Below are 56,940 nucleotides of genomic sequence, written 5' to 3'. Positions count from 1 at the left end.
GCCGTGGTCGCCGCCCTGTCCGGCTCGGTCGCGCTCCTCGGTGACACCGTCCACAACGCCACCGACGCCCTGACCGCGCTCCCCCTCGCCGTCGCCTTCCTGTTGGGGCGACGCGCGGCGACCCGCCGCTACACCTACGGCTTCGGGCGGGCCGAGGATCTGGCGGGCGTGTTCGTGGTGCTCGTGATCGCCGCGTCCGCGGTGTTCGCCGGGTACGAGGCGGTACGGCGCCTGCTCGATCCGCAGGAGGTCAGCCACCTCCCGGCCGTGGCCGCGGCCGGCCTGATCGGCTTCGCGGGGAACGAGTGGGTGGCGCGGGCCCGTATCCGTACCGGCAAGAAGATCGGCTCCGCCGCTCTCGTCGCCGACGGGCTCCACGCCCGCACCGACGGCTTCACCTCCCTCGCCGTGCTGCTGGGCGCGGGCGGCTCGGCGCTCGGCTGGCGTTACGCCGACCCAGTGATCGGGCTGGTGATCACGGCCGCGATCGTGCTGGTGCTGCGCGGCGCGGTCCGGGAGGTCTGGCACCGGCTGATGGACGCGGTCGACCCGGCGCTGGTGGACGAGGCCGAGCACGCGCTGTCCCATGTCGAGGGCGTGCGGGCCGTGGGCGCCGTACGCATGCGATGGATCGGCCACAGTCTGCGCGCCGAGACGTCGGTGGTGGTCGACCCCGACCTGACGGTGGTCCAGGCGCACGCGGTCGCGGTGGCGGCGGAGCACGCGCTGCTGCACGCGGTGGGCCGACTGGCCGGCGCCACGGTCCACGTGGACCACGCCCCGCAGTCGGCCGCTCAAGACCCGCACGCGCCTCTGGCGCACCACTTCGCCTGACGCGCCCTTCCCGACCGTTGTCCAGGTGCCACGCCGGGCGGCGCGCGCTCCTTGGCGGCATGCACCCGAACGAGTTCAGGGACGCAACGCACAGTACTGGTAACTCAGCGTGAGTATGCGGATGTCTGCCGGATCTGCCTTGGGGGATGCCGTGATTGCCGGTCCGATCGAAGTGGGTCCCGACGACGCGCGCTATGACGCGCTGCACCGGGGGTTCAACCAGCGCTGGATCGCCACACCGGACTACGTCGTGGTGGCCACCACGGCGGACGAGGTGGTGGCGGCGCTAGCTCGCCGAGTTCGTCGGCAACCGGCCAACCGCGAGCGCCGGATCACCGTGCGCTCGGGCGGTCACTGCTACGAGGCAGCGAGCAGCGGGACGGCCGGCGCCGACCCCTTGGGCAGGCCGCTCAGTCGTGGTCGTAGACCGTGACCGCGATGCCCCGAGCCACCAGCCGCTCCCCTATCAGCGGCTCGATCCGCGACCACTTCCCGCCCGCGAGCCCGCAGCCGATGCGTGGCATGTGGACCGACGCTTCCAGCTCGGCCGCCTTGGCCGCCACGGCCTCCAGCGCCGTGTCGATCGCGTCGTAACGGACCGGCACGCCCTTGCTGCCGGTCCGCATGCCGCGCTGGCCCACCATGTTGGCCACCCATAGGTACGGCGGCCCGGCCGGTACGAACTGGACCGCGCCCAGGCCGAAGCCGTTGGCGGCCCGCTCTCGGTGCCAGCGCCGGTAGGCCGCCTCCGGCTCGGGCCAGCGGCGGGACAGCGCGAGCACGAAGCCCTTGCCCCAGCCGCCCAGGTCGTTGCAGACATGCGCGATGATCTTGACGCCCTTGCCCTGCGGCGCGGTGGCGTCCCCCCGTACGTATCTGATCCCGGACATGGCACCACCGTACGGTCCGCCACTGACAGTCGGGCTTCGGCGGCGTAGGGGCGGCGATCTCGTCCGCGCGCTTTCACAACACTGGTGAGACAGCAATACTGTTGCACTGCAGCGCAGCACGGAGGCTGGTTCAGCCGGTGCACAGCAGTGGGAAGCGAGGCGCAGTCATGACGACGGACACCGAGGAGCCGACGCTTACGGTGGACGAGCTGGCCGCACGAGCCGGGGTCACGGTGCGTACGGTCCGCTTCTACAGCACGCGCGGTCTGCTCCCGCCGCCGGTGATCGGCCCGCGCCGCGTGGGTCACTACGGGCCCGCCCACCTGTCCCGCCTGGCGCTCATCGAGGAGCTCCAGCACCACGGCATGACGCTCGCGGCGATCGAGCGCTACCTGGAGCAGTTGCCGGCCGACCTGAGCGCTCACGATCTCGCGATCCACCGTGCGCTGGTGGCCAGCTGGGCGCCGGACTCGGCGGAGGACGCGACCCGGGCGGAGCTCGAACGCCGGGCGGGGCGGCCGCTGTCCGAGGAGGACATCGACCGGCTGGCCGCGATGGAGGTCCTGGAGCGCGCGGACTCCCCCGACACCTATCGCGTCGACCCGGGGCTGCTGGCCCTCGGCGTACAGCTCCTCGGCGTTCCCATAGCCCACGAGACGATCCTCGCGGCCCGCGCGATCCTGCTGGAGCACACGCGGTCGGTGGCGCACGCGCTGGCGAACCTCTTCAAGGACGAGGTGTGGGGTCCGTACCGCGAGCGTGAGTCGGACCCTGAGCACGTGAAGGCGATGAAGTCGCTGTCGGCTCACATGCAGCCGATGGTGGTGCAGGCGCTGGTGACGGCTTTTCAGCGGTCACTGAAGGAGGAGCTGCGGGCGGCGTTCACGGCCGAGTGATCCGGGGCTCCGCCCGGACCCCGGGCCTCGAACGCCCGAGGGGCTGAGAGCTGCCGCCGAGCGGGAGGTTTCCCGCTCGGCGCCACATCCAGCCTGCCCGGCGTCCGAGGCCCCGGGGGCAGGGTTACGCGTCGCTGAACTTCTCGCCCCGCTCCGCCTTTTCCACCAGCAGCGCCGGCGGCGTGAAGCGCTCGCCGTACGTCGCCGCCAGTTCGCGCGCCCGGGCCACGAAGCCGGGCAGACCGCCCTCGTAGCCGTTGATGTACTGGATCGCGCCGCCCGTCCAGGCCGGGAAGCCGATGCCCATGATGGAGCCGATGTTGGCGTCGGCGACCGACGTCAGTACGCCCTCCTCGAAGCAGCGGACCGTGTCCAGCGCCTCGGAGAAGAGCATCCGCTCCTTCATCTCGGTGAAGGGAATCCCGGCACCCGGCTTCGTGAAGTGCTCGCGCAGTCCGGGCCACAGGCGCGTGCGCCTGCCGTCCTCGCCGTACTCGTAGAAGCCCGCCCCGCCGCTTCGGCCCGTACGCCCGAACTCGTCGACCATGCGGTCGATGACCGCGTCCGACGGGTGCCCCGGCCACGTGCCGCCGGCCTCCTCGACCGCGCGCTTCGTCTCGTTGCGGATCTTGCGCGGGAGGGTGAGGGTCAGCTCGTCCATGAGGGAGAGGACCTTCGCCGGGTAGCCGGCCTGCGCCGCCGCCTGCTCGACGGACGCGGGCTCGATGCCCTCGCCGACCATCGCGACGCCCTCGTTGATGAACTGGCCGATGACCCGCGAGGTGAAGAAGCCGCGCGAGTCGTTGACGACGATCGGCGTCTTCTTGATCTGGCGGACGAGGTCGAACGCGCGCGCCAGCGCCTCGTCGCCGGTCTGCTCGCCCTTGATGATCTCGACGAGCGGCATCTTGTCGACGGGCGAGAAGAAGTGCAGCCCGATGAAGTCGACGGGACGCGAGACACCCTCGGCGAGGCCGGTGATGGGGAGCGTGGAGGTGTTGGAGCACAACAGCGCGTCCGGCTCGACGATGTCCTGGATCTCCTGGAACACCTTGTGCTTGAGCGAGGTGTCCTCGAACACCGCCTCGATCACGGCGTCGCAGCCCGCCAGGTCCGCGGGATCGGCGGTCGGCGTGATCAGGGCGAGCAGCGCGTCCCGCTTCGCCTCGGTCGTACGACCGCGCGACAGGGCCTTCGCGAGCAGCTTCTCGGAGTATGCCTTGCCCTTGGCCGCGGCCTCGGCCGTCACGTCCTTGAGGACGACCTCGATACCGGCGCGGGCGCAGGAGTACGCGATGCCAGCGCCCATCATCCCGGCGCCGAGGACGGCGACCTTGCGGACGGGGCGGGGCTCGATGCCCTTGGGGCGGTTCGCGCCGGAGTTGACGGCCTGGAGGTCGAAGAAGAACGCCTGGATCATGTTCTTGGCGATCTGCCCGGTGACCAGCTCGGTGAAGTACCGCGCCTCGATGGTCAGCGCGGTCTCGAAGTCGACCTGCGAGCCCTCGACGGCCGCCGCGAGGATGTTGCGCGGGGCCGGGTAGGGGGCGCCGGCCGTCTGCTTCTTGAGGCTGGCCGGAAAGGCGGGGAGGTTGGCGGCGAAGCGGGGGCTGGACGGGGTGCCGCCGGGGATCTTGTAGCCCTTGACGTCCCAGGGCTGGTGGGACTCGGGGTTCGCGTCGATGAAGGCGCGGGCCTTGGCGAGCATCTCGTCGGGCGTGGCGGCGAGTTCGTGGACCAGGCCGTTCTCCAGAGCGCGCTGCGGGTTGTACTGGGTGCCCTGGAGCAGAACCTTGAGGAGCGCGTCCGCGATGCCCATCAGACGCACCGTACGGGTGACTCCGCCGCCCGCCGGGAGCAGGCCGAGCGTGACCTCGGGCAGGCCGATCTTCGAGCCGGGCGCGTCGAGGGCGACGCGGTGGTGGCAGGCGAGGGCGATCTCGTAACCGCCGCCGAGAGCCGCGCCGTTGATGGCGGCGACGACGGGCTTGCCGAGGGTCTCGATGCGGCGCAGGGATGCCTTGATCGCCGTACCGGTGTCGAAGGCCTGCTGGGCGTTCTCCGGACCGACCTTGATCATGTCCTTGAGGTCGCCGCCCGCGAAGAAGGTCTTCTTGGCGGAGGTGAAGATGATGCCGCGGATGGAGTCCTTCTCGGCCTCCGCGCGGTCGGCGATGGCGGCGATGGAGTCCTTGAACGCCTGGTTCATGGTGTTCGCGGACTGGTTGGGATCGTCGAGGACGAGGGTGACGACACCGGTCTCGTCCTGTTCCCAGCGGATGGTGGTGCTCTCGCTCATGAGTTTTCTTCTCCGTAAGGGGTGGGACGGGACGGTCAGAGACGCTCGATGACGGTGGCGATGCCCATGCCGCCGCCGACGCACAGGGTGGCCAGGCCGTACCGCTGGTCGCGGCGCTCCAGCTCGTCGATGAGCGTGCCGAGGATCATCGCGCCGGTGGCGCCCAGCGGGTGGCCCATGGCGATGGCGCCGCCGTTGACGTTGACCTTGTCGAGGGAGATGCCCATGTCCCTGACGAAGCGCAGGACGACACCGGCGAACGCCTCGTTGATCTCGACCAGGTCGATGTCGTCGATCGTCAGGCCGGCCTTGGCGAGTGCCTTGCGGGTGGCCGGCGCGGGGCCCGTCAGCATGATCGTCGGCTCGGAGCCGGACACGGCGGCCGAGACAATACGGGCGCGGGGCGTCAGGCCGTAGCGCTCGCCGACCTCGCGGGAGCCGATCGCGACGAGCGAGGCGCCGTCCACGATGCCGGAGGAGTTGCCCGCGTGGTGGACGTGGTCGATCTTCTCGACCCAGTGGTACTTCTGGAGCGCCACGGCGTCGAAGCCGCCGTGCTCGCCGATCATCTCGAAGGACGGCTTGAGCGCGGCCAGGGAATCGGCCGTGGTCCCCGGGCGCATGTGCTCGTCGTGGTCCAGGACGGTCAGGCCGTTGCGGTCCTTCACAGGCACGACGGAGCGGTTGAAGCGGCCGTCCTTCCACGCCTCGGCGGCCCGCTCCTGGGAGAGCGCGGCGTACTCGTCGACGTCGCGCCGCGAGTAGCCCTCAAGGGTGGCGATGAGGTCGGCGCCGATGCCCTGGGGGACGAAGCCGGTCTCGTAGTTCGTCATGGGGTCGGCGAACCAGGCGCCGCCGTCCGAGGCCATCGGGACGCGCGACATGGACTCCACGCCGCCTGCGAGGACCAGGTCCTCCCAGCCCGAGCGGACCTTCATCGCGGCCATGTTGACGGCTTCGAGGCCGGAGGCACAGAAGCGGTTCTCCTGTACGCCCGCGACCGTGTCCGGCAGTCCGGCGGCGATGGCGGCGATCCGGGCGATGTCCGATCCCTGGTCACCGACGGGGCCGACGACACCCAGCACGATGTCGTCGATGGCGGCCGGGTCCAGGTCGGGGAAACGGCGGCGGATCTCGTGGATGAGGCCGACGACGAGGTCGATCGGCTTGGTTCCGTGCAGGGCGCCATTGGCCTTGCCGCGTCCGCGCGGGGTGCGGATCGCGTCGTACACAAACGCTTCGGTACTCAAGACAGCAGCCTTTCGAGGGGTACGGAGAGAGAAGTCGGGGGCGAACTGAGGTCGGGCGAGGGTCAGGCGAGCAGCGAGCGGCCGATGATTTCCTTCATGATCTCGGTCGTGCCGCCGTAGATCGTCTGGATACGGCCGTCGGTGAAGGCCTTGGCGACGCGGTATTCGCTCATGTAGCCGTAGCCGCCGTGGAGCTGCAGGCAGCGGTCGGCGACGCGCTTCTGGAGTTCGGTGGCCCACCACTTGGCCATCGACGCGTGAACGGCGTCGAGTTCCCCGTTCGAGTGATCGACGATGCAGCGGTCGAGGAACGTACGGGTGACGGCGCACTCGGTGGCCATCTCCGCGATCTCGAAGCGGATGTGCTGGAGCTTGGACAGCGGACGCCCGAACGCCTCACGCTCCTTGACGTACGTCGTGGTGATCTCCAGGAGGTACTCAGCGGCGGCGATCCCGGCTACCGCGATGCCCATGCGCTCCTGGGCGAGGTTGGTCATCAGATGGATGAAGGCGCCGTTCGGCTCCCCGAGCAGGTTCTCCTTGGGGACGCGTACGTCGTTGAAGAACAGTTCGGCGGTGTCCTGGGACTTCTGGCCGATCTTGTCGAGATTGCGCCCGCGCTCGAAGCCCTCGGCGCCGCGCCCGACGACGAGCAGGGACAGGCCCTTGGCGCCGCCCTCGGGAGAGGTCTTGGCGACGACGATCACCAGGTCGGCGAGGATGCCGTTGGAGATGAAGGTCTTCGAGCCGTTGAGCAGCCAGTGGTCGCCGCGGTCCTCAGCGGTCGTACGGATGCCCTGGAGGTCGGAGCCGGCGCCCGGTTCCGTCATCGCGATGGCGGTGATCGTCTCGCCCGTGCAGAAGCCGGGCAGCCAGCGCCGCTTCTGGTCCTCGGTGGCGAGGCCGGTGAGGTACGGGCCGATGATGTCGTTGTGCAGGCCGAGCGCGAGCCCGGCCGCGCCGGCCCGGGTGAACTCCTCGGCGAGTACGGCGCTGTACCGGAAGTCGGCGTTGCCGCCGCCCCCGTACTCCTCCGGTACGGCGAGACCGAGCAGTCCCTGCCTCCCCGCCGCCAGCCATGCCTCGCGGCTGACGATGCCGTCCTTCTCCCACTGCTCGTAGTACGGCGTCACCTCCTTCGCAAGGAAGGTGCGCACGGTCTCCCGGAACGCCTCGTGCTCCGCGGTGAAGATCTGACGTTTCAACTCTGCCTCCTGCGGCCGGCCCTTGACGGTTCGATCGGTTCCATCAGCCGTCGCCGTCCTGGCCGGCGGCTTTGGCGATGCTCGGTACGTCCCAGTCGCGCGCCACGTCGGCGGTGTGCGCGCCGGGTCTGGCGGGCGGGCTGTGCACGGCCCCCGGCGTGGCCGAGAAGCGCGGGGCGGGCGCCGGCTGCCTGATGCCGCCGTGGGTGATGAAGGTGGAGCGGGCGGCCAGGTGCGGGTGGGCGGGAGCCTCGCGCAGGGAGAGAACGGGGGCGACACAGGCGTCGGAGCCCTCGAAGACGGCGGTCCACTCGTCGCGGGTCCTCGTCCTGAAGCGGGCGGCGATCACGTCGCGCAGCTCGCCCCAGCGGGCCATGTCGGCGCGGGCCCGCGCGTCGGCCTCCTCGATGCCGAGAAGCCGGGTGAACTCGGCGTAGAACTGCTGCTCCAGCGCGCCCACCGCCATGTACTGGCCGTCGGAGGTCTCGTAGTTGCCGTAGAAGGGGCAGCCGCCGTCGAGCAGGTTCGACCCGCGCCGGTCCTGCCAGCCGCCGGCCGCCAGCATGCCGTGGATCATCGTGGCGAGATGGGCCGCGCCGTCGACGATCGCGGCGTCGACGACCTGGCCCGCGCCATCCTCGGAGCGGGCGTGCTGGAGTGCGGCCAGGATGCCGATGACGAGGTAGAGCGAGCCGCCCGCGTAGTCGCCGACGAGGTTCGCGGGGACGGTGGGCGGCTCGTCCGGCTCGCCGAACATGCCCAGGGTGCCGGTGAGCGCGATGTACGCGATGTCGTGCCCGGCGCGCTGCGCGAGCGGGCCGTCCTGGCCCCATCCCGTCATGCGCCCGTACACGAGCCGCGGGTTCCTCGCCAGGCACGCGTCGGGGCCGACACCGAGACGCTCGGCGACCCCGGGGCGGTAGCCCTCGATGAGTACGTCCGCGCGCTCGACGAGGTCGAGGACCTGGGCCGGACCGGCCGCCGACTTGAGGTCGACGATCACCGAGCGTTTGTTGCGGTTGGTGAGGTCGTACGCCGGATCGATGCCCAGCGCCGCGCCGCCCGGGCGGTCCACACGGACCACGTCGGCGCCGAGGTCGGCGAGAAGCATGGCGGCGAACGGGCCGGGACCGATTCCCGCCAGTTCCACCACGCGCACTCCGCGGAGCGGGCCGTTCCCTGTCACTGCCATCAAGCCAAGCCCCCAGCACTGTGACACAACTGATGTAACATCAATGATGCTAAGAACGTGTTCCACTCAGCACAAGCCTTTGGGACGAGCAAGCGCTTAGTTCTTTTTCCCGGGGATCACCGCTACCCTCTGCCCCCATGAGCGAGACGGTTCAACGCAGAGGCAGCACGGAGCGCCCGTACGACATCGTGCTCTTCGGGGCGACAGGCTTCGTCGGGGAGCTGACGGCGGAGTACCTCGCCGCGCACGCACCCGCCGACTGCCGTTGGGCGATCGCGGGCCGTACCCCCGCGAAGCTGGAGAAATTGCGCGAACGGCTCGTCGCGGTCAATCCGGCCTGTGCGACGCTCCCCATCCTGCACGCCGACTCCGGCGACCCGGCCTCGCTGCGGGAACTCGCCGCCCGCACTCGCGTGGTGGCGACGACCGTCGGCCCGTACGTCTGGTACGGCGAAGGGCTCGTCGCGGCCTGCGCCGACGCCGGCACGGACTACGCGGACCTGTCGGGCGAGCCGGAGTTCGCCGACCGGATGTATCTCGGGTACGACGTCCGGGCGCGGGAGACGGGGGCGCGGATCCTGCACGCCTGCGGCTTCGACTCCATCCCGCACGACCTCGGCGTGTACTTCACGGTCAAGCAGCTGCCGGAGGGCGTACCGCTGCGCGTCGACGGATTCGTCCGCTCCAACGCGATGTTCTCGGGCGGCACCTTCGCCTCCGCCATGACCGCGTTCGGGCGCGGGCGCCAGACGCTCCGGGCCGCCAGGGAGCGGCGGCTGTCCGAGCCCAGGCTCGTGGGGCGGCGGGCACGGGCCCCGATCGGCGCGCCGCGGCGCAGCCGCGAGACGGGGACCTGGGCGCTGCCGCTGGCGACCATCGACCCGCAGGTGGTGGCCCGTTCGGCGGCCGCGCTGGAGCGGTACGGACCGGACTTCCGCTACCGGCACTACGCGGGGGTGAAGTGGCTGCCGGTCGCGGCGGGCGGCGTGGCGGCGGTGGGAGCCGTGTTCGCGCTGGCCCAGATTCCGGCGGCGCGCACGTGGCTGATGAACCGGTACTCGGCGGGCTCGGGGCCCGATGAGGAGCGCAGGGGGCGGAGCTGGTTCACGGTGCGCTTCGTCGGCGAGGGCGGCGGGCGCCGGGTGTTCACCGAGGTGTCGGGCGGCGACCCCGGCTACGACGAGACGGCGAAGATGCTGGCCGAGTCGGTGCTGTGCCTGGCCTTCGACGAGCTGCCTCCGACGTCGGGGCAGGTGACGACGGCGGTGGCGATGGGTGACGCGCTGCTGGAGCGGCTGATGGCGGCCGGCGTGGGGTTCCGGGTCGCGGCCGTGCGCGGGTGAGACGGGGCGGCGGTGCGGTCGCGGTGGAACGATTCGCCACGCGGTGCGATGCGCGGTGGGGCGATTCGCCGCGACGTGCGTACCCCGGCAGCGGCGGGGTCAGCCGTTGCTGATCCAGCCGGTGAGGGTGTAGATCATTCCGCCGGTCCAGCCCAGCGCCGCGAGGCCCCCGACCAGGATGACGAGGTTCGTACGGCGGCCTGCGCGGTGGACCGTGACGGACTCGGCCGCCCTGGGGGGCCTGGGGTGCGTCGGGTGCTCGGGGTGCGTGTATGCGGTCATACGATCACCCTGTCCGATTAAGGCAGTTCAAACATCCGTACAGGTACTCAGTTACGTGGTTGTTCCGAAACCGGCACCAATCACCTCGCGCAAGGCGCGGCGGCACAGAGTGTCCGCCGCGCGGGTCGACTCCGGGAGCCGGAAGGCGGGCGCCAGGCGCAGCGTGTGTGCGCACGCGTTCCCGAGGCTCACACGATGGCCGACGGAGACGAAGACCGGCTTCACGCCGTCCTGGGTGCGCAGGGCGCGGCCCACTTCCTGCCCGGCCCCGTCGAGGAGGGGCGATTCGGCGCCACGGCGGGGACCCGGTTGCTCGTACGTGAACGTGAACGGGTTCTTGGCCACACCGATGGTCGCGAGGCCCGTCACGACGCCGAGGTGGCTGGCCAGGCCGAAGCGGCGCGGGTGGGCCTGCCCGTATCCGTCGCAGACCACGAGCCCGGGGTCCACCGACAGGGAGTCGAGGGCGGCGAGCACCGTCGGGAGCTCGCGGAACGCGAGCAGGCCGGGGACGTACGGGAAGTCGACGCGGCCGACCGCCGTGGCCTCCTCCACGACGGTGAGCGTCGCGGCGTCGAGGACGACGGCCGCCCCGGCGACGACGTCACGCTCGTCGTCGTACGCCACGTCCACGCCCGTGACCAGGCCGGTGCCGGGGGCCGGGCCCGGCTCGTCGAGCACCACGCGGGTGCGCAATTCGTCCTGGATCGCTCGGGCTTCGGCTTCGTCGGCGGGGGAACGCAGGCTCTTCATAGTGGTCAGAAGGATACGGGGTAGCCTGGCGATCATGTTCGTTATGGAGTTGACCTACACCGCACCCGTCGAGCGCGTCGACGAGCTCCTGGAAGCGCATGTGGCGTGGCTGGACGCGCAGTACGAGGCGGGGATCTTCATCGCCTCGGGGCGCAAGCAGCCGCGTGACGGCGGGGTGATCCTGGCCGTCGCGGACGACCGGGCGCGGATCGAGGCGATCGCGGCGGCCGACCCCTTCACGGTGGCGGGCGTTTGCGCGTACCGGATCACCGAGTTCGTGGCGACGAAGACGGCGCCCGGACTCGCCGCGTACCGCGAGCAGTTGCCGGCGTAGCGGCGGGGCGGGGCCCGGGGGGCCTCCTCTTCCCCCACCTCCCCGGAGCCGGCGCGGCTCGCCGTTCCGCCCCTCGGCCGTCCGGCGCCGAGGACCCGGTCCGGGGCGGTGAGGTGGCGCCCCGCGTCAGGGTTCCAGGCGCGCCACTCGGCCCTTCTCGCCCGAGGCCCAGCAGCCGAAGTCGCCGGCGCAGTCGACCGTGTCGTACGAGCCCGTGTCGATCGTCCGCCAGTTGCGGCCGCCATCGAGCGTGAGGTCCGTCCCCGTGGGGCCGACCGCCAGCGCACCGGACTTGGTGTGCGGCAGCCAGGTCACGCCCGAGCGGTACGCCGGTGGCGGGGTACCCGGCCGGCGCCAGGTGCCGCCGCCGTCGCCGGTCAGCGCCGCCGCCTGCGGTGAGGCCTGGCCGGTGTGGTAGTCGCCGCCGACCGCGACCCCGTGGCGGCGGTCGCGGAAGGCGAGGCCGAAGACGCCTCGCGCCGGGTCGCCCGCCGGGATGCCGGAATCCGTGGCGGTCCAGGTCAGGCCGCGGTCGGCGGAGTGCAGCACCCTGCCCGCGGCACCACCGCCCGTGGCGAGCCAGACATCCCGCGGCCCCGCGCTGACCAGGCACTGACCGCTCGCCGCGAACCCCGCCTCGCCGTCCTGCGCGGCCGGCATGCCCGCGTCGGGCAGGACCGTCCACGACCTGCCGCCGTCACCGGTGGACAGGATGCGGTACTTGCCGTCGACCGGGTCGCTCATCGCGAGACCGTTGCGGCTGTCGAAGAAGGTGACGCAGTCGTAGAAGGCCCTCGGGTCAGTATTGCGGAAGCTCTCGGTCCAGGTCGCGCCGCCGTCCCCGGTCCGGAAGATCCGGGACGCCTCCCCCTCGCCGATCGCCAGCACCACCGCGCGCCGGCCGTCGAACGCCTCGACGTCGCGGAACTCCAGCCCTTCCGCGCCCGGAGGCGATACGTTCCGCCAGCTCCGCCCGCCGTCCGTCGTACGCAGCACCGTTCCCTTGGAGCCCGCCACCCACGCGGTCTTCCTGCTGACCGCCGCCAGGCCCCGGAACCGCACGTCCTCGCCGGTGTCCTTCAGCTGCCAGCCGGGGCCCGAAGCCTCCGGTGATGTGGGCCGCGTTCGTACGTCCGCCTGCGCCGGCGCGGCCAGGGCGGCGGCCAGCGCCGCCCCGCACAGGCCCAGCGACACCATTCGTCTCGTCTTCCCCATGCCCCTCATGGCGCTGGAAGCTAGCCCACGGCGAGTACGCCGTCCAGGGTGCGTTGCCCGCCATCGCCCGCGGCGAGTGCCAGTGACGCAGGTCACATCACCCCCGCATGCACGGATTCCCGCGTTCTTACGTCTGTCCCTGTGACAGGACGCATCAACCGAACCGTGAGAGGGAGCAGGCCTTGCCTCCCGTGATTGAGCAAGCCGTGCAGGCCCGTCTGGTCTCGTCCGCACCCCGGATGGAGACGGTCTCCGCGACCTTGCGGTACGACCGCGCGGACCCGTTCGCCGTACGCATGGCCTTCCCGCCCGCCGCCACGCTGGAAGGCGTCGAGGTGTCCTGGGCGTTCGCCCGCGAACTGCTGGAAACGGGCATGGAATCGGGGGCCGGGCTCGGCGACGTACAGGTGCGGCCGTACGGCTACGGCCGGACCGTACTGGAATTCCATGCCGCGGAGGGGACCGCGATGGTCCACATCCGCACCGCCGACCTGCGCCGCTTCGTCAAACGCACGCACGCGCTCGTCCCCGTCGGCGGCGAGCACCTGCACCTCGACGTCGATCACGACCTGGCCGAACTGCTGCGTGACGCTCTGTGACGGGGCGCACCCTCGAATAATCGGTTGGCATCCCTCGGGGCCGCGACGTACTTTGGTCGTGGCCCTGTTGTCGTCGATCGGAGTGGACGTTGCTCGTCTGAGGTCCTGAGACACCGCGTCGCACAGCTCACGTCTGTGCGCACCGCGTGCGACCTCGGCACTTGAGCCGTCCACCCCCGGACCGGGGCCACTTCGCCGCCCCGGACCCGGGTCCCGGCGAAGGACCGTCACTCTCTCCCCGGCCGTACGTCGCGCCCGCTCCCCCGGTGTCTCCACCCGTTGCCCGTGCTTCGTTCCCAGCAACCGGGAGGCCACCTTGTCCACCTTCCCCACCCATCTCAGCTGTTCCGCGCTCTCCTTCGGCTGGCCCGACGGAACGCCCGTATTCGACGGCATCCAACTGGCCGTCGGCCCCGGCCGAACCGGGCTCATCGGCCTCAACGGCTCCGGAAAGTCGACCCTGTTGCGGCTGGCCGCCGGTGAACTCACCCCCACCAGCGGCAAGATCCAGGCCGTCGGCGAGGTCGGCCATCTCCCGCAGGACCTGGTCCTCGACACCGCGCTGCGCGTGGACGAGGCCCTGGGCATCGCCGAAACGCGCGCCGCACTGCACGCGATCGAGGCGGGCGAGGCCACGGAGGAGAACTTCACGGCCGTCGGCGACGACTGGGACGTCGAGGAGCGCGCCCGCGCCACCCTCGACCAGCTCGGGCTCGTCCGGATCGATCTCGACCGGACCATCGGCGAAGTGTCGGGCGGCGAGTCGGTACTGCTGCGGCTGGCCGCGCTGCTGCTGCGCCGCCCCGGCGTACTCCTTCTCGACGAGCCGACGAACAACCTGGACCGCCACGCGCGGGAGCGTCTGTACGCCGCCGTCGAGGCCTGGTCCGGCGTGATGATCGTCGTCAGCCACGACCGTGAACTCCTGGAGCGCGTCGACCAGATCGCCGAGCTCCGCGAGGGTGAGGTCCGCTGGTACGGCGGCAACTACTCGGCGTACGAGGAGGCGCTGGCCGTCGAGCAGGAGGCCGCCGAACGCATGGTGCGCGTCGCGGAGGCCGACGTGCACCGGCAGAAGAAGGAGCTGGCCGACGCACAAGTGAAGCTGGCTCGCCGTAAGCGCTACGGGCAGAAGATGTACGACAGCAAGCGCGAGCCGAAGATCGTCATGAACGCCCGCAAGCGGGCCGCGCAGGAGTCGGCGGGCAAGCACCGCATCATGCATGCCGAGAAGCTGGCCGAGGCGAAGGAGCGGCTGAGCGGGGCGGTGGACGCGGTGCGCGACGACGACGAGATCAACGTCGTACTCCCGTACACGACCGTGCATCCGGGGCGCAGGGTGCTCACGCTGCGCGACCCCCGGCTGCGGTACGGGGCCGGGGTCACCGGTGAGTTCGAGGTGCGCGGGCCGGAGCGGGTCGCGCTGACCGGGCGGAACGGGGCGGGCAAGACGACGCTGTTGCGCACGATCGCCGGGGAACTGGAGCCGGTCTCGGGCGAGGCGCTCACGCACGTGCCGCTGCGCTTCCTGCCTCAGCGGCTCGACGTACTGGACGACGGGCTGACGGTGGCCGAGAACGTGGCGCGGTTCGCGCCCTCGGCGACCAACAACGCGATCAGGGCGCGACTGGCGCGCTTCCTCTTCAAGGGGGCGCGGGCGGATCAGCCCGCCGGGACGCTCTCGGGCGGCGAGCGGTTCCGGGCGACGCTGGCGGCGCTGCTGCTGGCCGAGCCGGCGCCCCAGCTGCTTCTGCTCGACGAGCCGACGAACAACCTGGACATCGCGAGTGTGCGCCGGCTGACCCAGGCCCTGGAGTCGTACGAGGGCGCGCTGATCGTGGCGAGTCACGACGAGCCGTTCCTGGAGTCGATCGGGATCACACGGCGGCTGGAACTGGGGCGGGAAGAAGACGAGGTGGCCGATCAGGGATGAAATGTGACGGTTCAAGAATCGGGGAGGGCGTGAGATGCCTCTCGGCGCGACCGCCTGACCTGCACGCATAACCGAACGTAACGGGACATTGCAAACGGGGACTTGGCTCAGCTCTTACGACCCCCTTAACCTACGGTCACGTAACCTACGAAGCCGTAGGTAATTTATGCCCCCGCCCCCGTCCCCAGGAGCACCAGTGACGATCACCTCTCCCCAACTCGGCAGTTCGGACGCGTGGACCGACGCCCGACTGCTGTACGCGCTGGAAGAGGTGGTGGAGAAGGAACTCAACCGCCATCTCAAGGTTGCCAAGGACTGGATGCCGCACGAGTACGTGCCGTTCTCCGACGGCCGGAACTTCCCGGGCATTTTCGAAGACGGCCAGGCCTGGGAGCCCGAGCAGTCGAAGGTCACCGACATCGGCAAGATCGCCCTCGTCGTGAACCTGCTGACCGAGGACAACCTCCCCAGCTACCACCACGAGATCGCCTCCCTCTTCGGCCGCGACGGCGCCTGGGGCACCTGGGTGCACCGCTGGACGGCCGAGGAGGGCCGGCACGGCATCGTGATGCGCGACTACCTGCTCACGTCGCGTGCCGTCGACCCGGACAAGCTCGAGCAGTTCCGTATGCAGCACATGTCGGAGGGCTTCGAGTCCGACAACCGCCACTCGATGCTGCACTCGGTGGCGTACGTCGCCTTCCAGGAGCTCGCGACGCGCGTCTCGCACCGCAACACCGGTCACCAGTCGGGCGACCCCGTCTGCGACCGCATGCTGGCGCGCATCGCGACCGACGAGAACCTGCACATGGTCTTCTACCGCAACCTGCTGGGCGCGGCCTTCGAGATCGCCCCCGACCTGACGATGCAGTCCGTGCGCGACGTCGTCGTCAACTTCCGGATGCCCGGACACGGCATGCCGGGCTTCGAGCGCGCCGCCGCCCAGATGGCGATCGGCGAGATCTACAACATGCGCATCCACCACGACGACGTGCTCCAGCCCGTCCTGCGCTACCTCAAGGTCCTGGAGATCGACGGGCTCGGCCCGGAGGGTCTCAAGGCGCAGGAGGAGCTCGGCCTGTACATGAACGGGCTGGACTCCGAGGCGAGCAAGTTCGACGAGAGGCTGGCCGCACGCAAGGCCCGGATGGCTGCCCGCGCGGCCTCCTGACCCTGCCCGCTCCCCGCTGTACGCCGTCACCACGGCACAGGCCGCGTCGCGAACGTCCTGTACCGGGTGGCGGCGCAGCTGTTTCAGCAGCTCGCGCCACGCCCCGCTCGTACGGTCCGCGCCCGTCGGGCTCCAGCAGCCGGTCGGCCTGGAGTCGTGCGGAGTGGACCACGGGGGATTCTGCCTGCCGGGGGCGCGCGCCCCCACTGGATTGCACGGGGAGCACCGCGCACCGCCCCGGCAGGTGACCCGTACGCTGTGCGGCGTGAAACCACTGACCCGTCTCGCGCTCGTGGGCGCCCCGCTGGCCATCGCCGCCTCCATCGTCTTCGGTGGCGGCTCGGACGTGCCTCTTTCCGACGCCCCCGTCAAGGGCCAGGACGTGGCTGCGGACCGCCCGGCGAAGCAGCCGAAGCCGCAGACAGACCTGGAGATACGCACGCAGAAGAAGCTGGACGAGCGGATCGCCAGGATGCCGGCCGGCCTCGCGTCTCCCCGTATGAAGGAGATCGCTTCGCAGATCGTGGCGAGCGCCGAGAACTCCACCCTGAACTGGCGCGGTCAGTACGGCTTCATCGAGGACATCGGTGACGGCTGCGGCTACACCGCCGGCGTCGTCGGCTTCTGTTCCGGCACCAACGACATGCTCCAGCTCGTCGAGGGCTACACCGAGGACCACCCGGACAACCCGCTCGCCGGCTACCTGCCCGCTCTCCGCGAGGTGGACGGCACGCCGTCCCACGAGGGCCTGGACCCCGGCTTCCGGGCGGCGTGGGCGAAGGCCGCCGAGAGCCCGGCGTTCCGTGCGGCGCAGGACGGGACCAGGGACAGGATCTACTTCGGGCCCGCTGTCCGCCAGGCGAAGATGGACGGCCTCGGCACACTCGGCCAGTTCGTCTACTACGACGCGATGGTGCTGCACGGCCCGGGCCTCGGCCCCAAGGGCTTCTACGGCATCCGCGAGCAGGCGATGCGGTCCGCGAGGACAGTCGCCGAGGGCGGCCGGGAGGAGGCGTACCTGAACGCCTTCCTGGACGCCGGACGTGCGGTGATGAAGGTGAAGAAGGCGCACAAGGACACCTCGCGCATCGACACCGCGCAGCGCGTGTTCCTGCGGAACGGGAATCTGGACCTCAGGCCGCCGCTGGTGTGGCAGATGTACGGCGAGACCTTCCGCATCCCGGCTTCCTGAGCTACGCCCGCGCATCCTCACGGATCAGTTCCGCCGCCTTCTCGGCGATGGCCACCGTGGGCGCCTGCGTATGCCCCCGCGTGATCCGCGGCATGACCGAGGCGTCCACGACCCGCAGGCCCTCCACTCCCCTGACCCGCAGCCTCGGATCGGTCACCGAGCCCTCGTCGGTGCCCATCCGGCACGTGCCCACCGGGTGGTAGAGCGTTTCGGCGGATTCCCGGATCGCCCGGCCCAGTGCCTCGTCGTCCACGATCCCCGGGTACGGCGCCATGGGACCCGCCGAATACGGCGCGAAGGCGCTGTCCGCGAGAAGGGCTTCGGCGTGCCGCACACCCGCCACCAGTCGCCGCAGATCGGACTCGTCCGTCAGATACCCGGGGTCGATGCGGGGCGCGGTGGACACCTGCCCGTCCGCGAGGGTGACACGTCCCTCGCTGCCGGGCTGGAGCAGTACGACACCGATGGTGACGCCGTGCTCGGCCGGCGGCGTGAGACCGTGGTTGACGAACGGCACCGGAGCGTAGATCAGCTCGATGTCGGGCGCCGCCAGTCCGGGCGTACTGCGCACGAACGCGACGGCCTCTCCGACGTTCGAGGTGAGCGGCCCGCGCCCGGACAGCAGGAAGCGTCCCACGTTGGCGAGCGTGTCCGCGCCGGTCAGGGTGACCGGCAGTGGGCAGCGCACGGCCACCGCCGTGGACAGGTGGTCCTGCAGATGGCGGCCGACGTCGGCCGAAGCCGCGCGCACCTCGACGCCGACTTCACGAAGGTGTTCGGGATCCCCGATGCCGGAGAGCATCAGCAACTGCGGCGATCCGATGGCACCCGCGCTGAGGATCACCTCCCGCCGGGCGCTCAGCACCTGCCCCGTATCCGCCATCACGCCGGTGACGCGCGTGCCGTCGAACACCAGCCTCCGCACCCGGACATCCGTGACGACGTCCAGATTCCGGCGCCGCGCGGCCGGCTTGAGGTAGCCGTCCGCCGTGCTCCATCTCCGGCCCGCGCGCTGATTGACCGGAGTCAGGGAAAAGCCGCTGGGGTCGGGAACGTTCAGCTCCGGGAGCTCCGTCAGCCCCGCTGTCCTGCAGGCGTCGAGGAAGGCCGCCGTGGTGGGGTTCGGATCACGCGGCGGCGATATGAACAGCGGCCCGTCCGTCCCGTACACCGAGGCGCCGTTCGAGCGGCCCGCCCAGCGTTCCGCCCGCCGGAAGTACGGCACGATCCCGTCGTACGACCACTCGGCGCCCGCCGCCTCGCCCCAGGCGTCGTAGTCGTCGCGGTGCCCCCGCACCCACATCATCGCGTTGACCGACGAACATCCGCCCACCCCGTGCCCGCGCGGCCAGTACAGCTCGCGCCCACCCAGCTCGCCCTGCTTGGAGGTGCTGAAGTCCCAGTCGTACGACGACTTGAACAGCTTGGGGAAAGCTGCGGGGATCCGTATCTCGGTCTTGCGGTCCTTGCCGCCCGACTCGACGAGCGCGACGCGCACCGTGGGATCCTCGGAGAGGCGGGCGGCGAGCACACAGCCCGCCGAACCGGCCCCCACCACGACATAGTCGTACACAGTGCTGCTCAACGCTTCTCCCCCCGGCGGTTCGCGGACGGTGCTGACCTCAGCATGTACGGCTCGCAGCCGCCGTGCCAGGGGGCATGGGTCAGCGCGCGTCCCGCCTGAGGCGCAGTCTCTCCTTTTCGGACAGTCCGCCCCAGACACCGAAACGCTCGTCGTTGGAGAGCGCGTATTCCAGGCAGGCCACCCGCCCTTCGCAGGCGCCGCAGAGCTGCTTGGCCTCGCGGGTGGAACTGCCGGGGGCCGGGAAGAAGAACTCGGGCCCGGCCTGGGCGCACAGTGCGGTCTCCTGCCAGGAGAGTTCAGTGGTGATGTTGATGGACATGCGCCACACCCTCCGCCGAACAGATCAACATCCGCTCAACGTCCGATGAACGGCGGTCCGCCGGCTCCGAGGGGACGGCCCGGGCGGGCGAGCGGGAAGCCCCCGCTCCTAGTGCGCGTGCTCCTTCGGATGGTGCGGCTCGTACCCGGGGACCGTTCCGTCGGGCTTGGCCACGAGGAAGAGTCCGGCCATGCCCATGTCGGAGTGGCTCTGGACATGGCAGTGGTACATCCACGCCCCCGCCCCGACGTGTTCCCCCGCGATGATCTGGAACCCGAACGAGTCGGCCGGCCCGGTGATCTTGTTGTCGATCACGCGACTGGGATCGTCGGGACCGGTCAGCAGTCCGGTCCGGTTGTCCGCCCACCGATGACCATGGATGTGGAACGTGTGGTAGAACTCGCCGTGCGTGATCATGACGATCTCCACCCGGTCGCCCACCGTCGCCTCGAAGTCGGGGCTCTGGTGGCCGGGCTTGTTGTTGATCGTCATGTCGTTGAAGACGATGGTGAAGGTCTTGTCCGGCAGGATGTCGCCCTTCCGCCGCACGATCACCCCGCCGTAGAGCCCCTTGCGGATGCCGCCCGTGCCGTGGTCGGTGCCCACCGCATGGTCGTGGTAGTGCCAGTACCCCGCGCTGCCGGCCCGCCAGGTACCGTCCTTGCGCCGCCCCGGGACGTGCGTGCGCCAGGTGTACGTCCTGGTCCCGCCGGGCTCCACATGACTCTTGCTCAACTTGGTGCCGTCACTGGCGATGTCGTAGTCGACACCGTGCGCATGAAGGCTCACGGGCACATCGAGCGTGTTCTCGAACTCGATGTGTACGGTGTCGCCCTCGACGATCTCGATCAGCGGGCCCGGCACCGATGCCTTGCCCTTCTCGAAGCCGTAACCGAGTTGCCCGTCGGGCAACTTCTCGGCGTACATCTTCAGCCGGTGCACCTGCCCCCCGGCCGGCGCGGTCTTCGGCGGGCCGTCCGCTGCCGCCGAGGGCGCGGACTCCGCGAGCGACAACGATGTCACGCCGGTCGCCGCGACCGCGCCACCTGCCAGCAGCCGCCGGTTGAAACTTCGTCTGTCCATGGCCCAACTCCCCACCGAAGTCCCGGAGATTGACGGGCACACGGTAGCGGGAGCGGCTCAGTTCATCCACACCAAGGACAAAGTTCGCGCTATTCCGGTCATGTCTCTTGGCGCGTCGCGAAAAGAGGTCTAGCTTCATCGGCTGTTCCTGTGACCACTGAGGGATGGGTGAACACATGCAGCGCGCACCACATCACCGGTCAAGACGCCGACGCGGCCTGACAGCCGTTCTGACGGCCGGAGTTGTCGCATCCGGCCTGCTCGGCGGCACCGCGGCCTCCGCCAAGCCGTACCCAGAACCTCCGCCTACGACAACGTTGTCGCTACCCGCCCTGCCGTCTCCGCCCGGTGGCGCGAATGTCCGTGTGCTCGTGTTCCACGGATCAGCCGGCGCCGACGAGTCACCGACCGTCGACGCCGGTATCGAGGCCATCGAGAAGATCGGCCAGTCCGGCCCCGCGGCCCAGCGCTTCCGCGTCGAAGCCACGGACGACGCGACGGTCTTCACCGCCGCAAGGCTGGGCAAGTTCAACGCCGTCGTGTTCCTGACCGGCGGCGGCGACGTCCTGGACCCGGAGCAGGAGGCGGGCCTGGAGGCGTACATGGAGGCCGGCGGCGGCTTCCTGGGCATCCATGACGCGGCGCGCGCCGAGCCGTACTCCGACTGGTTCGGCGGGCTGATCGGCGCACGGCCGGCCGCGGGCGGACCCACGAACGTACAACGCGCGACCGTGGAGACCGGCGACCGGCAGCACCCGGCGACCACGAACCTGCCGCTCCAGTGGAAGCGCCCCGACAAGTGGCTGAACTGGACGAAGAACCCGTCGGGTGACGTCCATACCGTGGCGCGCGTCCGAGAGGCGACGTACAAGCCGGGAGCGAGCGCCAACGGCTGGGACCACCCTGTCTCCTGGTGCCGCGACTACGACGGCGGCCGGTCTTTCTACACCGGCATGGGCGGTACGGCCGAGTCCTTCCAGGAGGCGGACTTCCGCGACCACCTGCGCGGCGCCCTCCAGTGGACGACACGGATCGCACGCGCCGACTGCAAGGCGGGCATCAACGCCCACTACAAGGCCGAGCGCCTCACCGCGCCCAACCAGCCGGGCCAGTCCGACCAGATCGGCGAGCCGCACGGGCTGGTGACCGCCCAGGACGGCCGGATCGTCTACATCGGCCGGGGCGGCGGCGACAGCAACGCGCCGGTCGTCACCGACTGGAACAACCCGGACATCGGCAAGGGCCAGGGCCAGATCCACGTCTACGACCCGAAGACCAGGAAGGTGACGCTCGCGGGCGCCCTCACCGTCTTCGGCAACAAGGGCGGCGGGGACGAGCTGGTCAAGAACGAGGAGGGCCTGCTCGGCGTAGAGACGGACCCCGACTTCCTGACCAACGGCTGGGTGTACCTGCACTACACACCCCACTCGCGGATCAACCGCGACACGCACATGGCCGAGCGCCGGGTCTCCCGCTTCACCCTGGACCTCACCACCAACAAGCTGGACCTCGCCTCCGAGAAGATCCTGCTCAAGTGGCCGGTGCAGATTCACAGTTGCTGCCACTCGGGCGGCGGCCTGGCCTGGGACTCGAAGCAGAACCTCTACATCGCGACGGGTGACAACAACTCCTCCCGCTTCAGCGACGGTTACTCCGGCAACAACCCGGAGCCGAACTTCAAGGGCGTGTCCTTCGCGGACGCCCGCCGTACCGCCGGCAACACCAACAACCTCAACGGCAAGATCCTGCGGATCCACCCCGAGGACGACGGTACGTACACGCTCCCCGAGGGCAATCTCTTCACCGGCAGGGAGCCGGACGAGGGCGGCGGCAAGACGCGCGGCGAGATCTACGTGATGGGCGTGCGCAACCCGGCCCGGATCGCCGTCGATCCGAAGACCGACATCCTGTACGCGGGATGGGTCGGCCCGGACGCGGGGGCGCCCAGCACCACCTGGGGCCCGGCGAAGTACGACACGTTCGCCGCGATCACGAAGCCGGGCAACCACGGCTGGCCGTACTGCATGGGCAACAACCAACCGTACCGCGACCGCAACCTGCCCGACCCGAGCAAGCCGCTGGGCTGGTACGACTGCGCCAAGCCGAAGAACGAGTCGCCGAACAACGACGGCCTGGTCAACCTCCCGCCCGTCACGCCCAACACCATCTGGTACTCGCCCCAGGGCGGCGGCGTGGACTACCCGCGCGATGCCAACGGCGTGCCGAGCTACAAGCAGGAGGAGCAGAAGCTGCTGCTGCCGTGGCTCAAGGGCGGCGGCCAGGCCACGATGAACGGCCCGGTCTACCGGTACGACGCGACGAGCGACAGCAAGGACAAGTGGCCCTCCTACTGGGACGGCAAGTGGTTCGTCGGCGACTTCTACGACGGCGACCAGCCGCGCCACGCGGTGCTGACCGACCCGAAGACCGTCGGGAACGGCGGGCTGCCCACGCACGCGGAATCGCTCAAGAAGATCATTCCGGTGGGCGCGGACGGGATCCGCAACCTCATGGACTGGAAGTTCGCGCCGGACGGCTCGCTCTACGTCCTCGACTACGGGCGCGGGTTCTTCACCTCGGACGCCAAGTCGGCGCTGTGGCGCGTGACGTACAAGGGCGGCGGGGCGACACCCGCCGCCACGGATCTGGCCAGGAAGGCGGAGTAGGCAGTGAGGCTGAAACGAAGAGCTCCTCATCTGTGGACGGCGCTCGTGGCCGCCCTGCTGATGGTCCTCGGCCTGACGTCGACGGCGGCGTACGGCCGCGAGGACGACGGGGCAGCGACAGAAGCCGCAGCCGCTCAGACCCTCACCTGGACGGCGGGCGACCCGATCGACCGCTACCTGAGCTTCCCGAAGACGGCGGTGGCGGGCGAGACGACGATCGTCTTCGAGAACAGCGCGGCGACCGGCAACACGACCGGGATGCCGCACACGCTGACGTTCGACGTGTCGGACCCCGAGTACAACAACGACGTACAGCTGAACATCCTCGCCAACCCGAGTGACGCCCAGGGCGGCAGGCACACCGCCACGGTCACTCTCACGCCCGGCCGGTACTTCTACCACTGCACCATCCCCGGCCACGGCTCGATGCAGGGAGTCCTCACCGTCACCGAGGGCGGCGGCGAGGACACGACCGCGCCGGAGACCTCGGCGAAGGTGGAGGGCGAGAAGAACGCGGACGGCGCGTACATCGGGCACGCGTCGGTGACCGTCTCGGCCACCGACGCGGGTTCCGGCGTCGACAGGATCGAGTACGCGGTGGGGGCGGCCGGTGCCTGGCAGCCGTACACCGCGCCGGTCATGGTCCACGAGGTCGGTACGCACAAGATCCGTTACCGGGCCTCCGACAAGGCGGGCAACACGTCCGCCGAGAAGGCCGTCGACTTCGCGGTCGTCGCACCGCCCACGGACGACAAGACGCCGCCGGAGACCTCGGCGACGGTCAGCGGCGAGAAGAATCCGGAGGGCCAGTACCTGGGCATGGCGACGGTCACGGTGACCGCGTCCGACACCGGGTCGGGCGTCAACACCATCGAGTACGCGCTCGGGGCGTCCGGCGCCTGGCAGGCGTACAACGGCCCGGTCATGGTCCATGAGACCGGCACGCACAAGATCCGCTACCGGGCGACGGACCGGGCGGGCAACACGTCCGCCGAGAAGGCCGTCGACTTCACGGTCGTCGCACCGCCCACGGACGACAAGACGCCGCCGGAGACCACGGCGACGGTGACCGGTGACAAGAACGCCGACGGCGCGTACATCACCAGCGCCAAGGTGACGCTCGCCGCGACGGACGCGGGCGGGTCGGGCGTCGACAAGGTCGAGTACTCGCTCGACCGCGGCCCGTACCTCGCGTACACCGTGCCGGTGATCGTCGACCGCGTCGGCCGGCACACGGTCGACCACCGGGCGACCGACAAGGCGGGCAACACGTCCGTCGCGAAGCAGGTGGCGTTCACGATCGCGGAGGGCGGCGGCGTACCCGCGCCGAACTGCCCCGAGCACGACGAGCGGCTGACCGTCATCGTCGGCACGGTCGACACGGGCGTACCGAATCGCATCACGCGCAGCCGCTGCACCATCAACGAGCTGATCGAGGACGAGCGGGAGTGGACCTCCCAGGCGCTCTTCCTCAAGCACGTGGACAAGGTCGTCGACAAGCTGCTTCACGACGGTGTGATCGACGGACGCGAGCACCGGAAGATCTACCGCGCAGCCAAGCAGTCCGGCATCGGCAAGCCGGGCCAGACCGGCGGCTACCGCGACCTGTTCGACGGTACGCAGTCCTCCTTCGCCAAGTGGCAGCAGGTGGGCGGCGGTTCGTTCGGCCTGAACGCGGACGGGTCGATGACGAGCAGCACCACGACGCCCGGCATGGGCATGCTGTGGTTCCCGGAGCGCAAGTACGAGGACTTCTCCCTCAAGTTGCGCTGGCGCGACGACGCACCGGGCACGGGCAACGCCAACGCCGGGGTGTTCGTGCGCTTCCCGCAGGTCCACGACCACCCGGAGGAGCCACGTCCGGAGTGGGTGGCCATCAAGTACGGGCACGAGGTGCAGATCCTTGACCGCCCGGACGGCGACATGTACAAGACCGGCTCGGTCTACGGCTTCGACCGGGTGGGTCTCGGCGGGGCGGGCGTCACGCCCAAGGGCACCTGGAACGACTACGAGATCCGGGTGGAGGGCCAGCACTACTCGGTCTTCCGCAACGGTGTCCTGATCAACGAGTTCGACAACAACGGCGGGCAGGACTTCTACCCGCCGCGCGGTGACGACCCGGGGACGGACGGCCGGCGGTACGCCTCCGGCTACATCGGCCTCCAGGTCCACGGGACCACCGACGTGATCTCGTACCGCGACATCCGCGTCAAGCAGCTGTAGGCCGGCCGGCTTCAGGCCCCGGCGGGTGCGACCGCGTGCGCGGGCACGCGGTCGCGTCCGCCGGGGTGGCGGTGCCGGTAGACCCAGAAGACCGTGCAGGAGACCAGGGACCACGCGGCCAGCACCAGGAAGGGGAAGAAGTGCTGGTGGCCCTGGAAGTACACGGCCGTGTGCTGGGCGTTGACGGAGGCACCCGGCGGCAGCCACCGGCCGACGTGGCCGAGAACGGACGGCAGCAGGGGCCAGGACACCGCGCCTCCCGAGGACGGGTTGCCGAGCAGCACCATCAGTCCCCAGGTGGGCAGCATCGCCCAGCGGCCCATCAGGGTGTTGAACATCGTGAAGACCATGCCCGACGTGAACATCGTCAGCGCGAGGATCAGCCACGACTCGACGAACGGCAGGTCGAGCGCGCCGAGCAGCCAGTCCACGACCGCGGCGATCGCGAACGCGCCGAGGAGGGAGTAGGCGACCGTGAAGGCGATCCGCTCGGCGGGGTCGAGGGCCCGGGCGTGGACACTGAGCTGGATGGCGCCGACGAAGCCGATGATGACGGCGGCGAGCGAGATGTAGAAGAGGGCGAGTCCGCGCGGGTCGCCGTCCTGCAGCGGCTTGATGTCCCTGATCACGACGGGAATGCCGAGCTGACGACCGACCTTCGCGCCCGTCTCCGCGAGCACCTGCGCGACGGAGGCGCCCGACGCCCCCGCCACTTCCAGCCGCACGCCGGGACCCGGTCCCGCGAGCCGCAGGATCGCGAACTCCTCCTGCTCCTCCACGGCCCGGCGCGCCTCGGCTTCCGTGCCGTAACGGGTCAGGGCGAGTGAGGTGCTGAGCGCCTTCTCCATGCCGGCGACGAACGCCCGGCCGTCCGCCGTCTGCTTCTGCCCGGCCACCGCGGTGGGGATCCGGTGCGGGGTGGGGTTGGCCATCGTGTACGTGTAGGAGCCGGCGAAGAGCCCGGCGGCGAGCGCGAGGATGAACACCAGCACGAGCGCGGGCAGAAACGGCGACTCCTTGAAGGCCGCCCACTTCTCCGCGCGCGTGGGCGGCCTCCCGTGCGCGCCGTGCGACGTGTCGCGTCCGTCCGCGCCGCCGTCTCCCGGGGCGCCGGTCATACGGCGCTCACGTGTCCTCGTGCTTCGCCCTGCTCGGCGCGACCCGCTTCGGCTCGCCCGGCATCTTGGGGTAGTCCGGCGGGTACGGCATGTCGCCCAGGCCGTGGTCGTGTTCGTCGCGTGCGGCCAGCTCCAGCAGGCTTGCCAGGCCGAAGGCGTGGTCGTCCATGTCCGCGTGTACGTCGCCGAGTTCGGCGAACCGCACCGGCATGGTGGCGATGTCGAACGCGCGCGGATCGGCCTCGTCGAGCTCGTCCCAGGTCAGTGGCGCGGAAACGGGGGCGTGCGGGCGCGGACGTACGGAGTACGCGGAGGCGATGGTGCGGTCGCGCGCCGTCTGGTTGTAGTCCACGAAGATCTTCTCGCCGCGCTCCTCCTTCCACCAGGCGGTGGTGACCCGGTCGGGCATGCGCCGCTGGAGTTCGCGGCCGACGGCGATGGCGGCGCGGCGTACCTCCGTGAACGTCCAGCGGGGCTCGATCGGCACGTACACGTGCAGTCCGCGGCCGCCCGAGGTCTTGGGCCAGCCGCGCAGGCCGTGTTCGTCGAGCAGTGCGTGCAGTTCGTGGGCGGTCCTGACCGCGTCCCCGAAGTCCGTGCCGGGCTGCGGGTCGAGGTCGATGCGCAGTTCGTCCGGGTGTTCGGGGCGGTCACGGCGTACCGGCCAGGGGTGGAAGGTCAGGCAGCCCAGGTTCGCGGCCCAGAGCACGGCGGCGGTCTCGGTGGGGCACATCTCGTCGGCCGTGCGGCCGCTGGGGAAGGCGATCCTGGCGGTGGGGATCCAGTCGGGCAGGTTCTTGGGGACGCGCTTCTGGAAGAAGGACTCGCCTCCGACGCCCTCGGGGAAGCGTTGGAGCGTGGTCGGCCGGTCGCGCAGGGCGCGGATGATCCCGTCGCCCACGGCCAGGTAGTACTGAGCCACGTCCCACTTGGTGTAGCCGGGCTCGGGAAAGTAAATCTTGTCCGGACTGGACAGCCGTACGGTCCGCCCTCCGGCATGCAGCTCCACCGCTTCACCCATGTCCGCCACGCTAAGCCGGTCGGGCTTTTGCCGCATACCGGACCACTTTCGGACCACTTTCGGACTACGCCCGGGCGTGATCGGGATCAGATCCGCGTCAGGTCCGGGTCGGATCGGGCGATCCGGGGCAAAAAGTCGCAGAATCGACCCATGGATCTGCCGGTGATGCCGCCCGTGAAACCGATGCTGGCCAAGGCCGTGGCCACCATCCCGCCGGGGCCCGGCATGCAGTACGAGGCCAAATGGGACGGGTTCCGCGCGATCGTCCACCGGGACGGCGACGAGATGGAGATCGGCAGCAGGACGGGCAAGTCGCTGACCCGCTACTTCCCCGAACTGGTCGAGTCGCTGCGTGCCGCGCTGCCGCCGCGCTGCGTCGTGGACGGCGAGATCGTGATCGTCCACGACGGCCGGCTCGACTTCGACCGCCTGAGCGAGCGCATCCATCCGGCGGCATCCCGGGTGCGGACGCTCGCCGAGCGGACACCCGCGAGCTTCATCGCGTTCGACCTGCTGGCCCTGGACGACGAGGCCCTGCTCGACGCCCCCTTCGTGTACCGGCGCAGCGCCCTGGCCGGGGCGCTGGAGGGCGCGCCGCCCCCCGTGCACCTGGCTCCCGCGACGAACGACATCGAGGTGGCCAAGGAGTGGTTCGACCACTTCGAGGGCGCCGGCCTCGACGGCGTGCTGGCCAAGCCGGAGTCCATGCCGTACCGCCCCGACACCCGCCTGATGTACAAGATCAAGCACGAGCGGACGGCGGACTGCGTCGTCGCCGGCTACCGGTTCCACAAGACCGGCGCCGTGGTCGGATCGCTCCTCCTCGGCCTCTACGACGACGCCGGCGCCCTCCAGCACGTCGGGGTGTGCGCGGCGTTCCCGATGCGACGGCGCCAGGAGCTGATCGACGAGCTGGGCCCGCTGCGCATGGAGTCGCCCGAGGCCGAGGGCCACCCGTGGGCGGCCTGGACGGACGACGCAGCCCACGCGAGCGCCCGCATGCCCGGCGCTCCGAGCCGCTGGTCCGGCAAGAAGGACCTGTCGTGGGTGGCCCTGCGCCCGGAGGCGGTGTGCGAGGTGGCGTACGACCACATGGAGGGCGACCGCTTCCGGCACACGGCCAGGTTCCGCCGCTGGCGCGAGGACCGTACGCCGGAGAGCTGTACGTACGCCCAGTTGGAAGAGCCGGTGAGCTACGACCTCGCGGACGTGCTCAGGGCGCGGTGACACCGGGCCGTCGGAGGGCGCGGCGCACCGGGCGACGGAGGTCTCAGGGTGCGGTGATCTTGTCCCACTCCCTGCGGTCCGGGCCGACCGTGTTCGGTACGTAGTCGGGGTGCGCCGCGAGCCACGCCGCGACCCGCGCCCTGACCTCCGGGGCCCCGTACGCCTCGGCGGGCGGCGCCACGAGGTGGCGCACCCTGGCCCGCGCCCGCATCACCTCCGGGTCCTCCTGGGCGCACTCGAAGAGCGCCGCCATCTGCCGGGCGGGCGCGGCCCTGAACTCCTGTACGGCGAAGCGTTCGCCGATCGCACGGTCGGTCGTGACCTGGAAGTCGAACCACGGCTTGAGGGTGCGCACGGCCCAGGCGTAGTGCTCGGCGACGAAGTCCGGTGAGCCGGGCGCGGGGCGCGGGTCCCTGCCGTGGCCCCGGTCGCGCCCCGCGCCCGGGTCCGTCTCCCGGGCGAGGCGGCGGGCCGCCCAGAGCGCGAGCGACATCCCCTGCCCGATGGTCGGGTTGGTGTGGGTGACGGCGTCGCCGACGCCGACCATGCCGGTGGCCACCGGCCCCTGTTCGTCGACCAGCGCGCTCCAGCGGTTGTCGAGACCGGCGGTCGCGAGCACCGGGGAGAGCGGCCGCGCCCCCAGTTCCAGCCACGCCTCCCCCGGCGGGAAGGTGCGGGCCGCCGCCTCGAAGACGGCGGGGTCGCGCAGCGCGCCGCGCGTCGGGTCCTCGGTGTGGACGAACAGCGTCACGGCGAACAGGCCGTTGTCGGCGGGGAAGACGGCGCACCCGGCGAACGTGCCGCCGGCCACGGTCCAGGGCCGGGCGGGGCCGTCCGCGCGCCCGCCGGGCAGCCGGTACCAGCGGCAGAAGTACGCGATGCCGGTGCGGTGGCGCTCCACGACCGGTGGCCGGCAGCCCGCCCCGGTCAGCCACTCCCCCGAGGCACACCGGCGCCCGCCCGCGTCGATCACCAGCTCGGCTTCGTACGCCCCCAGTGGCGTCCGCACGCCGCGGACGCGCGGCGGCGCGCCCGACGGGTCGACGAGCAGTCCGGTGACGGGTTCGCCGTAGCGCAGGGCGGCACGCGGCTCGGCGCGCAGCGCGGCCGTGAGCGCCGTCTCCACGACGATGCGCCGCGCCTGGACCATCACCAGGTCCTCGTCGCCGGGGCGGGAGGGGGGCCGTTCCTCGAACCAGTCCAGCTCGTGGCGTTCACGGGCGCCGAGCCGCATGATCGTGTCGTACACGTCGGGCGCTTCGGCACGGAGCACCGAACGGGCGGCGCCGAGCATCAGGTGCGGCTGGGCGGCCTGCGGTACGCCGGGGCGCAGCCAGCCGAAGAAGTCCTCGTCCAGAGGGGAGCCGCCGGGGGCGCGGGTGTCGCGCTCGAAGACCGTCACGCGGTGGCCGCGTCTGGCCGCGAAGAGCGCCGTTGCCAGGCCGCCGATGCCGCCGCCGATCACCGCGAAGTCCGCCATGCCGTCCCCCTCCGCCGGATTACCCCTCCCTGGAGCCTGCCCAGTACGGGGGCGCCCGACCCGGACCGCGGCGCCCGACGGGGCTTTCCCCGGCCGGGCCCTTCCCGCCGCGGCGCCGTGCGGCCACGGCGCGTGGGGCTACGGCGTACGGACGTACGCCGCATGCGCGCCGCACGCGCCGGTGTGAGGGTGCAGAGGTGACCACCACCCGCGAGACCAGCCCGGCCACGGACCCGGCACCCGCACCGGCGGCGGCCTCGGCGCCGCCCGTGCTCGACAGGCGGCAGCGCAACATCGTCTTCGGGACGATCATGCTCGGCCTGCTGCTGGCGGCCCTCGACCAGACCATCGTGGGCACCGCCCTGCCGACGATCGTCGCCGAACTCGGCGGCGCCGAGCACATGTCGTGGGTGGTCACCGCCTACCTGCTGGCCGAGACCGTCGCCGCCGTGCTCGTCGGCAAATTCGGCGACCTCTTCGGCCGCAAGCTCATCTTCCAGGTCTCGGCGATCGTCTTCATCACCGGTTCGTTCCTGTGCGGCCTCTCGGGCAACATGACCCTGCTGATCGCCTGGCGTGCTCTGCAGGGCATCGGCGCGGGCGGCCTGATGGTCACCTCGATGGCGCTGATCGCCGACGTGATCCCGCTGCGCGAGCGTGGCAAGTACCAGGGCGCCATCGGCGCGGTCTTCGGCGTGGCTACCGTCATCGGCCCGCTCCTCGGCGGTCTCTTCACCGACCACCTGACCTGGCGCTGGGCGTTCTACGTCAACGTACCGATCGCGATCGTCGTGGTCATCGCGGCCGCCCGCAACATCCCGTCCGTACGCTCGGCGACCCGCCCGGTCATCGACTATCTGGGCATCGCGCTCGTCGCCCTCGGTGCGAGCGCGCTGATCCTGGCGACCAGTTGGGGCGGCAACGAGTACGCCTGGGGATCAGCCGTCATCATCGGACTCTTCGCGGGCGGCCTGATCGCGCTCGCGCTGTTCTGTTACGCCGAGACGCGTGCCGCCGAGCCCATGCTGCCCATGCGGCTGTTCTCGAATCCCGTCTTCACGGTCTGCTCGATCCTCAGCTTCGTCGTCGGCTTCGCGATGCTCGGCGCGATGATCTTTCTGCCGACGTATCTCCAGTACGTCGACGGGGACTCCGCGACGGTCTCGGGCGTCCGTACGCTCCCCATGATCGTCGGCCTCCTCATCGCGTCCGTCTTCAGCGGCAACGTCGTCAGCAAGACGGGGACATACCGGATCTTCCCCATCGTCGGCTCACTGGTGATGGGCATCGGCCTGTTTCTGCTGTCCCTGATGGGGACGGACTCCAACACCTGGCTGGAATCGCTCTACATGTTCGTGCTCGGCACCGGCATCGGCCTGTGCATGCAGGTCCTGACGATCGCCGTGCAGAACACCGTGGAGTACACGGACCTCGGCACCGCCACCTCCGGCGTCACCTTCTTCCGTACGCTCGGCATGTCATTCGGCACCGCCGTCTTCGGCACCATCTACGCCAACTCCCTGCGCCCCAACCTCACTACGGGCGTCATAGAGGCCGCCCGCGCGGGCGGCGCGGATCCCGTCGCCCTGACGCAGGCGGCGCAGAGCCCCGAGGGCGTGCACGCGCTGCCGCCCGCGCAGGCGGAGCCGATCGTCCAGGCGTACGCCGATTCGCTGCACACAGTGTTCCTGTGGACGGTGCCGGTCGCGATCGTCGGCTTCGTGGTGTCGCTGTTCCTCAAGCAGGTCAAGCTGCGCGACACCGCCCGGGCCGGCTCGACCGACATGGGCGAGGGGTTCGCGTCGCCCACTTCGGGCGATTCGGCCAGGCTGCTGGAGCTGGCCGTCGCACAGATCCTCCACGCCAAGGGCCCCGACACGGCGCGGTGGATCGTCAGCGGGTCCGACACCCGGCTGGACATCGCCGGCGCCTGGGCGGTCATGCAGGTGGCGCTGCTGACCCGCATCGTCGGACACGCCAGCCTCGGGCTGATCGCCACCCGCCGCAACGTCCCTCCGGAGGTCCTGCTGCCGGTCTTCGACCGGATGGTGGGCGAGGGCTACCTCACCCGCGACGGCAACCTGCTCTCGCACACTCCGGCGGGCGAGCGCGAGGCCGAGGTGATCGGCGCGGCGTGGGCGCGGTGGCTCGGCGACCAGCTGGAGATGGACGGCGGGCGGCCCGGCAACGAGGAACTGCTGGCCGCCGTCGACGCGATCGCCAAGCGGCTGCTCGCCGAGGACCTCGCGCAAGGAGATCTCGTGCCGGCCGGCCGCCGCTGAGCGTGGCCGGCCCGGCTCGCTCCGTGGTTACGCCGACGAACCCACCTCGGCCTCCGCCACCTTCCGCGGCGGCGGCACCTGCGCCCCGGGCGTCTCCTCCGGAGCAGCTCGCGCCGTCCGCACCAGCCGGGACGCCGCGAGCCAGAAGGTGGTCGGCAGGAACACCAGGTCGCCGACGATCGTGATGGCCGAGAACATCGGCAGCGCCATCAGCAGCCCGATACCGATGTGCGTGGTGAGCATGATGACGAGGATGCAGTACTTGAGCCGCCGGTTGAACACCAGCGCCGGGAACAGCATCTGCGAGAAGACGGTGACGTACGCCATGAGGGCCGCGAACGTACCGTGACCGGCGACCCAGGCCGAGAGTTCGGGGAAGGTCGAGAAGTCGTCGTACATCATCGAGTAGTAGAGAGCCGTGCCGTTGCGCCACGACTCGCCCTGGATCTTGTACATGGCCGCGGAACCGTAGATCACCATGACCTGGAGCGCGATCATCGCCATGCCGCCGTTGTGCAGGACGGTGACCAGGCGCCGACGCAGCTCCTCCGTCTCGGCGCCCCAGAAGACGAACTTCGACACGGCGGTGTCCCCGGCCTTCGCCCTGCGGGCGCGGCGGCGCGCGTCGAGCGACCAGTGGCGGCCGGACGCGACGAAGAGCAGGTAGTTGGCGAACAGCAGGCTCAGCAGCGCCCAGCCGCTGTTGGCCATGGACCCGCGGATGTAGAAGGCCACGACGAGGAACCAGAAGAGCACGGTGACGGCGCGGGTGCGCCAGCCGAGCATCAGCAGCGCGCTGGCCACGACGGCCAGCGCGTACCAGGCCCAGAAGAGGAGGGCGCTGTCGGTGACCAGGAGCGAGTACCACCAGGAGAACGCGCCGTCCCAGCCGCGGGCCTCCAGGGTCTGGTCGAAGAGGTCGGCCGTGAACGGTGAGCCCGGCCCCCACAGGCGGTCGGCGCGCACCGACTCACGGAGCAGGTGGATCAGGTAGAGGCCGCCCAGGCCGATGCGGATCGCGGCCGCGCTGTAGGGCGCGAGTGGCTGGAGGGTCAGCTTCCGGGCGGTGGCCCGGACTTGGCGGCCGAGGCCCCCGGCGGAGTCCAGCCCCAGGGCGAGTGCTGCGCGTACGCTCATGAGCGGACCTTCCAGTATCCGAGGGTCTGATACTGCGGGCGCGTGACGGCGGCGTCGCTCCTGGATCCGGGCGCCGGTATGCGGGTGCTCTTCAGCCGCAGCTGTACGGCCTGCCCCGCCTCCTCGCCCATGCCCTCGAGCCTCACCAGGACCACATTGAGCAGGTAGCGCGCCGAGCGGCCGGTGGCCTGGCCGGCATCTCCGCGTGCCGCGTTGGTCCGGTACTGGGACATGGCCCGGCGCAGTACGAGCTGGTCCTCGATGCTGGGGAGCAGCTCACCCCGGTACGCCGCGTTGTCGTGCGCGGTGAGGTCGAGCCAGGGCCCGAACTTCCCGTCCACGTTCGCGCGCACTTCGAGGTGCTGGTTGAACTTGGAGGGCTCCGGGGCGAAGATGCTCCAGTCCTGCGGGAAGAGCGGCCGCATCCACCCGTTGACCTGCTTCGCGTAGGTCTTGGAGAGCGGGAAGTCCGTGGCGACGTAGAGCAGCAGCATGCTGGAATGAACCAGGGCGACGAACGCGACAAAAGCCGCGAACCACCGGACGATCCCCCGCCGTGACGCCCCAAGAGGCGTGCCGCTGGGAGCGAGTGGGTCGGGCGGCGGTATGACGGACTCGGCCACGCTGGTTCTCCTCATGGTGCCCTTGAATCACAACGGCGCCCAGGGTATCCACCCCGGTGTCCGTCTCCCGCGTCAGATCTCCTTGGCGGGCCATTCCAGCAGACGTGCGCCGATCACCGCCGTCTGGAGGGTGTAGCGGTGCATCGGGTCGGCCGGGTCGGCCCCGGTGAGCCGGCGGATGCGCTCCAGCCGATAGGTCAGCGCCCGTACGCTCAGGCTGAGCCGCCGGGCCGCCTCCGCCGCCACACAGCCCGCGTCGAAGTACGCGCTCAGCGTCTCCAGCAGCGGCTCGGCGCCGCCCCGGGCCCGCCGCAGCGGCCCCAGGGCGCTCAGCACCAGGTCCGCCATCGCCTGCCGGTCGCGGGTCAGGACGGGGAAGACCAGCAGGTCGGCGGCGCGCAGCACGGGGCTGTCGAGGTCCATGCGATCGGCCAGTTCCAGTGCGCTGAGGGCCTCTTCGTACGAGTGGACCACACCGCCCGCGCCGGGATGCGCCCGGCCGATCGCCACCCGGCCGCCGTCCGTGGCGGCGTGGGCCTGCTTGGCGAAGTGGGTGAGTACGTCGGTCTGGTCGCCGGGCACGATACAGATGAGCCGGCCGTCCTTGGTGGCGAGCAGGATGCGGCGGTCGCCGAAGCGGCCGATGAGTTCGCGGTCCACCCGGCGGGTGACGCGGTCGGTGTCCTCGTACGCCTCGGTCCCTACGGCCACGGCAACGGCGTGGGCCTGGGAGAGGCGCAGGCCGAAGCGTTCGGCGCGGGCGGCGAGCCGGCCGAGGTCGCTGCGCCCGTGGAGGAGGTCGTCGATGAACTCGCGGCGGGCGGCCTCCTCCTGGCGTACGGCCATCCGCTGGGCCCGTTCGTACCCCTCCGCGAACGCGTCGACCGCCTGCTCCACCGCTGCCAGCACCCGCTCCGGCGACGTGGACGCGCCGGGCCAGGCGGCGCGGGTGGCGGCCAGGTGCCGGCCGACGAGGGCGCGCAGGCCGTGGCCCGCTTCGGCGGCCTGTTCGCCGAGGGCACGGCGCGAGTCCAGTTCGGCCCGGGTGAGACGGCGGCCGGTGGCGGAGACGTCCGCCAGGATCCGGGCGTACCCGGCCAGGTACTCCTCGGGTATTTCGGCCTCTGTCACGCGCTTCCCCGGATTCTTGACGCTTCCCGATGATTCTTGACGCGCCGTTGACGGCTCCCTGACAGCTCCTTGGCAGCTCTTCGTCGTGGGCCTGCGGCATGAAGAGAGCATAAAGATTGCCGGAAACCGGCAATACGCGGGGAGTTGGCTTGCTGGAACGATGGCCGGACCCGGAGCTGCCGTACAGGGGTCGGCAGCTCCGGGCAGAACCCGCCCCGGACGCCCCGGGCACCGTTCAGCGCGGTGCGGGTACGCGGCCGAGGAGTTCGGCGAGGCCGCGCCGGGTGGCCGCGAGGACGACGCGGTCGTCGGAGCGCAGCACGTAGCCGGGGTGCAGGTCCCACACCAGGCGCGGCGGCTGTCCAGGGCCCTTGGCTCTGCCCCCGGCGTCGCCGTCCTCGTCGGCGGCGCGGGCCGCGCTCAGGTCGCTGCGGCGATCGCCGGGGGTCGCGGTGTCCAGGGCGAGGAGGCGCCACGCGCCGGAGCTGAACGCCTCGGCGACGGTGCGGCCTTCGAGCTGCGGCAGGCCCGCCACCTCCACGGCGGCGAAGAGCAGCACCGTACGCTCGACCGGTATGGCTCCCAGGATCTGGCGGCCCATCATTGCGCCGGCGAAGGCGGGCGCGGCGAGGTGGGAGACGCTGCGGCTGCGGGTCAGGGCGCGGGGGTGGGCGGCGCGCAGGGTGCGGTAGACGGCGGTGGCGAAGTCGTCGTCGTAGAGACGCAGCACCACGCGGAGGTCGGACTTGACGGAACGGCCGTACAGCGCGGCTTCGAGGTTGGTCGTGTCGGCGCTGGTGAGAGCGAGCATGGCGTGCGCGCGGTGGATCTTGGCGGCTTCGAGCACGCCCTCCTGCGTCACGTCGCCGATCACGGTCGGTACGCGCAGGCGGCGCGCGAGTGCGATGCCGCGCGCCTCCGGGTCCTCCTCCACGCACACCACCGGGATACCGAGTTCGCGCAGCCGGGCCAGCACACGGGTGCCGACTTTGCCCAGGCCCAGGAGGACGACATGGCCGGACAGCCCGCGCGGCGGGCGGCGCAGCCCCGAGGCGCTGCGGAGGGTACCGAGGGCCTGGAGGACGGCGGCGACGAGCACGGGGAGCAGCAGCATCCCGGCAAGCCCGGCGAGGAGTTGGAGAATCTGACGGTCGAGCGTCGCGCCGACCGCGGGATCGTTGATCGCGAAGAGGTCGAGCAGCGTCACGTAGGCGGCGTGCAGCGGGTGGTCACCGGTGGTGAGCCAGGACGCGACGGCAAGGCCGAGTACGGCGGCCGCGATGCCGGAGATCGCCCACCGCAGGCGACGGGAGAAGAGTTCGGAGAGCGGCAGGCCCCGGCCTGCGAGCGGGCCCGTCGGCGGCGCCGTACCCGTGGAGGAGATCGCTTCGAGCACGATGGTGCCCCGGCCCGTGGCTTCGGCGACGCTGCGGTCGTCGGGCAGCAGGCGCGGCGCCTCCTCGCCGCTGCGGTCGGAACCCTCGGCGCCGGCCGGGTTGTTGGTGGTGGACGAGAGCAGCGCGAGGGTGCAGATTCCGGGGTCCGCGACCTCGCCCCGGGCGGGCGGGTTGCGTTCGACGGCGCGCAGGAGCAGTCCGTCGGCCTGGACGACCTTGCTGGTGCCGGCGACGGCGGTGGCGGCCAGGGCGGGTGCGGCGGTGTCGGCGTCCGAGAGCACGGTGGTGGCGGCGTCCAGGGCGGCGTCGTCGAGGCCGGGCATGGCGACGGCCGAAGCCTGGTCGAGGAGTTCTTCGAGATGCTGGCCGAGCTTGCGGTTGTAGAGGCGGATGACCAGCCGCAGACGGGGATTGAGCCGACGGGCGGTCAGCGCGGCGCGGATGTTGGTCTCGTCGTCGTCGTGGACGAGGGCGAGCGCGGCGGCCCGCTCCACACCCGCCTCGGCCAGTACGAGGTCGTCGAGCTCCCAGGCCTCGACGACGCGCACGGCGTCTGCGGGCCGGTCGTCCTGGCCGGGCGGGTCCGGGGCTCCCACCGGCGTGGCGGCACCGGCTCGGTTCATGACGGCGGACACCCGTCCGAAGAGGGCGGACGCCCGGCCCGGTCCACGGCCCGCCAGGGGTGCGGGCGCGTGGCCCGATTCGCGTGCGGGCGGCACGACGAGGGTCACCCGCTCCCCGTACACCTCGCGCAGTTCGGCGGCCAGCCGGTGGGCGAGCGCGTCGTCGCCGCTGACGATCATGTGGTGTTCGCGGGGGCCGTGTTGCACCTGGTGGGGAAGTGAGGTCACGCACCCCAGGGTGCCTTGCCGGCCGCGGCCGTGCTGGGCCCGCCCCCCACTCGGGACCCCGGCCGGACACTCAACCGACGTACGGCACGCATGACGTGACGCCCCGCCGGTCCGGGCGGACATCCGCGATGACGGCCGTGCTGTCGGCCGTCCGGAACACCGCGCAGCCGACGGTGTCCACCACGAGCGGGGCGAGGTGGCCGACGACGCCGAGCGCCGTCGGCATCACGGCCGGGAGGAAGAAACCGGCCGCCATGGCGGTGAGCCCGGCAAGGGTCATGCGTGGTGCGGGTCGGATCAACGGTGAGGTCGTTTTTCCCTTCGGCGCGCACGACGAGGCCGATACCGGGGGCGGCGGTCCGCCCCCGACGGGGCCCTCCGCGGCAGGGCGGATCAGTCGTCGCGCCGGAGCTCGTCCGCGATGTGCCGGTCGAGTGCGGCCCGTACGAGCGCCGCCGCCAGCGGAGCCGCTTCGTCCGCGCCGACGAGCCGGGCCAGGGAGGCGGGGTCCGTGGGGAGCCCGAGCCGCTGCGCGCCCTGGAGGGCCTTCCCGTCCAGGTACGGCGCGAGCCCGGGCCACACGGCCTGTGCCTCGCGCAGGAAGATGTCCGTCCCGGCGGGCCCGAGTCCCGGCACCTCGCGCAGCAGGCGCCGCATCGCCCCGGTGTCGCCGTCGGCGGCGTCGCGCATGCGGCGCAGGTCGCCGCCGTACCGGTCGAGGACCAGCCGCGCCGCGTCACCGAGCTGCGTCGCGGTCCGCTCGTCGTAGCGGCGGTATCCGCCCTCCCCGAGCGCGTCGACCCGCTGCTGCCAGGTGGCGCCCGCCATGCGGCCCGCGTCGCGCATGCCCGCGTCGTGCAGCGCGCGGGCGGCGGCCACCGCGATCGGGGCCTGGATGCGGGCGCTGAGCAGACAGGCCAGGACGAGGAGGCGGTAGAGCGGCTGCGGGGTGTCGCGCAGCCGGATGCCGGCCTCGGCGGCGTACGTACGCCCGTGCGCGTCGAGGAGGGCCCGGACCGTGCGTGCGTCCCGGCCACCCCGGCCGCCGCCGCCCCGGGGCCGGGCGCGGGTACGGGTCCCGGCGGTCATGACCGCTTGAGCGGGTCGTGCCCCAGCACCATCAGCTGACGGCGCCAGACACCGTCCCCCGCTATCGGCTCGAGATCGGTGCGCCGCTGTGCGCTGACCACCTCCACGACGTGCCGCATGACCGCGACGTCCTCCTCGGTCAGATCCGTGCGCCGCTTGCGCAGGGCCGCCAGTACCCGCTGCCCCGTCTCGGTCCCCGCCCGCTCCGGCAGTGGCTCACTGTGCTCGCCGGCGTCACTGGTCCGCAGCCAGGCGCTGAGCTCCTGCGACGTCATGTTCACCACGCGGTGGAAATCGTCCCAGAGCGCGTCGAGTTCCAGGGCGGTGATGCCGTCCATGGTGTGCCTCCCGGGGGTACCTGGGGTGGTGCTCGTGCGGGGTACTCGTGCGAGGTATCCGGGCGGCGGAATCCCGCGAGATCCGGCGAGATCCGTACCGCCGCGATCCCGTCCGCAGTACCCCTCCCATGCCACCCGAAACCCGACCAGTCCAGGAGGAAATGGACGGCCGCGGCGCGCGGAGCGGCTAGTGGGTGAAAACCGCGTCGAGGTAGACCCAGGCGCCCTCGTGGCGCGCGAAACGGCTCTGCTCGTGCAGTTCGCCGGGCTCACCGTGGTGCGTGCAGTGGGCGCGGAAGGTGACCGTCCCCGCGGTGTGGAAGGCGCTGCCGTCGGTGGTGGCCAGGATGTCCAGGCCCTGCCAGCGCATGTCCGGGTCGAAGACGAGGGTCTTGGGCCTCGTGTCGGGGTGCCAGGAGCGCAGCAGGTACGCGGCGTCCTGTGCGACGAACGCGCTGTAGCGCGAGCGCATGAGGATTTCGGCGGTCGGCGCGGCCGCCGCGCCGGAATGGAAGCGGCCGCAGCACGCGCCGTAGGCGACGGGGAGCCCGCACGGGCAGGGCGAGGCGGCGGAGAGGGGCGCGGGGGCGGGCCGGCCCTGAGGGTGGCGGCTCGTGCCGCGTGAACTGCGTCGGGACATGTCCCCATTGTGCCTGCGACGGATGGGGCCCTTTCGCGCCAATGTACGACTGGGCCCGCATGTGCCTTCCGGGCCCTGGGGGCCGCCCGTATTCTCCTGGGCCTGACGCGACAGTTACCGCCGGTAAGGCGACAGGGGGACGGGGCATGGGAAGTTCCAGACGCACCTTCGTGGCAGGGGCCGCGGCGGCGGGCGGGGCGCTGGCTCTGGGAGCGGCGCCCGCGACGGCCGCCCCCACGGCGTCCACGCCGGCACCGGCACCGGCACTCACCGGCCGGCGTACCGCTCAGGAGTCTGTCGCCGTACTGGGCGGCGGCGTCGCGGGTCTCACGGCGGCGCACGAACTCGCCGAGCGCGGCTTCGCCGTCACGGTGTACGAGAGACGTGCGCTCGGCGGCAAGGCCCGCAGCATGGACGTACCGCAGAGCGCGAAGGGCGGGCGCAGGCCGCTGCCCGCCGAGCACGGCTTCCGCTTCATCCCCGGCATCTACCACAACCTGCCGGACACGATGCGCCGCATCCCCTTCCCCGGCAACGCCAACGGCGTGCACGACAATCTCGTCGCGCCGCGCGAAATGATGTTCGCGCGCACGGGCCGCGAGGACCTCCGGATGCCGATCCCCTGGCCCGGCCACCAGCCGGCGGAACTCACCCTCGACGACATCCGCCGCGCGCTGACCGGCCTTCTCGAAACGGCCGCCAACCTCCCCGCGCACGAGAGCGCGTACTTCGTGAACCGCGCCCTCGTCTTTCTGACCAGCTGCGACGAGCGGCGCGACAACACCTGGGAACGCACGCCCTGGTGGGACTTCGTGCGCGCAGAGCGCATGTCCAAGGACTACCAGCGCATCCTCGCCATCGGCGTCACCCGCAACATCGTCGCGACGAAGGCCGAGGAGGCCAGCACCCGCACGGTCGGCACGCTCGGCGAGGCCTTCGTGCTGAACGCGCTCGGCCGGGGCGCCGACGGCCCGCCGGACCGCATCCTCAACGCCCCGACCAACGAGGCGTGGATCGACCCGTGGGTGGACCACCTGCGGGGCCTGGGCGTCGACTTCCGGATCGGATGGACCGTACGGGAGATGAAGTACGCCGACGGGAAGATCTCGGCGGCCGTGATCGAGGACCCGGACGGCGCACGCCGCACCGTGACCGCCGGCCACTACGTCTGCGCCCTCCCGGTGGAGCACGCCCGGCCCACCTGGAACGCCGCGATGCGCGCCGCCGACCCGCAGCTGGCCCGGTGCGACCGGCTCAGGACGGACTGGATGACGGGCATCCAGTTCTATCTGACGGCGCGTACGCCGATCCTGCACGGCCACGTGAACTGCATCGACTCGCCCTGGTCACTGACCGCCATCGCCCAGGCGCAGCACTGGCCGGGCCGGGACTTCCCCGCCGACTACGGCGACGGCACGGCGGCGGACTGCCTGTCCGTCGACATCTCCGAATGGGACAAGCCCGGGATCCTCTACGGTAGGACGGCCAAGCAGTGCACCCGCGAGGAGGTGGCGCGCGAGGTGTGGGCGCAGCTCAAGGCCGCGCTCAACGACACCGGCAGGACGGTGCTGCGCGACAGCGCCCTGCACTCGTGGTTCCTCGACCCGGGCGTCGACGGTATCGGCACCCCTAACCCGACGAACGAGGACGAGCTGCTGATCCACCCCGTCGGTACGCTGCACAACCGCCCGTCGGCGGCGACCAGGATCCCCAACTTCTTCCTGGCGGGCGACTACGTGTCCGTGGACATCGACCTGGCGACGATGGAGGGCGCGAACGCGTCGGCCCGCGCGGCGGTCAACGCCCTTCTGGAGCAGGCGGGTTCTACGGCCCGGCGCTGCGAGATCACTCCGCTGTTCCGGCCGCCGGCGATCGAGTTCCTGAAACGGCACGACCGGACGCGCTACCGGCTCGGGCTGCGGAACGCGCTCGATCTGGGGTGAGCGTCAGGGCGAACCGGCCGGGGCCGGGTACGCGGCGACCAGGTCGCGCACCCGGGCAAGGGTCTCCGGCCGGACGTCGCGCACCTGGTCGCCGGTCATCCGGGCCAGCACCTCACGCGCGGCGTCGCCGAACCACCCTCTCGCCCACTGCGATTCACTGGTCATGGCCCAGAGATGCAGCACCCGGCCGAAGTCGCCCAGTTCCAGGAGGGCGTCGACGGCATCCTCCCAGTAGTCCTGGAGCGCCTCGCGGTCCTGCCCGGCGGCGCCGCCCGACTCCACCGCCGCCATCGCGGTTCGCGCCAGCAACTCCAACGCGGGAGAGTCGAAGACGCCCGGCCTCAGCGTGCTCAGCACAGTCACCGCCAGGGACGCGGGCAGCCGGTCGATGTCGTTCGCCAGTTGGCCCAGCACAAGCCGCATCGCGCGGCTCCTGGTGTCGTGGTCGAGCCCGGAGTGGGGCCGCAGGAACGTGGCGCAGCGCTCGTACAAAGCAGCCAGATCGCCGTCCGAGCCGCCGAGGCGGCTCGCCAGCCACAGCTCCGTCAGGCTGTGGGCGACCGAGGTGGCGGTCCCGTCCGGCGTACCGACGAAGGTGGTGACGGCCGACCCCAGCCGGCGGAAGAGGGGGTCGACCGCGTGCAGGACGACCCCGTCGTTGGTCCCGCCCGACACCGCCATCTTGTGCCGGATCTGATCGGGGTACGGGCGGGACCAGCAGACCCAGCTGGTGCGGTCCCCGTGCCCCGGCGGTCGGCCGTAGAGCCAGTACGCGTCGACCGGTTCGGGGACGAGAGCGTCCTCCGCCGGCCAGATGTCCAGGTCCCGCCGGTCGTCGTTCCAGACGTGATGGAGGTCGAGCGCGATCGCGAAGTCCGTCCACTCGGGTTCGCTGAAGGCCGATCGCCACAGCAGCACGTGCCGGTGCCAGGTGCCCGCCGGATTGGAGCTGTCGGGGAACACTTCGCTCGCCTTGACCCCGTCCCTGACCAGCACCGTCAGCATCATCAGGTTCGCGCCGTAGAGGCCGTGCCGCGAGGAGGTCGCGCGGACGGTCGGCCGGTATTCGGCGAACCGGTGCTCGGTGCGGTTGCGGTGGTCGGCCATCACGGTGACGAGAAGCTCGCCGAGCCGCTCACGGTCGTCCGGGGCGACGTGACTGATCCGGGCGCCGACGAAGCGGAGCATCTGGCGGGACGACAGCGGCGCGTAGGACAGCAGGACGTACAGCAGGTCGTCGTCCACGCCCGCCCGGCCGAGGGAGAGCGCAGGACGCTGGTCGAGCAGGCCGACAAGCAGCTGTACGGCGAGACGGGCGGCCAGGTACTCACCGAAGGTGGCGTGCAGGAATTCGTACGTCGCCAGCCGCTGGTCGTCCCTCAGTGCCTGCGCCCGCTGTACGAAGAAGAACCGGCCCAGCGCGATCTCCGCCTGGTCGAGCGGCGCGCGGAATCCGGCCGCCCGGGGTGACTCCGGGCGGCCCAGCAGCGCGGCCAGGTCCTGTTCCAGCTCGGCGGTGGTGATCCACTGCCGGTGCCGGTTGAGCATGCCGAAGGAGATCAGGGAGAGGCGCTGGAGTTCCTGCTCGACCCGGTTGGCCAGTTGCTGTCTCGTCAACGCGGTGGCGGACTTGCCCACCTCCCGGACGGCGAAGGAGGCCAGCAGCTCCTCGTACAGTTCGGCCTCGCCCAGCGGTTCGTCGTTCTCGGCTCCGTATTGCAGCGCGTTCGCCGTGGCGTCGTACAGGGCGAGCATGAGCAGGAGCAGCGGCTGGGAGGCGAGGGCCTGGTGGCGCGCGGCGACGGCGGTGGGCAGGGGGCGCAGTCCGTTCGCGGCGAGGTACGGCTCGTTGAGGCGGTTCCACAGGCCCAGCCAGCGCTCGATCTGCTGCTCCCTGAAGGGTTCGAGGCGCAGCGCCACCGCGCCCTCCGGGTAGCGCGCGCGGTCCGCGACGGCGGTGCGGCTGGTGACGAGCGCGAGGACGGGCCTGCCCTGGTCCGCCTCGCGCTGCTGGAAACGGGCCACTCGTACCAGGTAGTCGGACTGACTGACGCCGGTCGCCTGGAGCAGCTCGTCGAAACCGTCGAAGAGGAGGACCGGTACGGCCCCTTCGGCGGCCCGGATCAGCTCCGGCCAGGAGACCCGCTCGCCGGTCGTGGCGCGTACGGCGTGCTCGATCTGGTCCTGCACGTCGGCGTCGGCGGGCACTTCGCGCAGGATGACCCGGACGGGCAGGAAGCCCGCCTCGGGCAGCCGGGCCGCGAGGATCTTGGTCAGTACGGACTTCCCCGCTCCCGGCTGGCCGAGGACGACCAGGGGCGCGGTCGTGGCGGCGATCGAGGTGAGGGCGCCGGCGAGGTACTCGGTGAGGTCGGACCGTACCGGTGTGCTCTCCCACCACTCTTCTTCGGCGGGTCCGTAACGGCCCTCCACCACCGCCCGGACGCGGAAGTCGGGGTCGACGTACCCCTCGCCGAGCGTGGGCAGGCACACGCCCGTCGGCGCTTCCCCCTCGGCCAGGATCGGGCGGGGCAGGGCCGCCCGGTAGCCGGTGGCGAGGGCGGCGGCGACGTGGGTGAAGGGGCGTACGGCGGTCAGACCGGTCAGGACGGTCTCGATGCCGGTGAGTGCCTGACGGATGCCGGCGCGGGTGGCCTGATGCTCGACCTGGCCGGACCAGAAGCCGAACTCGGGTACCTCGAGGGCCAGTTGGGCGTACAGCTCCTCGTACCGCCCGAGAGCGGCCTCACACAGTGCGACCCCCAGCGCTCCCTCGGTCGCGCCGCGGTCCCGCTCGTCCAGCCGGTCCCACAGGGCCAGCCCGTGGAGAAGGGTCTTCAGGCGGACCGAGAGGTCCATGTACCAGAAGCGGAGATCGACAAGGGTCTGCTCGTACGCGAGATGCGGGGCGGGCTGTGGAGCCCCCGTCGCGACCAGGCGCTGGACAAAGCTGTGTGCCGCCTCCGACCCTCCGGCCAGGCCGATCTGCTCGCGGCGCGTGAGCCGCGCCTCAGCCAGGTCGAAGGGAAGTTCCGCCTCGCCCAGGGCCTCGAAGTACGCCGTGACGACGAGCACCGCGTGCGCCGCCGCGATGCGTTCCGTGCGCTCGGCCCGCTCCGAGGAGCCGAGCCGTTCGCGCAGCCCGGTCGTCAGGTCGCGCCCGAGGCTCAGCACCCCGCCCCGCGCCGCGAACAGGTTGAGCACCGCGTCGCTCGCGCCGCCCGTCGCCATCGACAGCGCCCCGCCGAGCGCCTGGTCGGCCGCCGCCAGTGCCGCGCTGTCGCCGCCGAGAAGCGCCACCGCGTCGCTGTAACTGAGAAGTCGTCGCCCCCGCACCCTTCTGGTCTATCACCAGAAGGGGTCAGAGGCGTCCGGCTTCGACAATCCGCCGCAGGAAGCGCCGGGTGCGCTCCTCCTGCGGGTCGCCGAAGATCCGCTCCGGCGTGCCGCGCTCCAGCACCACTCCCCCGTCCAGGAAGCACACTTGGTCGGCGACCTCGCGCGCGAAGCCCATCTCGTGGGTGGCCAGGACCATCGTCATGCCGTCGCCCTTGAGGTCGCGTACGACATTGAGCACCTCGCCCACCAGCTCCGGGTCCAGCGCCGCCGTGATCTCGTCGAGCAGGAGAAGGCGCGGGCGTACGGCGAGGGCGCGGGCGATGGCGACGCGTTGCTGCTGGCCGCCGCTGAGGCGGTCCGGGTAGGCGGTGGCATTGTCGGCGAGGCCGAGGCGTTCCAGGAGGTCACGGGCCTGCTGGGCCGCCTGCGCCCGGGGTGTGCCGTGCACGCGGTGGGGGGCGAGGGTGATGTTCTGCAGCACCGTCATGTGCGGGAAGAGGTTGTACGCCTGGAACACGACGCCGATCCGGCGGCGTACTGCGTCCGCGTCGGACCTCGGGTCCGTGATGTCGTCGCCGTCGAGGAAGATCGCGCCGTCGTCGATCTCCTCCAGGAGGTTCGAGCAGCGCAGGAGCGTGGACTTGCCCGATCCGGACGCCCCGATGAGGGCGGTGACGGTGTGCGGGGCGACGTCGAGGTTCACGTCGCGCAGGACGACCGTGTCGCCGAAGGACTTGCGTACGTTCTCCAGCCGCAGGACCGGGGCGGTGGTGGTCATGTGGTGCCTCCCTGGGCACGCCGGCGGTCCATGCGGGCGGTCACCCAGTCGGTGAAGCGCGTCATCGGGATGGTCAGCGCGACGAAGACGAGGCCCGCGACGACGTACGGCGTGTAGTTGAAGTCCTTGCTGGCGATGATCTGCGCCGCGTACACGGCGTCGACGGCGCCCGCGATCGAGACGAGCCCGGTGTCCTTCTGGAGCGACACCAGGTCGTTGAGGAGCGGCGGCACGACGCGCCGTACGGCCTGGGGCAGCACCACGAAGCGCAGCGCCTGCCCGCTGGAGAGGCCGAGCGAGCGGGCCGCCGCCCGCTGCGAGGGGTGGACGGACTCGATGCCGGCCCGGAAGACCTCGGCGACGTACGCCGAATAGGTCAGCGTGAGCGCGGCGCCGCCGAGCAGCACCGGGTCGGTGGTGACACCGGCCAGGCGCAGGGCCGGTACGCCGAAGACCACCAGCAGGAGGCAGATGATCAGCGGCAGTCCGCGGAAGAAGTCGGTGTACGCCGCCGCCAGGGCGCGCAGCGGGAAGAACACCGGTCCGCGCAGGGTGCGGGCGACAGCCAGGAGCATGCCGATGACGAGGACGGCGGCTCCGCAGACGACGAGTAGCCGCAGGTTGAGCCAGAGGCCGTCGATGACCTCGGGCAGCGCTTTGCGGGCGTATTCGGCGCTGAAGAAGGTCTCGCGGGTGCGTGGCCAGCCCGGCGAGTTGGTGACGACGAGAATGAGGACCGTGGCCGTGACGAGGGTGCTGAGCGACGCGACGGCGGTCGCGCGGCGGGTGCGGGCGCGCTTGTGGCGCTCGCGCTCGACGCGCCGGGCGGAGGGGACGTACGCGTCGTCCTCCTCCGCTGCCGTCGCGGCCTTTTCCAGCGTCACTTGAGCACCGGGGCGTCGGCGGCTTCGGACAGCCACTGCTTCTCCAGCGCCGCGAGCGTGCCGTCGGCGCGCAGGGCGTCCACGGCGCCGGTCACACAGGACGTGAGCGCGCTGTTCTTGTCGAGTACGAGACCGAACTGCTCGGCCGCGTCCCCGGTGTGCTCCAGCTGGCCGACGATCTCCGCTTCGGGGACCTCGGCCGAGGTGATGTAGAAGGCGGTGGGGAGGTCGAGGACGATCGCTTCGACCTGGCCGTTCTTGAGGGCGGTCTTGGCGAAGTCGTTCTTCTGGAATACGGCCGGCCGCTGCTCGGGCTTGATGACGTCGTTGACGACCTCGAGACTGGTGGAGCCGACCTGGGCGCCGAGCTCGACGTCCTTGAGGCCGTCCAGGGTGGTGGTCCTCGCGGCCTTGGAGGACTTGAGCGCGACGACGGCCTGGCGGACGTCGTAATAGCCGGAGGAGAAGGAGACGGCCTTCTTGCGACTGTCGCTGATGGAGATCTGGTTGATGTCGAAGTCGAACGTCTTCTCGCCCGGGGCGAAGGCGGTGTTGAACGGCACGGTCTGCCACACCACTTGGTCCCTGCCGTAGCCCAGCTTCTTCGCCACGGCGTGGGCGACCGCCGACTCGAAGCCCTTGCCGTTGGCCGGGTCGTCGTCGAACCAGGGCGCGTACGCCGGCTTGTCGGTGCCGATGGTGAGCTTGCCGGGTACTTCGGTGGCGAGCCTGCCGGGCGCGCAGCCCGCCTTGGCACCGGGCGCGGCGGCCGGGGACTCGGGCTGCGGGGCGCAGCCGGTGACGGCTGCGACGGCCGTGGCGGTGAGCGCGACGAGTGTCACGAACTGCGCGAGGGTGGTCGTACGGCGGCGGGTCCGGCTGGCAGGGCGCATGGCGGGAGCGTGGCAGTGGGCGAGGGCGTGTGTCCAGGTCGAAGGGGGAAACGTCCGCATCCTGAAATGTGCCCGCAACGTGTCGCGGGGCCGGGCGTTCCGGCCGGTTCAGGCACCCGGCGCGAAGCGCTCGCGGTAGGCGCTGGGGGTGAGTCCGGTGCGGCGGCGGAGCTGGGCGCGGAGATTGGCGGCCGTACCGAGTCCACTGGCGCGGGCGACGGACTCGACGGCGGGATCGCCGCGTTCCATCAAGCGGCAGGCCAGGGCGACGCGTTCGGCGGTGAGCCAGGCCAGGGGTGTGGTGCCGAGCTGGTCGCGGAACCTGCGGTGGAGCGTCGCCGGGCTGACGGCCGCGTGCGCGGCGAGAACGCCCACGCTCAGCGGCGTGCCGAGGCGCTCCCTCGCCCAGTCCAGGAGCGGGCCGAGGGAGATGTCGGCGGAGGCGGTGGCAGAGGGGATGGGGTGTTCGACGAACTGGCGCTGGCCGCCGTCGCGGTGGACCGCGAAGACCAGGCGGCGGCTCACGGAGACGGCGGCCTCCACCCCGTGGTCGCGGCGTACCAGATGCAGCCCGAGGTCGAGTGCGGCGGCGCTGCCGGCGGCGGTCAGGATGTCGCCGTCGTCGACGAACAGCACGTCCGGTTCGAGCCGGACGGCGGGAAACCGCGCCCGGAAGGTGTCCGCCCACTGCCAGTGCGCGGTGGCGCGGCGCCCGTCGAGCACCCCCGCCTCGGCCATCGTGAAGGCGCCGCTGCAAAAGCCCACCAGGCGGGCGCCCCTGGCGTGAGCCCGCCGGAGCGCGTCCAGTACGGCCGGGCGGCGCGGCACGTCGGTGTCGGGGCGGTTGGGCACGATCAGGGTGTCCGCGGTGTCGGCGGCCTCCAGGTCCGCGACTCCGGCGAGCGTGAAGAACCCGTCCCTCATGAGGGTTCGGGGCTCTGGGGAGCAGAGCGTGAAGTCGTACAGGTCACGTCCGAGCTCGGGGCGGCGCAGACCGAACACCTCCGTGGCGCAGCCGAGTTCGAAGGGGTTCGAGTTCTCGTCGACGATGACGACGACGCGGTGGAGGCGCGAGTGCGCGGCGCCCTGCGAGGATCCTTGCGGCATGTGCGATTCCTAGCACTCACGGCCCTGCGGCGCCAGGGCCGACGATGAAGCCATGACCACGAACGCACAGAACGAGCAGCAGGAACCGACCGCACTCGCCGACGCCCTCGGCTCCTTCGACGCACTGTGGAGCCCGCGCATCGTGACCCGCGTCAACGACTACGACGTACGCGTGGCCAAGGTGGCGGGCGAGCACGTCTGGCACGTCCACGAGGACACGGACGAGTTCTTCCAGGTACTGGACGGCGAGCTGACGATCGCGCTCCGCGAGGAGGGCGCGGAGCGGTCCGTGGTCCTGCCCACCGGGTCGGTGTACGTCGTGCCGCGCGGCACCTGGCACAAGCCGTCGTCGGCGGGCGGCGCGTCGCTCCTGCTGTTCGAGCCGACGGGCACGTCCACCGTGGGCGACAGCCACGACCCCGTACCGGCGCACGTGGACGCGACCACCGGGCACGCGCTCTGACGGACCGGCCCGCGAGACCGGCTTTTGGGGGCCGGAGGGGATCTTCAATAGGATCCGGCGATGATCACAAGAAAACGGCTGACGGCAGGGGCGTTCGGCCTGCTCGTCGCCCTGGCCGCCGGCCTCCTCCCGGCCGGCCCCGCCGCAGCCGCCGCTGCCGCCGACGAACCGGACTCGCGCGAGTCCCCCAAGGTTGAACTGGTCCTGGACGTCAGCGGTTCCATGCGGGCCAAGGACATCGACGGCCAGTCCCGGATGGCCGCCGCCAAGCAGGCGTTCAACGACGTCCTGGACGCCGTGCCGGACGAGGTGCGGCTGGGCATACGCACCCTCGGCGCCGACTACCCCGGCGACAACCGCAAGACCGGCTGCAAGGACACCCGGCAGCTGTACCCGGTCGGCCCGCTGGACAGGACCGAGGCCAAGACGGCCGTCGCCACGCTCGCCCCCACCGGCTGGACGCCCATCGGCCCCGCTCTCCTCGGCGCGGCTGACGACCTCGAGGGCGGCAACGGCTCCCGCAGGATCGTGCTCATCACCGACGGCGAGGACACCTGCGGTCCCCTCGACCCGTGCGAGGTCGCCCGCGAGATCGCCGCGAAGGGCACCCACCTGGTCGTCGACACCCTCGGCCTGGTCCCGAACGCGAAGATCCGTCAGCAGCTGACCTGCATCGCCGAGGCCACCGGCGGCACGTACACGGCCGTCCAGCACACCGACGAACTGTCGGGCCGCGTCAAGCAGTTGGTGGACCGCGCCGCCGACCCCGTCGTCAACCCGGTGGCGACGCGGGGCACGGACCGGTGCGTGGACGCGCCGCGGCTGAAGGCCGGTCTCTACACCGACCGCGAGAAGTTCTCCGAGCACCGCTGGTACCGGGTCGACGTACTGCCCGGCCAGGAACTGCGAGCCTCGGTCAGCATCGGCGCGGACCGTGCCGTCGACCGCGACTACGGCGTACTGGTGCGGGCGGTGACCACGCGCGGGCGGGAGATCGTGCGCGGCTCGGAGGCGGGGGACGGCCGTACGGACGTGATCTCGACCGGTCTGCGCTACCCGAAGGCACCGCTCGACGACGACATCGCCGACGAGGTGAAGCCGGCGGCGGAGACCGTGTGTCTCCAGGTCAGCAACTCCTTCTCGGCCCCCGCGTCCGTGAAGACGACGCCGGGCCTGCCAGTCGAGCTGACCGTCGACCTGGTGGACGGCCCCGACGAGGCGTCGGACGTCGCCTCCTTCGGTCTCGGGCACGGCTGGTGGCTGCTCGGCGTACTCGCTCTGACCGGCCTGCTCGCCGGTCTCCTGTGGGGCTGGATCTCGCGCTGGCGCTTCGCCGTATGGAGGACCAACTGATGCGTACGACGACACGCGTGCTGACCGGTGTCGTGCTGGCGGGCGCAGCGCTCTTCGGTACGGCCGCCACCCCCGTCCTCGCGGACTCGACGCCCTCGCCGGGCGTCGGCCGGGACGGGGAGGAGGAGACCGCGCCGACCGAGGCGGGCACCACCTTCCGGACGGCGACGAAGATCCGGCAGGACCAGCCGGCCACGGCCGAGGCGTCCACAGGTGACTACCTGTACTGGGTCTTCGACGCCGACGCGGGGCGTACCGCCACCGTGAAGGCCACGGTGAAGCTCCCGGAGGCCGCCGCCCGGCACGGCGCGGCCACCTGGCGGCTCGACGTGTACGACGGACTGCGCAGGCGCCAGGCGTGCGTCCACGGCACCCAGGCCGAGGCGGCGCCGAAGGAGACCGCCTCGGTCACTGTGTCCTGCACCCTGCGTACGGTCAGGGCGTGGGCGGAGCCGTGGGCCAACGATCCGCTGCCGGGGAGCTACTACGTACGGCTGACGGTCGCCGAACTGCCCCAGGAAGACCTCGGCCTGCCCGTGGGTGCGGAAGTCGTCGCGACGACGAAGGACGCGGGCGGTGCGCGGGCGGTGGACGGGAAGCTGTCGGTCCCGCTGGTGCCCGGTGCGTCGGACACGGGCGTCGCCGAGGCCGCCGCGGAGTCGTACGCGTCCGGCTGGTGGTCGTCGCGCTGGCTCTGGACCGTGGGCGGGGGCCTCGTCGGCGCGGCCGCTGCGATCGCCGGGTACACGATGACACGCGGGTCGGGGCGGCCCTCGCGGGTTCCCCCGGGCATCTGAGGCGCCGACGCTCGGGCGCCTGACGCGCACGCCGCGCCGAGCGGCGCAGCCGGCCCTGTCCCGTCTCCGTGGGGGCGGGGCCGGCTGCCGCTGCGGGGGGTGCGGCGTACGGCAGGTGGCGCACGGGACTTGTGGAGCGCCCGCCCGGTCAGCACGCTTTCCCCATGACCACTCCCGTGCATGGTCCGGTGCCCGCGACAGCCCGGCCGGCCCGCTCACGGCGGGCGCTGGTGGCCGGGTCCGTCGGCAACTTCATCGAGTGGTACGAGTTCGGCGTCTACGGCTACTTCGCCACGGTCATCGCGGCGCACTTCTTCACCCCCGAGGGCGGCAGCGACGTAGAGGGGCTCATCAAGACGTACGCGTCCTTCGCCCTGGCGTTCTTCTTCCGGCCCGTGGGAGCCGCGGTGTTCGGGCGGCTCGGTGACCGGATCGGCCGCCGTCCGACGCTCATCCTGGTGATCTGTCTGATGACCGGCGCCACCACGCTGATCGGTGTGCTGCCGACGTACGCCTCCATCGGCGCGGCCGCGCCGTGGCTGCTGACGCTGCTGCGGATCCTGCAAGGGCTCTCGGCGGGCGGGGAGTTCGGCGGCGCGGTGTCCATCATGACGGAGTTCGCGCCGCCCGGCAGGCGGGGACGGTACGGGGCGTGGCAGTCGTTCACGGTGGCGCTCGGACTGCTCGCGGGCGCGGGCACGGCGGCGGTCCTCGCGACCGTACTGACCGAGTCGCAGCTGAACGGGTGGGGCTGGCGGGTGCCCTTCCTGCTGACGCTGCCCCTGGGGCTCGTCGCGCTGTGGCTGCGGCTGCGCCTGGACGAGACGCCCGCCTTCTCGTCGGCCGTCGTGGCGATGAACGAGCCCGTGCGGCCGCCGCCCGTCGGCGACACGGTCCGGGCGATCGCGCTGGGTGCGGGGCGCCTGATGGGCTGGTCGGCGGCCGGCTACACCTTCCTGGTCGTTCTCCCTTCGTACCTCCAGAGCACGCTGAACGCCACGTTCCAGCAGGCGCTCGTGGCCACCGTCCTGGCCAACCTCGGGTTCGCGGCTTCCATCCTGCCCGCGGGCATGGTCAGCGACCGGGTCGGGCGGCGGACGGTGATGCTCACCGGTGCGCTGCTGGTCGCCGTGCTCGCCCTGCCGCTGCTGAATCTGGTGCAGGACCCGGGCGTTTCGACGTACGCGAAGGGGGCGGCGCTCTTCGGTGCGGGGGCCGCCGTCGGGCTGATGGCGGGGCCGGGGCCGGCGATGCTGGCCGAGATGTTCCCCACCAGGGTGCGCTACACGGGGCTGGGCCTCGCGTACTCGCTGTCCAACGCGGTGTTCTCGGGGTGCGCCGGGCTCATCATCACCGAGGTCGTCAAGCGGACCGGCGATGTCGACATTCCGGCCTATTACGCGGCGGTGACCTGCGCCGTCAGCGTGCTCGCGCTGCTGACCCTGCGCGGCGACGACCATCTGCGGGCGCTGCGGTGAGCGGCATGCGGGTGATCGGTCTGATGTCCGGCACGTCGTACGACGCCATCGACGCCGCTGCCGCGGACCTCACGCTTGACGGCGACACTCTGGTCCTCACTCCGCTGGGCGTGATCAGCTCGGTGTACGACGACGATCTGCGGGCGGCGCTGGCCGGGGCGCTGCCGCCGGCCGGGACGACGCTGGCCGCCGTGTGCCGCCTCGACACGCGGATCGGGCAGGCCTTCGCCGCCGCCGCTGTCCGGGCGGACCGTGAACTGTGCGACGGGCGCGCCGACTTGATCGCCTCGCACGGACAGACCGTCTACCACTGGGCCGAGGGCGGCCGGGTGCACGGCACGCTCCAGATCGGCGAGGCCGCCTGGATCGCCGAGGCGACTTCCCGCCCCGTCGTCTCGGGCTTCCGCCCTCGTGATGTGGCCGCCGGGGGCCAGGGCGCGCCGCTGGTGAGCATCGTCGACGTCATGTGGCTGCGCGGACGGCCGGGGGTGCCCGTCGCGCTGAACCTCGGCGGGATCGGCAACGTCACGGTGGCCGCGGACGGTGCGCGTGGCGAACCGCTGGCCTTCGACACCGGGCCCGCCAACGCGTTGATCGACGCGGCGGTGCGGGAGCTGGCGGGCGACGGAGCGGCGCACTCGATGGACATGGACGGCGCGCTCGCCGCCCGGGGCAGCGTCTGCCCGCCGCTGCTGCGACGGCTGCTGGACGAGCCGTACTACGCCGGGCCCCCGCCGAAGACCACGGGCAAGGAGCTGTTCCATCTGCCCTACTTGCGCGCGGCACTGGACGGTTTCGGCCCGTTGCCCGCCGAGGACGTCGTCGCCACGCTGACCCGGCTCACGGCGCGGACCGTGGCCGACGCCGTCCGGCCCTTCGGTGCGACGGAGGTGATCGCGTCGGGCGGCGGGACGCGCAATCCGGTGCTGATGGAGTGGCTGCGGGAGGAGCTCGGCGGTGGGCCCGGAGCCGGCGTACCGCTGCGCACGTCGGACGAGCTGGGGCTGCCGTCGGACGCCAAGGAGGCGTACGCCTTCGCCGTTCTGGGATGGCTGACCGCGCACGGCCTGCCCGGCACGGTCCCTTCGTGCACCGGCGCCCGGCGCGCGAGCGTCCTCGGCTCGCTCACCCCCGGCGGGCCCGGCCTGCGCCTGCCGGAGCCGGTGACCACGGCGCCCGTCAGGCTCACTGTTTCCGCCACGGGCAACTCCGGCCCCTTTACTGGACATTGACCGCACCCGTACGCTCCCCGCCACCGCGTGATCACCAGACGGACGGCAGACGGAGGGTGTACCACCATGAGACTTCGCAACAGACCCGCGCTGCTGACCGTGGCGGGGGCGCTCCTCGCCGCCTGCGCCATCGGCACCACACCGTCGGCCACGGCGGCGTCCGTACCCACGGCGTCCCACCCGGTGACCGAGAACGCCGAGGTGGTACCCGTCCAGCAGACGGGCCCGGCCGACAAGCGCTTCAACCTCGTCCTGCTCGGTGACGGCTACACCGCCGGCGACATGCCGGGCTTCCGTGCCGACGTCGACAAGCACCTCAACGTGCTGTGGAGCATGGAGCCGTTCGCTTCCTACCGCTCGTACATCAATGTCTGGGCGGTGGAAGTACCGTCCGCCGAGTCGGGCGTCGACTGCGATCCCGGCCTCGACGCGCCGCGCCGTGACACCCCGCTCGACATGGGATTCTGGGGCGGCTGCAATCCCGCCAGTGTGCAGCGGCTGCTGTCCATCGACTCGACGGCGGCGAGCGCCCTGGCCGATCTGATCCCCGGTTCGAGGAGTTCCAACCGGCAGATCGTCGGGCTCGCCAACAGCGCCACGTACGGCGGTGCGGGCGGCACCTTCGCCACCGCGTCCGGCGGCAACGCGCTGTCCTCGCTCATCACCCCGCACGAGATCGGCCACTCACTGGGCAAGCTCCAGGACGAGTACGACTACTACGCACGCGGCGTCCCCGGCGGTGCGTACGAGGGTGGGGAGCCAAGCTCCGCGCACCACACGCTCCTCACCGAGGAGGAGATGCGCGACCGGCAGCAGAAGTGGTGGCGCTGGCTGGGCGAGCGCAGCGACTCCGGCGGCGTCATCGGGCGCCACGAGGGCGGCATGTACCAGACGAAGGGCGTCTGGCGGCCGAGCAGGCACTCGATGATGAAGACCCTGGGGTACGCCTTCGACCAGGTGGAGCGGGAGGTGATGACGCAGGCGATCTCAGCCAAGGTGAACCTGGTGCAGGGCCACACGCCGAACGACGAGCCGATCGGCGACGACCGGACGGCGTGGGTCGACACGCTGCACCCGGTGGGCGGGGCACTCGACACCGTGTGGCGGCTGGACGGCCGCGAGGTGGACGGTACGGCGGGCGGACGCAGCCTGGACCTGCGGCGCCTCGGCCTCTCCGAGGGTCGCCGCCACACCCTCACGGCGACGGTCCTCGACCCCACTCCGTTCGTCCGGGACCCGGAGATCCGCGCCTCGGCGGCGCTCACGCGCACGGTCACGTGGACGGTCGATCCGTCCCTTTCGACGCAGCCGTCGTCCGCCTCGTCCGCCACACCGGAGTTCACCGGTCACACCGGCACCGCTGCCCCGGTGGGCGCCGAGTCGGTCGTGTACGCGGACACCACTCATCCCACGGTCCGCATCCCGAAGGTGCGGTGGACGCTGGACGGCCGGCCGGTCCGCAACCCGGGCAACGACCGCGACCTGGATCTGGGCGCGCTGGAACTGCGCCCCGGGAGCCACACGCTGAAAGCGCGCATCGCGGGTACGCAGCGGACGCTGGTTTGGACGGTCGATGCGACGCCCGCGAAGGCGGCGTACGAACTGTCCGAGCCGCTGCGCACGGTGCGGCGGCCGGGAAAGCCGGTGGAGTACGTCTATGACGGGCCGTTCACGATGAAGCTGACGGCCCGCGACGATCAGGACGGGTCCGTGGTCACGCAGTTCCGCGTCGACGGCGACGGCTGGTACACGTACTTCGGCTGGCCGACGGACGCGGACGCCCCGTTCCGGTTCACCCCGGGCGGCACGGTCGTCGACGACCTCGTCTACGGCAAGCTCGGCACGCCGCGTGTGGTGCCGTGGGACGACGCGACTCCGGAGTACGGCACGCACACGGTCGAGTACCGCACGATCGACTCGGCGGGCAACACGGGCCCGGCGAAGGCGTTCCGCGTGACGCTGGTTCCGCCGGGGGCGGGCTCGGGCCGCGACCGGTAGGGGCGCGGGCGGGGCGGGAGGGGCGGGTGCCTGCGGCGGGTCTGGTCCCCACCCGCCCCTTCCCGCTGTGACACGTTGCGGCTCCGCCGCGTGAGGGGCTCCGCCGGAGGGGCTGGGTTTCGCCGCGGCACCGATCCAGCCCGTCCGGCGTTCGTGGACACGCCCGCAGGGCGTCCCGAGTCCGGGAATTGCCCCGGGCCGGGGGGACAGGCCCGCCGCGGGCGCTGTCCCCTAGTCCTCCGGCAGCGCGTCCGCGACCATGGCCGCGAACTCGTCCGGGGTCGCGATCCGCACGCCCAGGTCCTCCGCCTTCGCGCGCTTCGAGCCCGCGTTCTCACCCGCCACCACCAACGCCGTGCGCTTCGAAACACTGGACGACGCCTTGCCGCCCGCGCGCTCGATGACCTCGTTCATCTGGTTCCGGCTCAGCTTCTCCAGCGGCCCGGTCATGGCGCCGGTGACGACGACGGTCATGCCGGCGAGCGGCCCCGCAGGCAGCGCCGCTTCGTCTTCCGCTGCCGCCTCCCCCTCCGCCGGCGGCGTCGCCCCCGGCTCCGTCATGTTCACGCCCGCCGCCACGAGCTTGGCGATCAGCGGGCCCAGTTCGGCCAGCTCGGCCACGATCACCGGCGCCTTCTCCACCCCGATGCCCTCCACCCGCTGCACCGCCGCCGCGTCGGCCGCCCGCAGGTGATCCATCGTCGCGAAGTGCCGGGCGATGCGGCGGGACATGGAGCGCCCGGTGCCCCGCACCCCGAGCGCCGCCAGGACGCGGGACAGCGGGCGGGTCCTCGCCCGGTCGATACCGGCCAGCAGATTGTCCGCGCTGGTCTCGCCCATCCGTTCCAGCGTCAGGAGCTGCTCACGGGTGAGGACGAACAGGTCGGCGAAGTCGGAGACCAGACCCGCGTCGACGAGCTGGACGACGCGGGTCGTACCGAGGCCCTCGATGTCGAGCTGGTCGCGTCCGACGGCGTACGCGATGGACGCCACCACCCGGCAGTCGCGGCCGCGCACACACCGCCAGCGCTGCTCGCTCGCGTCGATCTCCGAGCCGCACTGCGGGCAGGATTCCGG

48 protein-coding genes (2 of these 48 cut by a window edge) are annotated in these 56,940 nt (G+C 71.5%); 20 read left to right on the top strand and 28 right to left on the bottom strand.

The window, feature by feature from the left end; translation table 11 throughout:
- A protein-coding gene (locus tag ACWIHY_RS03125) for a cation diffusion facilitator family transporter (protein WP_454373800.1) crosses the window boundary here: on the top strand, positions 1 to 834 show its 3' portion. 153 nt of this gene lie to the left of the window's left edge; the window shows 834 of its 987 coding nt (coding positions 154–987); the start codon falls outside the window, past its left edge; it ends in the stop codon at positions 832 to 834.
- Between the two features lie 151 nt (positions 835 to 985).
- Positions 986 to 1,267 carry a hypothetical protein gene (locus ACWIHY_RS03120; RefSeq protein WP_454373799.1) on the top strand — a complete coding sequence of 94 codons (282 nt, stop codon included), beginning with the start codon at positions 986 to 988 and terminating at the stop codon, positions 1,265 to 1,267.
- Here the strand turns inward: ACWIHY_RS03120 and ACWIHY_RS03115 are convergent.
- Complete coding sequence (locus ACWIHY_RS03115) at positions 1,245 to 1,724, bottom strand: macro domain-containing protein (protein WP_454373798.1); 480 nt, start codon at positions 1,722 to 1,724, stop codon at positions 1,245 to 1,247. The two genes, ACWIHY_RS03120 and ACWIHY_RS03115, sit on opposite strands and share 23 nt — an antisense overlap.
- A gap of 167 nt (positions 1,725 to 1,891) precedes the next feature.
- Between ACWIHY_RS03115 and ACWIHY_RS03110 the strand changes: the two genes are divergently transcribed.
- Complete coding sequence (locus ACWIHY_RS03110; protein ID WP_454373797.1) at positions 1,892 to 2,620, top strand: MerR family transcriptional regulator; 729 nt, start codon at positions 1,892 to 1,894, stop codon at positions 2,618 to 2,620.
- Positions 2,621 to 2,744: 124 nt separating this feature from the next.
- Here the strand turns inward: ACWIHY_RS03110 and ACWIHY_RS03105 are convergent, their stop codons facing one another.
- The 4 genes from ACWIHY_RS03105 to ACWIHY_RS03090 form a co-directional block, all read right to left on the bottom strand.
- Complete coding sequence (locus tag ACWIHY_RS03105; protein WP_454373796.1) at positions 2,745 to 4,919, bottom strand: 3-hydroxyacyl-CoA dehydrogenase NAD-binding domain-containing protein; 2,175 nt, start codon at positions 4,917 to 4,919, stop codon at positions 2,745 to 2,747.
- 35 nt (positions 4,920 to 4,954) lie between these two features.
- Entirely contained in the window at positions 4,955 to 6,169 is a 1,215-nt protein-coding gene (locus ACWIHY_RS03100) for an acetyl-CoA C-acetyltransferase (protein WP_454373795.1), read from the bottom strand.
- Between the two features lie 62 nt (positions 6,170 to 6,231).
- Positions 6,232 to 7,374 carry an acyl-CoA dehydrogenase family protein gene (locus ACWIHY_RS03095; protein ID WP_454373794.1) on the bottom strand — a complete coding sequence of 381 codons (1,143 nt, stop codon included), beginning with the start codon at positions 7,372 to 7,374 and terminating at the stop codon, positions 6,232 to 6,234.
- A 43-nt stretch (positions 7,375 to 7,417) separates the two neighbouring features.
- Positions 7,418 to 8,566, bottom strand: a complete 1,149-nt coding sequence (locus tag ACWIHY_RS03090; protein WP_454373793.1) for a CaiB/BaiF CoA transferase family protein — start codon at positions 8,564 to 8,566, stop codon at positions 7,418 to 7,420.
- A 137-nt stretch (positions 8,567 to 8,703) separates the two neighbouring features.
- Here ACWIHY_RS03090 and ACWIHY_RS03085 point away from each other — a divergent pair, with 137 nt between their 5' ends.
- A complete protein-coding gene (locus ACWIHY_RS03085) occupies positions 8,704 to 9,909 on the top strand; it encodes a saccharopine dehydrogenase family protein (protein WP_454373792.1) in 1,206 nt (401 codons plus the stop codon).
- Between the two features lie 99 nt (positions 9,910 to 10,008).
- Here ACWIHY_RS03085 and mmpA read toward each other — a convergent pair whose 3' ends face one another.
- Positions 10,009 to 10,191 (bottom strand): morphogenic membrane protein MmpA, encoded by a 183-nt coding sequence (gene mmpA / locus ACWIHY_RS03080; protein ID WP_454373791.1) that lies wholly within the window; start codon positions 10,189 to 10,191, stop codon positions 10,009 to 10,011.
- 51 nt (positions 10,192 to 10,242) lie between these two features.
- Positions 10,243 to 10,944, bottom strand: a complete 702-nt coding sequence (locus ACWIHY_RS03075) for an endonuclease V (RefSeq protein ID WP_454373790.1) — start codon at positions 10,942 to 10,944, stop codon at positions 10,243 to 10,245.
- A 34-nt stretch (positions 10,945 to 10,978) separates the two neighbouring features.
- Here ACWIHY_RS03075 and ACWIHY_RS03070 point away from each other — a divergent pair, with 34 nt between their 5' ends.
- Entirely contained in the window at positions 10,979 to 11,278 is a 300-nt protein-coding gene (locus ACWIHY_RS03070; RefSeq protein ID WP_454373789.1) for a YciI family protein, read from the top strand.
- Between the two features lie 126 nt (positions 11,279 to 11,404).
- Here the strand turns inward: ACWIHY_RS03070 and ACWIHY_RS03065 are convergent, their stop codons facing one another.
- Positions 11,405 to 12,502 (bottom strand): oxidoreductase, encoded by a 1,098-nt coding sequence (locus ACWIHY_RS03065; RefSeq protein WP_454373788.1) that lies wholly within the window; start codon positions 12,500 to 12,502, stop codon positions 11,405 to 11,407.
- A 173-nt stretch (positions 12,503 to 12,675) separates the two neighbouring features.
- On the opposite strand from ACWIHY_RS03065, the gene ACWIHY_RS03060 reads away from it, so the two are divergent.
- The 4 genes from ACWIHY_RS03060 (at position 12,676) to ACWIHY_RS03045 (ending at position 17,388) form a co-directional block, all read left to right on the top strand.
- Positions 12,676 to 13,092: an SsgA family sporulation/cell division regulator gene (locus tag ACWIHY_RS03060; protein WP_454373787.1), complete on the top strand. Its 417-nt coding sequence runs from the start codon at positions 12,676 to 12,678 to the stop codon at positions 13,090 to 13,092.
- 316 nt (positions 13,093 to 13,408) lie between these two features.
- Positions 13,409 to 15,025, top strand: coding sequence for an ABC-F family ATP-binding cassette domain-containing protein (locus tag ACWIHY_RS03055; RefSeq protein ID WP_454373786.1), 1,617 nt, complete (start codon positions 13,409 to 13,411; stop codon positions 15,023 to 15,025).
- Positions 15,026 to 15,221: 196 nt separating this feature from the next.
- The gene (locus tag ACWIHY_RS03050; protein WP_454373785.1) at positions 15,222 to 16,196 is read left to right on the top strand and encodes an acyl-ACP desaturase; all 975 of its coding nucleotides are present in this window, start codon (positions 15,222 to 15,224) and stop codon (positions 16,194 to 16,196) included.
- A 274-nt stretch (positions 16,197 to 16,470) separates the two neighbouring features.
- Positions 16,471 to 17,388, top strand: a complete 918-nt coding sequence (locus ACWIHY_RS03045) for a chitosanase (protein WP_454373878.1) — start codon at positions 16,471 to 16,473, stop codon at positions 17,386 to 17,388.
- A gap of 1 nt (position 17,389) precedes the next feature.
- Here the strand turns inward: ACWIHY_RS03045 and ACWIHY_RS03040 are convergent, their stop codons facing one another.
- From ACWIHY_RS03040 to ACWIHY_RS03030, 3 genes are all read right to left on the bottom strand, one after another.
- A complete protein-coding gene (locus ACWIHY_RS03040) occupies positions 17,390 to 18,973 on the bottom strand; it encodes a GMC family oxidoreductase (RefSeq protein ID WP_454373784.1) in 1,584 nt (527 codons plus the stop codon).
- 79 nt (positions 18,974 to 19,052) lie between these two features.
- Complete coding sequence (locus tag ACWIHY_RS03035; RefSeq protein WP_454373783.1) at positions 19,053 to 19,292, bottom strand: WhiB family transcriptional regulator; 240 nt, start codon at positions 19,290 to 19,292, stop codon at positions 19,053 to 19,055.
- Positions 19,293 to 19,400: 108 nt separating this feature from the next.
- Positions 19,401 to 20,375, bottom strand: a complete 975-nt coding sequence (locus ACWIHY_RS03030; RefSeq protein WP_454373782.1) for a multicopper oxidase domain-containing protein — start codon at positions 20,373 to 20,375, stop codon at positions 19,401 to 19,403.
- Positions 20,376 to 20,551: 176 nt separating this feature from the next.
- Between ACWIHY_RS03030 and ACWIHY_RS03025 the strand changes: the two genes are divergently transcribed.
- The gene (locus ACWIHY_RS03025; protein WP_454373781.1) at positions 20,552 to 23,041 is read left to right on the top strand and encodes a ThuA domain-containing protein; all 2,490 of its coding nucleotides are present in this window, start codon (positions 20,552 to 20,554) and stop codon (positions 23,039 to 23,041) included.
- A 60-nt stretch (positions 23,042 to 23,101) separates the two neighbouring features.
- Positions 23,102 to 25,264, top strand: coding sequence for an OmpL47-type beta-barrel domain-containing protein (locus tag ACWIHY_RS03020; RefSeq protein ID WP_454373877.1), 2,163 nt, complete (start codon positions 23,102 to 23,104; stop codon positions 25,262 to 25,264).
- Between the two features lie 11 nt (positions 25,265 to 25,275).
- On the opposite strand, the gene ACWIHY_RS03015 is transcribed toward ACWIHY_RS03020, so the two are convergent.
- Entirely contained in the window at positions 25,276 to 26,382 is a 1,107-nt protein-coding gene (locus tag ACWIHY_RS03015) for an ABC transporter permease (RefSeq protein WP_454373780.1), read from the bottom strand.
- A gap of 7 nt (positions 26,383 to 26,389) precedes the next feature.
- Complete coding sequence (ligD, locus tag ACWIHY_RS03010; RefSeq protein WP_454373779.1) at positions 26,390 to 27,403, bottom strand: non-homologous end-joining DNA ligase; 1,014 nt, start codon at positions 27,401 to 27,403, stop codon at positions 26,390 to 26,392.
- 150 nt (positions 27,404 to 27,553) lie between these two features.
- Between ligD and ACWIHY_RS03005 the strand changes: the two genes are divergently transcribed.
- Positions 27,554 to 28,630, top strand: a complete 1,077-nt coding sequence (locus ACWIHY_RS03005) for an ATP-dependent DNA ligase (RefSeq protein WP_454373778.1) — start codon at positions 27,554 to 27,556, stop codon at positions 28,628 to 28,630.
- 43 nt (positions 28,631 to 28,673) lie between these two features.
- Here ACWIHY_RS03005 and ACWIHY_RS03000 read toward each other — a convergent pair whose 3' ends face one another.
- Complete coding sequence (locus ACWIHY_RS03000; RefSeq protein ID WP_454373777.1) at positions 28,674 to 30,110, bottom strand: FAD-dependent oxidoreductase; 1,437 nt, start codon at positions 30,108 to 30,110, stop codon at positions 28,674 to 28,676.
- A 197-nt stretch (positions 30,111 to 30,307) separates the two neighbouring features.
- On the opposite strand from ACWIHY_RS03000, the gene ACWIHY_RS02995 reads away from it, so the two are divergent.
- The gene (locus ACWIHY_RS02995) at positions 30,308 to 32,392 is read left to right on the top strand and encodes an MDR family MFS transporter (RefSeq protein ID WP_454373776.1); all 2,085 of its coding nucleotides are present in this window, start codon (positions 30,308 to 30,310) and stop codon (positions 32,390 to 32,392) included.
- 27 nt (positions 32,393 to 32,419) lie between these two features.
- Here the strand turns inward: ACWIHY_RS02995 and ACWIHY_RS02990 are convergent, their stop codons facing one another.
- The 8 genes from ACWIHY_RS02990 to ACWIHY_RS02955 form a co-directional block, all read right to left on the bottom strand.
- Entirely contained in the window at positions 32,420 to 33,529 is a 1,110-nt protein-coding gene (locus ACWIHY_RS02990) for an HTTM domain-containing protein (protein ID WP_454373775.1), read from the bottom strand.
- Complete coding sequence (locus tag ACWIHY_RS02985; RefSeq protein WP_454373774.1) at positions 33,526 to 34,152, bottom strand: DUF5819 family protein; 627 nt, start codon at positions 34,150 to 34,152, stop codon at positions 33,526 to 33,528. Before ACWIHY_RS02985 ends, ACWIHY_RS02990 begins: the two co-directional genes overlap by 4 nt.
- Positions 34,153 to 34,224: 72 nt before the next feature.
- Complete coding sequence (locus ACWIHY_RS02980; protein WP_454373773.1) at positions 34,225 to 35,283, bottom strand: PucR family transcriptional regulator; 1,059 nt, start codon at positions 35,281 to 35,283, stop codon at positions 34,225 to 34,227.
- Positions 35,284 to 35,518: 235 nt separating this feature from the next.
- Positions 35,519 to 37,483 carry an NAD-binding protein gene (locus ACWIHY_RS02975; protein ID WP_454373876.1) on the bottom strand — a complete coding sequence of 655 codons (1,965 nt, stop codon included), beginning with the start codon at positions 37,481 to 37,483 and terminating at the stop codon, positions 35,519 to 35,521.
- A 118-nt stretch (positions 37,484 to 37,601) separates the two neighbouring features.
- Positions 37,602 to 37,811, bottom strand: a complete 210-nt coding sequence (locus ACWIHY_RS02970; protein WP_454373772.1) for a hypothetical protein — start codon at positions 37,809 to 37,811, stop codon at positions 37,602 to 37,604.
- A 113-nt stretch (positions 37,812 to 37,924) separates the two neighbouring features.
- Entirely contained in the window at positions 37,925 to 38,620 is a 696-nt protein-coding gene (locus ACWIHY_RS02965; RefSeq protein WP_454373771.1) for an endonuclease, read from the bottom strand.
- Positions 38,617 to 38,958 (bottom strand): DUF3140 domain-containing protein, encoded by a 342-nt coding sequence (locus ACWIHY_RS02960; protein WP_454373770.1) that lies wholly within the window; start codon positions 38,956 to 38,958, stop codon positions 38,617 to 38,619. Before ACWIHY_RS02960 ends, ACWIHY_RS02965 begins: the two co-directional genes overlap by 4 nt.
- A 187-nt stretch (positions 38,959 to 39,145) precedes the next feature.
- Positions 39,146 to 39,598, bottom strand: a complete 453-nt coding sequence (locus ACWIHY_RS02955) for a YchJ family protein (RefSeq protein WP_454373769.1) — start codon at positions 39,596 to 39,598, stop codon at positions 39,146 to 39,148.
- A 146-nt stretch (positions 39,599 to 39,744) separates the two neighbouring features.
- Between ACWIHY_RS02955 and ACWIHY_RS02950 the strand changes: the two genes are divergently transcribed.
- Positions 39,745 to 41,541: a hydroxysqualene dehydroxylase gene (locus ACWIHY_RS02950; protein ID WP_454373768.1), complete on the top strand. Its 1,797-nt coding sequence runs from the start codon at positions 39,745 to 39,747 to the stop codon at positions 41,539 to 41,541.
- 3 nt (positions 41,542 to 41,544) lie between these two features.
- Here ACWIHY_RS02950 and ACWIHY_RS02945 read toward each other — a convergent pair whose 3' ends face one another.
- From ACWIHY_RS02945 to ACWIHY_RS02925, 5 genes are all read right to left on the bottom strand, one after another.
- Positions 41,545 to 44,841, bottom strand: coding sequence for an NACHT domain-containing protein (locus tag ACWIHY_RS02945; RefSeq protein ID WP_454373767.1), 3,297 nt, complete (start codon positions 44,839 to 44,841; stop codon positions 41,545 to 41,547).
- Between the two features lie 61 nt (positions 44,842 to 44,902).
- Positions 44,903 to 45,658 carry an amino acid ABC transporter ATP-binding protein gene (locus ACWIHY_RS02940; RefSeq protein ID WP_454373766.1) on the bottom strand — a complete coding sequence of 252 codons (756 nt, stop codon included), beginning with the start codon at positions 45,656 to 45,658 and terminating at the stop codon, positions 44,903 to 44,905.
- Positions 45,655 to 46,542 carry an amino acid ABC transporter permease gene (locus tag ACWIHY_RS02935; protein ID WP_454373765.1) on the bottom strand — a complete coding sequence of 296 codons (888 nt, stop codon included), beginning with the start codon at positions 46,540 to 46,542 and terminating at the stop codon, positions 45,655 to 45,657. Before ACWIHY_RS02935 ends, ACWIHY_RS02940 begins: the two co-directional genes overlap by 4 nt.
- Positions 46,539 to 47,435, bottom strand: coding sequence for an ABC transporter substrate-binding protein (locus tag ACWIHY_RS02930; protein ID WP_454373764.1), 897 nt, complete (start codon positions 47,433 to 47,435; stop codon positions 46,539 to 46,541). Before ACWIHY_RS02930 ends, ACWIHY_RS02935 begins: the two co-directional genes overlap by 4 nt.
- 108 nt (positions 47,436 to 47,543) lie before the next feature.
- Positions 47,544 to 48,542 (bottom strand): GlxA family transcriptional regulator, encoded by a 999-nt coding sequence (locus ACWIHY_RS02925; protein WP_454373763.1) that lies wholly within the window; start codon positions 48,540 to 48,542, stop codon positions 47,544 to 47,546.
- Between the two features lie 52 nt (positions 48,543 to 48,594).
- Here ACWIHY_RS02925 and ACWIHY_RS02920 point away from each other — a divergent pair, with 52 nt between their 5' ends.
- From ACWIHY_RS02920 to ACWIHY_RS02895, 6 genes are all read left to right on the top strand, one after another.
- Positions 48,595 to 49,005: a cupin domain-containing protein gene (locus ACWIHY_RS02920; RefSeq protein WP_454373762.1), complete on the top strand. Its 411-nt coding sequence runs from the start codon at positions 48,595 to 48,597 to the stop codon at positions 49,003 to 49,005.
- A 60-nt stretch (positions 49,006 to 49,065) separates the two neighbouring features.
- The gene (locus ACWIHY_RS02915; protein ID WP_454373761.1) at positions 49,066 to 50,358 is read left to right on the top strand and encodes a VWA domain-containing protein; all 1,293 of its coding nucleotides are present in this window, start codon (positions 49,066 to 49,068) and stop codon (positions 50,356 to 50,358) included.
- The gene (locus tag ACWIHY_RS02910; protein WP_454373760.1) at positions 50,358 to 51,155 is read left to right on the top strand and encodes a hypothetical protein; all 798 of its coding nucleotides are present in this window, start codon (positions 50,358 to 50,360) and stop codon (positions 51,153 to 51,155) included. The genes ACWIHY_RS02915 and ACWIHY_RS02910 overlap by 1 nt, the downstream gene beginning before the upstream one ends.
- Before the next feature lie 164 nt (positions 51,156 to 51,319).
- Positions 51,320 to 52,633 (top strand): MFS transporter, encoded by a 1,314-nt coding sequence (locus ACWIHY_RS02905; RefSeq protein ID WP_454373759.1) that lies wholly within the window; start codon positions 51,320 to 51,322, stop codon positions 52,631 to 52,633.
- A gap of 5 nt (positions 52,634 to 52,638) precedes the next feature.
- Entirely contained in the window at positions 52,639 to 53,865 is a 1,227-nt protein-coding gene (locus ACWIHY_RS02900; RefSeq protein WP_454373758.1) for an anhydro-N-acetylmuramic acid kinase, read from the top strand.
- 66 nt (positions 53,866 to 53,931) lie between these two features.
- On the top strand, positions 53,932 to 55,863 hold the full coding sequence (locus tag ACWIHY_RS02895; protein WP_454373757.1) for a M64 family metallopeptidase: 1,932 nt from the start codon (positions 53,932 to 53,934) through the stop codon (positions 55,861 to 55,863).
- Positions 55,864 to 56,094: 231 nt separating this feature from the next.
- On the opposite strand, the gene ligA is transcribed toward ACWIHY_RS02895, so the two are convergent.
- Positions 56,095 to 56,940, bottom strand: the end of a protein-coding gene (ligA, locus tag ACWIHY_RS02890; RefSeq protein ID WP_454373756.1) for an NAD-dependent DNA ligase LigA. It continues 1,245 nt past the right edge of the window; the window shows 846 of its 2,091 coding nt (coding positions 1,246–2,091); its start codon lies off the right edge, out of view; its stop codon occupies positions 56,095 to 56,097.

This window comes from Streptomyces sp. NPDC055287 (assembly GCF_053646035.1).
The sequence above is the reverse complement of the archived record's forward strand: the minus strand, read 5'-3'. Positions and strand labels throughout refer to the sequence as shown.

What these genes read in the sequence shown, in the direction of transcription:
- ACWIHY_RS03025 (WP_454373781.1), top strand. Translation starts at nt 20,552, where the DNA reads ATGCAGCGCGCACCACATCACCGGTCAAGACGCCGACGCGGCCTGACA.
- ACWIHY_RS03030 (WP_454373782.1), bottom strand. Translation starts at nt 20,375, where the DNA reads ATGGACAGACGAAGTTTCAACCGGCGGCTGCTGGCAGGTGGCGCGGTC.
- ACWIHY_RS02930 (WP_454373764.1), bottom strand. Translation starts at nt 47,435, where the DNA reads ATGCGCCCTGCCAGCCGGACCCGCCGCCGTACGACCACCCTCGCGCAG.
- ACWIHY_RS02920 (WP_454373762.1), top strand. Translation starts at nt 48,595, where the DNA reads ATGACCACGAACGCACAGAACGAGCAGCAGGAACCGACCGCACTCGCC.
- ACWIHY_RS02940 (WP_454373766.1), bottom strand. Translation starts at nt 45,658, where the DNA reads ATGACCACCACCGCCCCGGTCCTGCGGCTGGAGAACGTACGCAAGTCC.
- ACWIHY_RS03075 (WP_454373790.1), bottom strand. Translation starts at nt 10,944, where the DNA reads ATGAAGAGCCTGCGTTCCCCCGCCGACGAAGCCGAAGCCCGAGCGATC.
- ACWIHY_RS02955 (WP_454373769.1), bottom strand. Translation starts at nt 39,598, where the DNA reads ATGTCCCGACGCAGTTCACGCGGCACGAGCCGCCACCCTCAGGGCCGG.
- ACWIHY_RS03110 (WP_454373797.1), top strand. Translation starts at nt 1,892, where the DNA reads ATGACGACGGACACCGAGGAGCCGACGCTTACGGTGGACGAGCTGGCC.
- ACWIHY_RS03105 (WP_454373796.1), bottom strand. Translation starts at nt 4,919, where the DNA reads ATGAGCGAGAGCACCACCATCCGCTGGGAACAGGACGAGACCGGTGTC.
- ACWIHY_RS03085 (WP_454373792.1), top strand. Translation starts at nt 8,704, where the DNA reads ATGAGCGAGACGGTTCAACGCAGAGGCAGCACGGAGCGCCCGTACGAC.
- ACWIHY_RS03035 (WP_454373783.1), bottom strand. Translation starts at nt 19,292, where the DNA reads ATGTCCATCAACATCACCACTGAACTCTCCTGGCAGGAGACCGCACTG.
- ACWIHY_RS03015 (WP_454373780.1), bottom strand. Translation starts at nt 26,382, where the DNA reads ATGACCGGCGCCCCGGGAGACGGCGGCGCGGACGGACGCGACACGTCG.
- ACWIHY_RS03070 (WP_454373789.1), top strand. Translation starts at nt 10,979, where the DNA reads ATGTTCGTTATGGAGTTGACCTACACCGCACCCGTCGAGCGCGTCGAC.
- ACWIHY_RS02895 (WP_454373757.1), top strand. Translation starts at nt 53,932, where the DNA reads ATGAGACTTCGCAACAGACCCGCGCTGCTGACCGTGGCGGGGGCGCTC.
- ACWIHY_RS02950 (WP_454373768.1), top strand. Translation starts at nt 39,745, where the DNA reads ATGGGAAGTTCCAGACGCACCTTCGTGGCAGGGGCCGCGGCGGCGGGC.
- ligD (WP_454373779.1), bottom strand. Translation starts at nt 27,403, where the DNA reads ATGGGTGAAGCGGTGGAGCTGCATGCCGGAGGGCGGACCGTACGGCTG.
- ACWIHY_RS02910 (WP_454373760.1), top strand. Translation starts at nt 50,358, where the DNA reads ATGCGTACGACGACACGCGTGCTGACCGGTGTCGTGCTGGCGGGCGCA.
- ACWIHY_RS02960 (WP_454373770.1), bottom strand. Translation starts at nt 38,958, where the DNA reads ATGGACGGCATCACCGCCCTGGAACTCGACGCGCTCTGGGACGATTTC.
- ACWIHY_RS03000 (WP_454373777.1), bottom strand. Translation starts at nt 30,110, where the DNA reads ATGGCGGACTTCGCGGTGATCGGCGGCGGCATCGGCGGCCTGGCAACG.
- ACWIHY_RS02975 (WP_454373876.1), bottom strand. Translation starts at nt 37,483, where the DNA reads ATGATCGTCAGCGGCGACGACGCGCTCGCCCACCGGCTGGCCGCCGAA.
- ACWIHY_RS03115 (WP_454373798.1), bottom strand. Translation starts at nt 1,724, where the DNA reads ATGTCCGGGATCAGATACGTACGGGGGGACGCCACCGCGCCGCAGGGC.
- ACWIHY_RS02965 (WP_454373771.1), bottom strand. Translation starts at nt 38,620, where the DNA reads ATGACCGCCGGGACCCGTACCCGCGCCCGGCCCCGGGGCGGCGGCGGC.
- ACWIHY_RS02900 (WP_454373758.1), top strand. Translation starts at nt 52,639, where the DNA reads ATGCGGGTGATCGGTCTGATGTCCGGCACGTCGTACGACGCCATCGAC.
- ACWIHY_RS02915 (WP_454373761.1), top strand. Translation starts at nt 49,066, where the DNA reads ATGATCACAAGAAAACGGCTGACGGCAGGGGCGTTCGGCCTGCTCGTC.
- ACWIHY_RS03090 (WP_454373793.1), bottom strand. Translation starts at nt 8,566, where the DNA reads ATGGCAGTGACAGGGAACGGCCCGCTCCGCGGAGTGCGCGTGGTGGAA.
- ACWIHY_RS02925 (WP_454373763.1), bottom strand. Translation starts at nt 48,542, where the DNA reads ATGCCGCAAGGATCCTCGCAGGGCGCCGCGCACTCGCGCCTCCACCGC.
- ACWIHY_RS03065 (WP_454373788.1), bottom strand. Translation starts at nt 12,502, where the DNA reads ATGAGGGGCATGGGGAAGACGAGACGAATGGTGTCGCTGGGCCTGTGC.
- ACWIHY_RS02990 (WP_454373775.1), bottom strand. Translation starts at nt 33,529, where the DNA reads ATGAGCGTACGCGCAGCACTCGCCCTGGGGCTGGACTCCGCCGGGGGC.
- ACWIHY_RS03020 (WP_454373877.1), top strand. Translation starts at nt 23,102, where the DNA reads ATGGTCCTCGGCCTGACGTCGACGGCGGCGTACGGCCGCGAGGACGAC.
- ACWIHY_RS02970 (WP_454373772.1), bottom strand. Translation starts at nt 37,811, where the DNA reads ATGACCCTTGCCGGGCTCACCGCCATGGCGGCCGGTTTCTTCCTCCCG.
- ACWIHY_RS02905 (WP_454373759.1), top strand. Translation starts at nt 51,320, where the DNA reads ATGACCACTCCCGTGCATGGTCCGGTGCCCGCGACAGCCCGGCCGGCC.
- mmpA (WP_454373791.1), bottom strand. Translation starts at nt 10,191, where the DNA reads ATGACCGCATACACGCACCCCGAGCACCCGACGCACCCCAGGCCCCCC.
- ACWIHY_RS03005 (WP_454373778.1), top strand. Translation starts at nt 27,554, where the DNA reads ATGGATCTGCCGGTGATGCCGCCCGTGAAACCGATGCTGGCCAAGGCC.